58 protein-coding genes and 2 tRNA genes (2 of these 60 running past the window's edge) are annotated in these 55,891 nt (G+C 60.6%); 31 read left to right on the top strand and 29 right to left on the bottom strand.

What is annotated here, in order from left to right:
• The 7 genes from OIK40_RS04315 to OIK40_RS04285 form a co-directional block, all read right to left on the bottom strand.
• Nucleotides 1–17, bottom strand: partial view of a nuclear transport factor 2 family protein gene (locus OIK40_RS04315; protein WP_273676500.1) — the 5' portion only. Its footprint begins 370 nt before the window's first position; the window shows 17 of its 387 coding nt (coding positions 1–17); the start codon lies at nt 15–17; the stop codon falls past the left edge of the window.
• A gap of 5 nt (nt 18–22) precedes the next feature.
• Entirely contained in the window at nt 23–259 is a 237-nt protein-coding gene (locus OIK40_RS04310; protein ID WP_273676498.1) for a biotin/lipoyl-containing protein, read from the bottom strand.
• Nucleotides 260–1,246 (bottom strand): alpha-ketoacid dehydrogenase subunit beta, encoded by a 987-nt coding sequence (locus OIK40_RS04305; protein ID WP_273676496.1) that lies wholly within the window; start codon nt 1,244–1,246, stop codon nt 260–262.
• Nucleotides 1,246–2,214: a thiamine pyrophosphate-dependent dehydrogenase E1 component subunit alpha gene (locus OIK40_RS04300; RefSeq protein ID WP_273676493.1), complete on the bottom strand. Its 969-nt coding sequence runs from the start codon at nt 2,212–2,214 to the stop codon at nt 1,246–1,248. The genes OIK40_RS04305 and OIK40_RS04300 overlap by 1 nt, the downstream gene beginning before the upstream one ends.
• Before the next feature lie 37 nt (nt 2,215–2,251).
• Nucleotides 2,252–3,016 (bottom strand): SDR family NAD(P)-dependent oxidoreductase, encoded by a 765-nt coding sequence (locus tag OIK40_RS04295; RefSeq protein ID WP_273676491.1) that lies wholly within the window; start codon nt 3,014–3,016, stop codon nt 2,252–2,254.
• A 111-nt stretch (nt 3,017–3,127) separates the two neighbouring features.
• Nucleotides 3,128–3,487 (bottom strand): HNH endonuclease, encoded by a 360-nt coding sequence (locus OIK40_RS04290; protein WP_273676490.1) that lies wholly within the window; start codon nt 3,485–3,487, stop codon nt 3,128–3,130.
• A gap of 397 nt (nt 3,488–3,884) precedes the next feature.
• A tRNA-Thr gene (locus OIK40_RS04285) sits at nt 3,885–4,003 on the bottom strand.
• Nucleotides 4,004–4,235: 232 nt separating this feature from the next.
• On the opposite strand from OIK40_RS04285, the gene OIK40_RS04280 reads away from it, so the two are divergent.
• The gene (locus OIK40_RS04280) at nt 4,236–5,234 is read left to right on the top strand and encodes a tyrosine-type recombinase/integrase (protein WP_309557487.1); all 999 of its coding nucleotides are present in this window, start codon (nt 4,236–4,238) and stop codon (nt 5,232–5,234) included.
• Between the two features lie 188 nt (nt 5,235–5,422).
• Here the strand turns inward: OIK40_RS04280 and OIK40_RS04275 are convergent, their stop codons facing one another.
• The 4 genes from OIK40_RS04275 to OIK40_RS04260 form a co-directional block, all read right to left on the bottom strand.
• Nucleotides 5,423–6,220: a 3'-5' exonuclease family protein gene (locus OIK40_RS04275; RefSeq protein WP_273676487.1), complete on the bottom strand. Its 798-nt coding sequence runs from the start codon at nt 6,218–6,220 to the stop codon at nt 5,423–5,425.
• Nucleotides 6,221–6,349: 129 nt separating this feature from the next.
• Entirely contained in the window at nt 6,350–6,928 is a 579-nt protein-coding gene (locus OIK40_RS04270) for a hypothetical protein (RefSeq protein WP_273676486.1), read from the bottom strand.
• 134 nt (nt 6,929–7,062) lie between these two features.
• The gene (locus tag OIK40_RS04265) at nt 7,063–7,584 is read right to left on the bottom strand and encodes a hypothetical protein (RefSeq protein ID WP_273676484.1); all 522 of its coding nucleotides are present in this window, start codon (nt 7,582–7,584) and stop codon (nt 7,063–7,065) included.
• A 90-nt stretch (nt 7,585–7,674) separates the two neighbouring features.
• Complete coding sequence (locus OIK40_RS04260; protein WP_273676482.1) at nt 7,675–8,622, bottom strand: 3'-5' exonuclease; 948 nt, start codon at nt 8,620–8,622, stop codon at nt 7,675–7,677.
• Nucleotides 8,623–8,775: 153 nt separating this feature from the next.
• Between OIK40_RS04260 and OIK40_RS04255 the strand changes: the two genes are divergently transcribed.
• Nucleotides 8,776–9,228: a hypothetical protein gene (locus OIK40_RS04255; RefSeq protein WP_273676481.1), complete on the top strand. Its 453-nt coding sequence runs from the start codon at nt 8,776–8,778 to the stop codon at nt 9,226–9,228.
• Nucleotides 9,229–10,040: 812 nt separating this feature from the next.
• Here the strand turns inward: OIK40_RS04255 and OIK40_RS04245 are convergent.
• From OIK40_RS04245 to OIK40_RS04235, 3 genes are all read right to left on the bottom strand, one after another.
• Nucleotides 10,041–10,682: a hypothetical protein gene (locus OIK40_RS04245; RefSeq protein WP_273676479.1), complete on the bottom strand. Its 642-nt coding sequence runs from the start codon at nt 10,680–10,682 to the stop codon at nt 10,041–10,043.
• 164 nt (nt 10,683–10,846) lie between these two features.
• Entirely contained in the window at nt 10,847–11,467 is a 621-nt protein-coding gene (locus OIK40_RS04240) for an outer membrane protein (RefSeq protein WP_273676477.1), read from the bottom strand.
• Between the two features lie 512 nt (nt 11,468–11,979).
• Nucleotides 11,980–12,240, bottom strand: a complete 261-nt coding sequence (locus OIK40_RS04235) for a hypothetical protein (protein WP_273676476.1) — start codon at nt 12,238–12,240, stop codon at nt 11,980–11,982.
• Between the two features lie 242 nt (nt 12,241–12,482).
• On the opposite strand from OIK40_RS04235, the gene OIK40_RS04230 reads away from it, so the two are divergent.
• Complete coding sequence (locus OIK40_RS04230) at nt 12,483–13,475, top strand: helix-turn-helix transcriptional regulator (RefSeq protein ID WP_273676475.1); 993 nt, start codon at nt 12,483–12,485, stop codon at nt 13,473–13,475.
• A gap of 186 nt (nt 13,476–13,661) precedes the next feature.
• On the opposite strand, the gene OIK40_RS04225 is transcribed toward OIK40_RS04230, so the two are convergent.
• The 4 genes from OIK40_RS04225 to OIK40_RS04210 form a co-directional block, all read right to left on the bottom strand.
• On the bottom strand, nt 13,662–14,090 hold the full coding sequence (locus tag OIK40_RS04225) for a hypothetical protein (RefSeq protein WP_273676474.1): 429 nt from the start codon (nt 14,088–14,090) through the stop codon (nt 13,662–13,664).
• 363 nt (nt 14,091–14,453) lie between these two features.
• Nucleotides 14,454–16,079: a hypothetical protein gene (locus OIK40_RS04220; RefSeq protein WP_273676473.1), complete on the bottom strand. Its 1,626-nt coding sequence runs from the start codon at nt 16,077–16,079 to the stop codon at nt 14,454–14,456.
• A gap of 220 nt (nt 16,080–16,299) precedes the next feature.
• Nucleotides 16,300–16,932: a tyrosine-type recombinase/integrase gene (locus OIK40_RS04215; protein WP_273676630.1), complete on the bottom strand. Its 633-nt coding sequence runs from the start codon at nt 16,930–16,932 to the stop codon at nt 16,300–16,302.
• Nucleotides 16,933–17,108: 176 nt separating this feature from the next.
• Nucleotides 17,109–17,816: an NMCC_0638 family (lipo)protein gene (locus OIK40_RS04210; RefSeq protein WP_273676472.1), complete on the bottom strand. Its 708-nt coding sequence runs from the start codon at nt 17,814–17,816 to the stop codon at nt 17,109–17,111.
• Nucleotides 17,817–17,905: 89 nt separating this feature from the next.
• On the opposite strand from OIK40_RS04210, the gene OIK40_RS04205 reads away from it, so the two are divergent.
• Together OIK40_RS04205 and OIK40_RS04200 are read left to right on the top strand one after the other, a co-directional pair.
• The gene (locus tag OIK40_RS04205) at nt 17,906–18,898 is read left to right on the top strand and encodes a GumC domain-containing protein (protein ID WP_273676471.1); all 993 of its coding nucleotides are present in this window, start codon (nt 17,906–17,908) and stop codon (nt 18,896–18,898) included.
• The gene (locus OIK40_RS04200; RefSeq protein WP_273676470.1) at nt 18,895–19,608 is read left to right on the top strand and encodes an ATP-binding cassette domain-containing protein; all 714 of its coding nucleotides are present in this window, start codon (nt 18,895–18,897) and stop codon (nt 19,606–19,608) included. Before OIK40_RS04205 ends, OIK40_RS04200 begins: the two co-directional genes overlap by 4 nt.
• A 164-nt stretch (nt 19,609–19,772) precedes the next feature.
• On the opposite strand, the gene OIK40_RS04195 is transcribed toward OIK40_RS04200, so the two are convergent.
• From OIK40_RS04195 to OIK40_RS04185, 3 genes are all read right to left on the bottom strand, one after another.
• A complete protein-coding gene (locus tag OIK40_RS04195) occupies nt 19,773–19,946 on the bottom strand; it encodes a hypothetical protein (RefSeq protein WP_273676469.1) in 174 nt (57 codons plus the stop codon).
• 222 nt (nt 19,947–20,168) lie between these two features.
• Complete coding sequence (locus tag OIK40_RS04190) at nt 20,169–21,221, bottom strand: TIGR00341 family protein (RefSeq protein WP_273676468.1); 1,053 nt, start codon at nt 21,219–21,221, stop codon at nt 20,169–20,171.
• A 117-nt stretch (nt 21,222–21,338) separates the two neighbouring features.
• The gene (locus tag OIK40_RS04185) at nt 21,339–22,181 is read right to left on the bottom strand and encodes a LysR family transcriptional regulator (protein ID WP_273676467.1); all 843 of its coding nucleotides are present in this window, start codon (nt 22,179–22,181) and stop codon (nt 21,339–21,341) included.
• Between the two features lie 101 nt (nt 22,182–22,282).
• On the opposite strand from OIK40_RS04185, the gene OIK40_RS04180 reads away from it, so the two are divergent.
• Genes OIK40_RS04180 through OIK40_RS04165 form a run of 4 tightly spaced genes read left to right on the top strand, consistent with a single transcriptional unit; the run spans nt 22,283 to nt 24,555 of the window.
• Complete coding sequence (locus OIK40_RS04180; protein WP_273676466.1) at nt 22,283–22,819, top strand: HlyD family secretion protein; 537 nt, start codon at nt 22,283–22,285, stop codon at nt 22,817–22,819.
• Nucleotides 22,820–22,843: 24 nt separating this feature from the next.
• Entirely contained in the window at nt 22,844–23,386 is a 543-nt protein-coding gene (locus OIK40_RS04175) for a hypothetical protein (RefSeq protein ID WP_273676465.1), read from the top strand.
• A 10-nt stretch (nt 23,387–23,396) separates the two neighbouring features.
• Nucleotides 23,397–23,900 carry a hypothetical protein gene (locus OIK40_RS04170; RefSeq protein ID WP_273676464.1) on the top strand — a complete coding sequence of 168 codons (504 nt, stop codon included), beginning with the start codon at nt 23,397–23,399 and terminating at the stop codon, nt 23,898–23,900.
• 55 nt (nt 23,901–23,955) lie between these two features.
• On the top strand, nt 23,956–24,555 hold the full coding sequence (locus tag OIK40_RS04165) for a winged helix DNA-binding protein (RefSeq protein WP_273676462.1): 600 nt from the start codon (nt 23,956–23,958) through the stop codon (nt 24,553–24,555).
• Nucleotides 24,556–24,846: 291 nt separating this feature from the next.
• Here OIK40_RS04165 and OIK40_RS04160 read toward each other — a convergent pair whose 3' ends face one another.
• Entirely contained in the window at nt 24,847–27,429 is a 2,583-nt protein-coding gene (locus OIK40_RS04160; protein WP_273676461.1) for a MobA/MobL family protein, read from the bottom strand.
• 420 nt (nt 27,430–27,849) lie between these two features.
• Here OIK40_RS04160 and OIK40_RS15090 point away from each other — a divergent pair, with 420 nt between their 5' ends.
• Both OIK40_RS15090 and OIK40_RS04155 read left to right on the top strand, forming a co-directional pair.
• Nucleotides 27,850–27,963, top strand: coding sequence for a hypothetical protein (locus tag OIK40_RS15090; RefSeq protein ID WP_374211779.1), 114 nt, complete (start codon nt 27,850–27,852; stop codon nt 27,961–27,963).
• Nucleotides 27,939–28,811, top strand: a complete 873-nt coding sequence (locus OIK40_RS04155) for a hypothetical protein (protein ID WP_273676459.1) — start codon at nt 27,939–27,941, stop codon at nt 28,809–28,811. Before OIK40_RS15090 ends, OIK40_RS04155 begins: the two co-directional genes overlap by 25 nt.
• Nucleotides 28,812–28,939: 128 nt before the next feature.
• Here the strand turns inward: OIK40_RS04155 and OIK40_RS04150 are convergent, their stop codons facing one another.
• Entirely contained in the window at nt 28,940–29,731 is a 792-nt protein-coding gene (locus OIK40_RS04150; protein WP_273676458.1) for a hypothetical protein, read from the bottom strand.
• A complete protein-coding gene (locus OIK40_RS04145) occupies nt 29,728–30,315 on the bottom strand; it encodes a hypothetical protein (RefSeq protein WP_273676456.1) in 588 nt (195 codons plus the stop codon). The genes OIK40_RS04150 and OIK40_RS04145 overlap by 4 nt, the downstream gene beginning before the upstream one ends.
• An 893-nt stretch (nt 30,316–31,208) precedes the next feature.
• Between OIK40_RS04145 and dcm the strand changes: the two genes are divergently transcribed.
• The 6 genes from dcm to OIK40_RS04115 all read left to right on the top strand — a co-directional run bounded on the left by dcm (nt 31,209) and on the right by OIK40_RS04115 (nt 38,404).
• Nucleotides 31,209–32,429 (top strand): DNA (cytosine-5-)-methyltransferase, encoded by a 1,221-nt coding sequence (gene dcm, locus OIK40_RS04140; protein WP_273676454.1) that lies wholly within the window; start codon nt 31,209–31,211, stop codon nt 32,427–32,429.
• A 3-nt stretch (nt 32,430–32,432) separates the two neighbouring features.
• On the top strand, nt 32,433–32,885 hold the full coding sequence (locus OIK40_RS04135) for a very short patch repair endonuclease (RefSeq protein WP_273676453.1): 453 nt from the start codon (nt 32,433–32,435) through the stop codon (nt 32,883–32,885).
• Nucleotides 32,886–34,205: an MvaI/BcnI family restriction endonuclease gene (locus OIK40_RS04130; protein WP_273676451.1), complete on the top strand. Its 1,320-nt coding sequence runs from the start codon at nt 32,886–32,888 to the stop codon at nt 34,203–34,205. It begins immediately after the preceding gene.
• 256 nt (nt 34,206–34,461) lie between these two features.
• A complete protein-coding gene (locus OIK40_RS04125) occupies nt 34,462–35,001 on the top strand; it encodes a hypothetical protein (RefSeq protein WP_273676450.1) in 540 nt (179 codons plus the stop codon).
• A 150-nt stretch (nt 35,002–35,151) separates the two neighbouring features.
• On the top strand, nt 35,152–37,401 hold the full coding sequence (locus OIK40_RS04120) for a phage/plasmid primase, P4 family (protein ID WP_273676448.1): 2,250 nt from the start codon (nt 35,152–35,154) through the stop codon (nt 37,399–37,401).
• Nucleotides 37,402–37,594: 193 nt separating this feature from the next.
• A complete protein-coding gene (locus OIK40_RS04115) occupies nt 37,595–38,404 on the top strand; it encodes a helix-turn-helix transcriptional regulator (protein ID WP_273676446.1) in 810 nt (269 codons plus the stop codon).
• A 243-nt stretch (nt 38,405–38,647) separates the two neighbouring features.
• Here OIK40_RS04115 and OIK40_RS04110 read toward each other — a convergent pair.
• Nucleotides 38,648–38,722: transfer RNA gene (locus tag OIK40_RS04110), tRNA-Thr, on the bottom strand.
• Nucleotides 38,723–38,810: 88 nt separating this feature from the next.
• Here OIK40_RS04110 and OIK40_RS04105 point away from each other — a divergent pair.
• Genes OIK40_RS04105 through OIK40_RS04065 form a run of 9 tightly spaced genes read left to right on the top strand, consistent with a single transcriptional unit; the run spans nt 38,811 to nt 46,604 of the window.
• Nucleotides 38,811–38,969 (top strand): hypothetical protein, encoded by a 159-nt coding sequence (locus OIK40_RS04105; RefSeq protein ID WP_273676444.1) that lies wholly within the window; start codon nt 38,811–38,813, stop codon nt 38,967–38,969.
• A 34-nt stretch (nt 38,970–39,003) separates the two neighbouring features.
• Nucleotides 39,004–39,690, top strand: a complete 687-nt coding sequence (gene gpmA / locus OIK40_RS04100) for a 2,3-diphosphoglycerate-dependent phosphoglycerate mutase (protein ID WP_273676442.1) — start codon at nt 39,004–39,006, stop codon at nt 39,688–39,690.
• On the top strand, nt 39,690–40,181 hold the full coding sequence (purE, locus tag OIK40_RS04095) for a 5-(carboxyamino)imidazole ribonucleotide mutase (RefSeq protein WP_273676627.1): 492 nt from the start codon (nt 39,690–39,692) through the stop codon (nt 40,179–40,181). The genes gpmA and purE overlap by 1 nt, the downstream gene beginning before the upstream one ends.
• Nucleotides 40,181–41,248, top strand: coding sequence for a 5-(carboxyamino)imidazole ribonucleotide synthase (locus tag OIK40_RS04090; RefSeq protein ID WP_273676441.1), 1,068 nt, complete (start codon nt 40,181–40,183; stop codon nt 41,246–41,248). Before purE ends, OIK40_RS04090 begins: the two co-directional genes overlap by 1 nt.
• Entirely contained in the window at nt 41,245–41,760 is a 516-nt protein-coding gene (locus OIK40_RS04085) for a dihydrofolate reductase (protein ID WP_273676438.1), read from the top strand. The genes OIK40_RS04090 and OIK40_RS04085 overlap by 4 nt, the downstream gene beginning before the upstream one ends.
• The gene (locus OIK40_RS04080; RefSeq protein WP_273676437.1) at nt 41,760–42,692 is read left to right on the top strand and encodes a bifunctional riboflavin kinase/FAD synthetase; all 933 of its coding nucleotides are present in this window, start codon (nt 41,760–41,762) and stop codon (nt 42,690–42,692) included. Before OIK40_RS04085 ends, OIK40_RS04080 begins: the two co-directional genes overlap by 1 nt.
• Nucleotides 42,693–42,737: 45 nt before the next feature.
• Entirely contained in the window at nt 42,738–45,668 is a 2,931-nt protein-coding gene (ileS, locus tag OIK40_RS04075; protein ID WP_273676436.1) for an isoleucine--tRNA ligase, read from the top strand.
• Nucleotides 45,665–46,201 (top strand): signal peptidase II, encoded by a 537-nt coding sequence (gene lspA, locus OIK40_RS04070; RefSeq protein WP_273676435.1) that lies wholly within the window; start codon nt 45,665–45,667, stop codon nt 46,199–46,201. The genes ileS and lspA overlap by 4 nt, the downstream gene beginning before the upstream one ends.
• Nucleotides 46,194–46,604, top strand: coding sequence for a DUF3035 domain-containing protein (locus OIK40_RS04065; protein WP_273676626.1), 411 nt, complete (start codon nt 46,194–46,196; stop codon nt 46,602–46,604). The genes lspA and OIK40_RS04065 overlap by 8 nt, the downstream gene beginning before the upstream one ends.
• 145 nt (nt 46,605–46,749) lie before the next feature.
• Here the strand turns inward: OIK40_RS04065 and OIK40_RS04060 are convergent, their stop codons facing one another.
• The gene (locus OIK40_RS04060; RefSeq protein WP_273676433.1) at nt 46,750–48,060 is read right to left on the bottom strand and encodes a hemolysin family protein; all 1,311 of its coding nucleotides are present in this window, start codon (nt 48,058–48,060) and stop codon (nt 46,750–46,752) included.
• Nucleotides 48,061–48,255: 195 nt separating this feature from the next.
• Between OIK40_RS04060 and OIK40_RS04055 the strand changes: the two genes are divergently transcribed.
• Nucleotides 48,256–48,951 carry a YiaD family glycine zipper/OmpA-like lipoprotein gene (locus OIK40_RS04055; protein ID WP_273676432.1) on the top strand — a complete coding sequence of 232 codons (696 nt, stop codon included), beginning with the start codon at nt 48,256–48,258 and terminating at the stop codon, nt 48,949–48,951.
• A 59-nt stretch (nt 48,952–49,010) separates the two neighbouring features.
• Here OIK40_RS04055 and OIK40_RS04050 read toward each other — a convergent pair whose 3' ends face one another.
• Nucleotides 49,011–49,787, bottom strand: coding sequence for a 3'(2'),5'-bisphosphate nucleotidase CysQ (locus OIK40_RS04050; RefSeq protein WP_273676431.1), 777 nt, complete (start codon nt 49,785–49,787; stop codon nt 49,011–49,013).
• Nucleotides 49,788–49,900: 113 nt separating this feature from the next.
• Here OIK40_RS04050 and sucC point away from each other — a divergent pair, with 113 nt between their 5' ends.
• From sucC to OIK40_RS04030, 4 genes are all read left to right on the top strand, one after another.
• Nucleotides 49,901–51,100: an ADP-forming succinate--CoA ligase subunit beta gene (gene sucC, locus OIK40_RS04045; protein WP_273676429.1), complete on the top strand. Its 1,200-nt coding sequence runs from the start codon at nt 49,901–49,903 to the stop codon at nt 51,098–51,100.
• Nucleotides 51,101–51,280: 180 nt separating this feature from the next.
• Nucleotides 51,281–52,027 (top strand): electron transfer flavoprotein subunit beta/FixA family protein, encoded by a 747-nt coding sequence (locus tag OIK40_RS04040; protein ID WP_273676427.1) that lies wholly within the window; start codon nt 51,281–51,283, stop codon nt 52,025–52,027.
• A 33-nt stretch (nt 52,028–52,060) separates the two neighbouring features.
• On the top strand, nt 52,061–52,990 hold the full coding sequence (locus OIK40_RS04035; RefSeq protein WP_273676425.1) for an electron transfer flavoprotein subunit alpha/FixB family protein: 930 nt from the start codon (nt 52,061–52,063) through the stop codon (nt 52,988–52,990).
• Between the two features lie 34 nt (nt 52,991–53,024).
• Complete coding sequence (locus OIK40_RS04030) at nt 53,025–53,963, top strand: energy transducer TonB (protein ID WP_273676424.1); 939 nt, start codon at nt 53,025–53,027, stop codon at nt 53,961–53,963.
• Here OIK40_RS04030 and OIK40_RS04025 read toward each other — a convergent pair.
• Nucleotides 53,960–55,189 (bottom strand): DUF445 domain-containing protein, encoded by a 1,230-nt coding sequence (locus tag OIK40_RS04025; RefSeq protein WP_374211782.1) that lies wholly within the window; start codon nt 55,187–55,189, stop codon nt 53,960–53,962. The two genes, OIK40_RS04030 and OIK40_RS04025, sit on opposite strands and share 4 nt — an antisense overlap.
• A gap of 116 nt (nt 55,190–55,305) precedes the next feature.
• On the bottom strand, nt 55,306–55,891 hold the final stretch of the coding sequence (locus OIK40_RS04020) for an efflux RND transporter permease subunit (RefSeq protein WP_273676421.1). Its footprint extends 2,918 nt past the window's final position; 586 of the gene's 3,504 nt are visible here — the last part of the coding sequence; the start codon falls outside the window, past its right edge — the gene reads right to left on this strand; the stop codon is at nt 55,306–55,308.

Raw genomic sequence — 55,891 nt, 5'->3', positions numbered from 1 at the left:
TCTCTGGGGCTGGCCAAGTGCCCTACCCCTCGTCGATCGTGCCGATCAGATCGCCAACCTTGTAGACCGCGCCTTCCTCACCCGTCGGGTGGATAATCCCGCTGGTCTGGGCCTCGATCTCGGTGGTGCTCTTGTCGGTTTCGACGGTGTAGATCACCTCGCCCTTCTCGACGCGCTCGCCATCGCCGAACATCCATTCAACGAGGGTCATTTCAACCGCGCTCATGCCGAGCTTGGGGATGCGGATTTCGGATGCCATTTAGTGCTTACCTACCGATGCCTTGATCTGTGCGACGATGTCCGACTTCTGCGGAATCCATGCCTGTTCGAGATGGCTGGCGAACGGAACCGCGGAGAACGTCCCGCCGATGCGCCGCACCGGACCCTTGAGGCTGTCCCAGCACTTCTCCTGGATGTTCGCCGCAATTTCCGCGCCGGTGCCAAACGGGCGAACGGCCTCGTGCAGGGTCAGCGCGCGGCCGGTCTTGCGGACCGATGCGAGAACTGTTTCCTCGTCGTAGGGAGCGATGGTGCGCAGGTCGATAACCTCCACCGAGATGCCTTCCTTGGCGAGATCATCGGCCACCGCCAGCGCGTCCAGAACAGTCCGACCATAGGTGATAATCGAGATATCGCTGCCTTCGCGCGCAATCGCTGCCTTGCCGAGCGGCACGCGGTAGCCCGGGCCGGGATCTTCCGCCTTGAGGCCGTAGCACAGGATGTTCTCGATGAAGATCACCGGGTCATTGGCGTCGATGCTCGCCCGCATCAGCCCGCGCGCATCGGCGGGATTGCTGGGCGTGACGACATGAATGCCGGCGACGTGCGCGAACCATGCCTCGAGCATGTCCGAGTGCTGCCCGCCGAAACCGACGCCAACGCCGGTGGTGGTGCGGATCACGATCGGACACGGGGTCTGCCCGCCCGACATGAAGCGCAGCTTGGCGGCGTGGTTGACGATCTGGTCCATGCACACGCCGACGAAGTTCATCAGCATGATTTCGGCAATCGGGCGCTGGCCCGCCAGCGCGGCACCCACCGCCGCACCGATGATCGCGGTTTCGGAAATCGGCGTGGCGCGGATGCGGTGTTCGCCATACTTCTCGGTCAGGCCCGAGGTGACCTTGAACACCCCGCCGCCCTGCTTGGCGGAAACGTCTTCGCCAAGGCAGAACACGCCATCATCTTCGGCCATGGCCTCGTCGATCGCGAGGTTCAGCGCCTGGGTCATGGTGATCTGGGCCATCAGGCGGTCTCCTCCAGCACATCCTTGTAGATTTCGTCGGTATCCGGCAGCGGCGCGGCGAGCGCGTGTTCGACCGCCGCATTGATCTGCGCGTCAATGTCGGCGACGATCTTGTCGAGCTCCTCCTCGGTGAATTGGTGCTCCAGCATCACCTTGCGCAGCTTGGGCAGCGGGTCTTCGGCCTTCATTTCGGCGATGTGTTCGGGCGGCATGTAGCTGAAGTCCGAACCGAAGAAGTGGCCCATCATCCGGTAGCACATGGCCTCCACCAGCGTCGGCCCCTCGCCCCGGCGGGCGCGATCGACCGCTTCCTTCACCGCGGGGTAGATCTGGTTCACGTCATTGCCGTCAACCGTCACGCCGGGCATTCCGTAACCCGCAGCACGCGACGCGATATTCGGGCTGTCGGTATGATCGGCGTAAGCCGTGTGTTCGCCATAACGGTTGTTCTGGCACAGGAAGACGACCGGCAGCTTGTAGAGCTGGGCCATGTTCATCGCTTCGTGGAAGCCGCCGATATTGGCCGCGCCGTCGCCGAAGCTCACCAGCGTCACCCGCCCATCGCCATTGTTCTGGCTCGCCATGGCGAGGCCGTTGGCAATCGGGAGCCCCGAGCCGACAACACCGGTCGTCACCATGATGCCGGTTTCCGGATCGGTGATGTGCATGGTGCCGCCCTTGCCCTTGCAGGTGCCGGTGGCCTTACCGAGACATTCGCCCCACCACTTTTCCATCGGGATGCCCTTGGCGGTCTGTTCGCCCTGCCCGCGATAGGTGCAGACGACGTAATCGTCCTTCTCCAGCGCTGCCATGGCCGCGGCCGAGACCAGCTCCTGCCCGCGCACGCAGTAATACATCACTGCCACCTTGCCGCCCATGAGAAGCTCTCGGAATTTCTCGTCGGTGCGGTTCACCTTCATCGTGCGGGTGTAGATGTCGAGCAGCTTGTCGCGGTCGATCTCTGCCATGGGGTCTGGCCCTTCCTGTGCTTGCGAGAGGTGAAACTTAGAACTGGACGCGCTGGGTGAACCCGCCGTCGACGACGATATTCGCGCCGGTCATATAGGGCACCGCAGGGCTGGCGACGAAGACGATCGCCTTGGCGACCTCCACCGGTTCACCGAAGCGGCCCATCGGCATCTTGGCGAGGGTGGCGTCGAACAGCGGCTTCATGTGCTCCTCGATCACTTCCCAGTTGCCGCCCTTGTAATAGACCGCGCCGGGGCTGACGGTGTTCACCCTGATGCCCTTGGGCGCGAGCGCCTGCGACAGCTGCGAGGCATAGGTGATCAGCGCCGCCTTGATCGCGTTGAAGGGGTTGGGTGCGATGAAGGTTTCGAGCGCCGCGGTGCTGGACAGCATCACGATAGAGCCGGTGTCCGAGGCTTCGAGATAAGGCGTCAGCGTCTCGACCGCGAAGGCCGCGCCTTTCAGATCCATGTCGAGGCAGGCCTGCCAGTCCCCCGCCCCGCCGGTGCCCGATGCGCTGGCGGTGTGGACGAAGATGTCGCAGCCGCCCAGTTCCTTGACGGCCTTTTCCAGCCACGCCTGATAGGCATCGGTGCCCGACGCCATGTCGAACACCTCGGCAAACACCTTGCCCGGCCCGGCGGCGTCGATTTCAGCCTTGGCGGCTTCGATCTTGTCTTCCTTGCGGCTGAAGAAGGCAACGTCAGCGCCCTCGGCCGCGAACAGCTTGAGCGATTGGAGGCCAAGGCCATGCGCCCCGCCGTTCATGATGACCTTCTTGCCCTTGAGTCCCAGATCCATAACGCCTCTCCCCGGCTTTTCGGTTGTGGCCTGAGGGGATAGCCCAGTGGGGCCGAGGGGCGTATCGTCAATTTTGTTGGGGTGGGAGTGGAGGTGACAGCCCTCGGCCGCTTAACTGCTTTGATGGAATGGAGTGCTTTGGGCGAGAAACCCGTGCCACTTGCCTCTCCTCAGCCTTGCCACAACCTTGCGTGCGTAGCGATCAGGAGAAAGGGCCTGCTTCGCGCGATGCCGATGGTTGTTGCAGTACCAACACGCCGCCACGATGTTTTCAGCGACATCCAGTCCGCCGTCACTCCGCGCAACGAGGTGCTCGGCTGTGGCTTGAAAATAGCGCGCCTGGTTGAGTGAGATGGCGTATTGCTCTGCAAACCGTTCGTGATTGCGCCGCCACATCGGCTGACGGCAATAAAAACACAGCCCGTTTTGCAGGCTGAACTTCGCGTGTTTGATCTTGGAAATGTTCCTCAATTCATACCTCCAATGACAATATGTCATTGTGGTATGCTCCGGCGATCAGCCGTCCCGAGGCGGGTGAACTTATGCTCGCATACTAGGCCGCTTATGCGTGCCCCACAGTCCTCTATCAGATTGCGTTTTCGCAAATCCGGCTCAAGAAATGGCTTCAATCGCAGCTGGTTGCAAGCACAAAATGCGATCCGGCGAGCCCGACCGAAAGCCATGGCTCGGTCGCGCAGCTACCGCAAGCGCGAACGCCCTCCAGTAGCGAAGCGATAGGGCGCACAAGACGCGCGCCCGCAGGTGCCCGGAACGAAGCGTAGCGAAGTGGAGGAATGGCACCGGAGGACGCTCGCACGGAGGTGCGAGCGAAACCGCAAAGACCCCATTTCCGGCCTTCAGCCGAAAATGGTGCTGCTGGGGAGGATTGAACTCCCGACCTCACCCTTACCAAGGGTGAGATATTGTCTTTCTAGGGACAATCTGGGAGTAGGGTAGCACTGTTTTTCCTCATTTTTCTATCTCAGCTTGCCCCCCGCTGTCCCTAGCGGTATTCCATACAAATTACATACTCGACACGGAGGGCAGGTCGGTGGCACGTGATTTAAGCAGGGTGAAAGACAGAGACGCCCTTAAGCCGCAGCGCGAACCATACTGGCAGCGGCTTCGCGCTGGCTGCTTTTTGGGCTTCAGACCGTCGAAAGCGGGGGGCGCGGGGTCTTGGATCGCACGGGCTTACAGCGAAGACACTCGGAGCTATGTGGTCAAGTCGCTCGGTGACTTCGGCACACTTTTACCAAGCGAGCGCTTCACCATTGCGAAGAAGGAAGCCGAGAGTTTCGCGGAAAAAATCGCGGCGGGCGGCGAGATCCAACAAACATTGGAAACTGTCGCCGATGCGTGCCGAGAGTATTTGCGGCACAAGCCGTCAGCCATCTCGGAAGGGGTATTCCGGCGCCACGTCTATAGCGATCCGATCGGCAAGGTTAAACTTGCCAAATTGCGACGACACCACCTCCGCGACTGGCGAAAGCGGCTCGAAGACACACCCGCGGTAATCAGCCGGAGCAAGGAGGGGACTCCTAAGGTTAGGCGTCGTGCGGCCTCGACCGTGAACCGAGACATGGCGCCATTGCGAGCCGCTTTGAACAAAGTCTTGCCGCATGGCGCGCCTGGGAGTGAAGCGGCGTGGCAAGAAGCTCTAGCTCCTTTCCCAAACGCAGATAATCGGCGTGAACTCTACCTGACCAAGGCCCAGCGTCGCAGCTTGCTTCGCAAGTCGGACGTCGAAGCCTCTCCATTCGTTCATGCCCTGTGCCTTCTCCCGCTGCGGCCGGGCGCAATGGCCGCCCTCTGTGTGAGTGATTATGATAGACGCACGTCCGAGTTATCGATCGGATCGGACAAGGCTAAGGGGAAAAGGCGAATTGTATTGCCGTCTGCGGCGGCAAAGCTTTTTGACAAGCAAGTGAAAGGCAAGAAGCCCTCAGAGCCGATTTTCCTCACATCAACCGGCAAGGCGTGGGACCGGAACACGTGGGGGGATGCAATTGAGCGAGCCGCAACGGCGGCTCGGCTGCCCAAAGGGACAACCGCCTACACATTGCGGCACGCTACAATCACTGACCTGGTTATCGCCGGGCTGCCACTACTGACAATCGCGCAGATTTCCGGGACGAGCGCGCAGATGATTGAGCGCCACTACGGTCACCTTGTCAGTGAGGCCGCGATTAAGGCGCTTGGCGAGCTGGAGCTATGAACGCGAAGGCTCCGAGTTGCAGCGATCATAGGCGCAAACTCACCGACGACAAATGAGGATTGGTAAACGGGGCGGCTGCGACCCGGGTCGCGTGGTCCCGCCGCCCCTAGCCCTTTGCGCCCGGGACAGGCGCGGGGGTTGAGTGCTTGATATTGACCCATTCGCGTTCCGGCAATGCCGGGTCAGATTTACGCCGCCTCATCCAGCTGTTCCAGGAGCCGCTCGAGCATTCGCCGGCGCATCTCGGACAAGGCCTCGGCTTGCATATCGCCTGCGACTCCGGCGCGGAGGCACCAGCTGGCGATGTTATGGAGCATCGCGGTCTGATCGAATCGGATCCGCCCGGTGACCCGCCAGAATGCAAGCGCCACCACGGCAGTGAGCACACAGTCCATGCTTACGCGCTGACGCATGGCCAGCCATTGCTCGGCGTTGCTCGGCATCACAATGTCGGCCTTGCCCGCGAACAGTGCGGAGGGAAGACCGCAGCGCAGGCCGACTTCGGTCAGGTGCGCCCAGTCCCGGCCATTACCTTTGAGCTCGAGCGCCAGGTCGATATGCGGCCGCCATGGTCCATTCTTCTTGGCCACGAACGGTGATCCGGTCTGCAGCTGCTCTGGCAGGACCAGCTCGTGTTCAAGCGCAGCGAGAGTGAGGAGGGGCACCTCGGCGGCGAGGCCGTTATAGGTCACGACATGATGCTGCGGCCGCGCGCGCAGATGCTCGAACAGCTGCGTGACCACCTCGCGCTCGTCGCCGTGATCGTATTCGGTCCAGCTGGAGAGCCCGCCGATACTGATGGCGCCGTTGGTGTCGACCTCAAGGTCGAACGCGGCCGCTGCGATGACGCGCTTGCACGGCAGGCGGTGGAGGACCTGCCCCTTGCGCTTCTGCTTGGCAGCCCCCCGCGGGTCGATCTCGCGATAGGCTTCATGCAGCTGCTCGTCCCAGACGGCTTCGACATCGATGAACGTAAACTTGGTCATTTCCATTTTCCTTTCTGTGGGTTGAACCCACTCCTCCCTTCCCTCTTTCATGATTGCGGGACCGCTCGACGCCGTCGGCGTTCGGCAGTTCTGTCCGGCGGACCTGTCCGCCCGCTCTTCGCCTGCTGGTCAGAAGGTGATCGGCCGCGCGTCCTGCAGCGCCCGCCAGGCTCGGAAGGCGGCGAAGAGGACTTTAGCCTCGGCCCCGCGGCAGTAGGCGGCGGTGTAGATCGACCAGAGCGCCATCGCTTCTTCCGGGGCACGCCGCTTGCGCTGCAGCGGCGTGGACCAGACATCGGCCATTTCGAGGCCGAGCCCCCGCCCTGCGTCGACCAGCTGCGCGTCGCTGATCTGGACCGGGATGATGGTGTGGTGAGGAAGCTGGCGCTGGATCAGATCGAGATCCGTGGCACCGGGGGCTGCGCCGGTCACATGCTGATGCCGGTGTGCCTCCGCATCGATCCTGGGCATGCGAACCAGCAACTCGGCGCCGGGCGCAATGCCGGCGCAAAGGTCATCGATGATGCGGGCCCGCGGCGTGCGGCGATGGAACGCTCGATGCAGCACATCGAACCGCGCCTCGCGCCGCCCGAAGCGCTCGACGGTGAACAGCGCAAGCGTGCTGATGGCGGAGCCCGGCGCGAACTCCGGGCGGTTGCGGATGATGATGAGCGAGGCGAGCACGGGCGCGTGCAGCGAATGGGTCATGCTGGTGATGTTCCTTACGCAAACGCAAGCGGGCGGCGCTTCCGTGAAGAAGCGCCGCCCGCATTGCTGGTAGTGACGTGATGGAGGGGATGGCAGGCCGGTTCGGCGCAGTCAGGTGCCGACCGACCTCCGCCTCAGGCGAAGCGGAGTTCGCCGGACCTGTGCGGCCAGACGCTGTGGCCCAGAGTGCTGGCCTTCATCCTGCGCCGGAGTTCGTCCCAGCCCCGATCCGCACCGGCCGAAGCGTTCTCCTTCTTCGGCGGTAACACCTCCCGGATCTTCCCCTGCGCATCGAAGGCAAAGGCACGCCCTGCGCAAGCGGAGATCAGGATCATGGGCGCGCCCTCCTTCTCAATGAAGGGATGCACCATCATGGTCTCAACGCCCTTAGGCACAGGGCGCAGGAGCGTGATGCCGCTGCAGATGCTGGTGAACCTGTCCGCGAACCGTCCAATGAGCCACGGCCGTCCGGTCTCGGCGGCCATGATCGTGAGGGCTCTGACGGTGTTCTCCATGCTGCCGCAGGCAGTGACAACGCCAAGTCCGCCCTTTGGCACCGGGCCGTCCAGAGGGCCCGATGGGAAGATCAGAGCCCGAGGCAGGGCAAAGGTCATTGCGCGGTAGGGGCAAGCCCCTCCGATATTCAGATCAATCATTACTCGTATTTCCTTGTTGGAGTGGCGGACCCCCGATCTTTGGGGGTCCGAAGCCTTTTCCCTTCTGCCGGGACGGCTCACTTCATCACTTCATCTGAGGTATTTCGGCCATCCGCCTTCCGGCACGACCGGCGTCCAGCTGCGCTCGTGGCGATAGCGCTCTGTGGCCGGCAGTTCGACGATGCTCGGCTCCATGCGGATGGTCTCGCGATACCAGGCGAGCTCGGCATCGTATTCGCCATGGCGCACATGCTTATGCCACAGCGCGCCCTGGCCCTGCTTGCGGAAGCGGTAGCCGCGATCCTTGAGCGCATCCTTTGCATCATAGGGCGCGCGGGTCGCCTCGAAGCGCCAGGCCGGTGCCGCCATGGCGGCAAGCAGTTTTGCCATCACGCTCTCACCATCCGTGCAGGTATGGGAAAGGAGCTGGGTCAGCGAGAGCACGTCCTGCCGCGCCCGGTGGGCAGAGGGCGGATAGTAGCCCGTCTGCATGAGCAAGTAATTTTGCGGTCCCGATTCAAAGCCGAGGCTACGCCAAGGCACATCCTTCATCGCGCAGCCCCAGTTCATGCGCGGCAGATCCGGCAGCAGCGCCTCGAGGAAGGGACGATCAAATCCCGCATTGAAGGCAATGACGCCCTCGCAGGATGCGATGCGCTCGGTCAGGCTCTGCCGATTGATCCGCTGGCCTGACAGCATGGCGTCGGTGAGCCCGGTCAGTTTGACGATCTCAGGCGGCAGGGGATGGCCGGGATCCTCCAGCCCCTCGCCGATCGAGCGGATGCCGACGACATTCCCGGCGCCATCGAGCTGCACCCGGGCAGCGCACACCTCAATCACGCGGTGCCGGGTGCAATCCAGACCCGTGGTCTCCACATCGATCAGGCAGATTTGCCGCAGGCCGTCCGCTTGCTCTGGTGGAACGGGCGGCCATTCCGCCCTCGTCCTTGCCGGGCGCAGGGTGCGCACCTCCCCGTCCCCGCGTGCGTATTCGTCACCGCCGGGTGATCCGGCGGCGCTGCTCTTCATCTCGTTCATGATTGAACCTCGCTTCTGGCGAGGCTGGCCGAGGGAAACTTTTCCCCTCTCCTACCAACCTCAACCGCGAGGCGCTGCCGAAGCCTGTCAATCGCCGTGCTCCGGAACTTGATGATAACGCATTATAAATTCACGCTTGCATATGCACGGAGCATGATTTTCTATCACTACACCACCCGCGACGCATTGGACGCGATCTGTTCCGAAGGCCTGATCTATGGTGAGGCACCCTACAACGACAGGCGCGTGGCGCAGGCGGTCAATCTCACGACCGACCCTGATCCGACCGGTCATGGCTTAGACTTGGGTGGATACATCGTGACCGAAGAGCACTCGCTCCAATTATCCCGAAGCGGTTGGAACGTCCCCGCCGGGACGCGTTTCGCTAACAAAAAGGAGGCTCGTATCAGCTTGAGGCTGTCACTTTCAGATCCCAAGCTGAAGAGGTGGCGGACATGGTCACGGAAGAACTGTGATCCGGGATACCCCGCGCGTTTGGAGGAGGCGGCTGGCGCCACGCCCCAGAAGGCGAAAACGTGGTGGCTCTATTTTGGCACCATCCCGCCCGATCAGTTTTTGAGCATTGATATCCTCGTGCCGGAATAGGGCTTGGGATTCCTCTGTCCCGAACCCATCGGCCATCATCTGAGCTTTCGGGAACGGCAGCCGCCAGAAGAGGGAAGCTAAAGCTCTGAGAAAGCTCAGATTGCACTTGCGCCTTGAGCTAAGCTTGACCTATCCGGACGCCATGATCTCTGCGCTGTTGATGATCCTCTCGCCTGTTCCCGCTGGTCAGGTGTTTACCTGCACGCCCACCCACGTCTGGGACGGCGATGGGCCAATCTGGTGCGAGGAAGGCCCGCGTATTCGGCTATCCGGCATTGCTGCGCGTGAATTGGATGGGACCTGTTCCCCAGGTCATCCCTGCCCGGCTGCCAGCGCCGAGGCAGCGAGGGATGCGTTGGTGAACCTGCTGGGCACGCGCACCGGCGTCGGCAGGCATGGACATATCCTTGTCACTGGCCCGGCCCTGACTTGCCGTTCGGATGGCTCCGGAGGCGGTGACCGCACCGCTGCCTGGTGTGTCTCGCCCCGCACGGGTGATATCAATTGTGCTATGGTTCGCGGCGGATGGGCGCTGCGCTGGGAGCGGTTCTGGCGCGGGCACAGATGCCCCTGAAGACACCTGAGATTTCTCACCTATTTTAGCTGCTTGCTTGAGGTCAGCGGGCAGCGTAATCGTGTTTCCAAGCCCTTCAGCCTCGCCCCCGAGGAAAAAGGGCTGGGGCGGCGCCAGCGACCCGATAACCCGCCGCCCCACTTTCCAAATGATCCTCTTCGGCTGAACGTTACGGACTTCGGATCCCGGCCTTACTGAGATCCCAGTCGCCGTCCCCGTCCGAAGACCTTATTGGAGATCACTCCTGCCCTTGCTCGGGCTCGCCTGTCGTCACCGGGGTAGGTTGAACCGGTTGGGCAGCAACGGCTTGCACCGGCGCCGGCGCAATCGTTGCGCCCTTCGGAAGCGCGACGGGCAGATTCGACTCCAGCGTCGCCATGAGTTCCCGGCCCTGCGGGATTTCACCGCTGCGACCGGTGATGAAGCCGGCGAAGACACCAGCTGCAATGACGCCGCCGACCGTCGCGAGCGTGGCACCGTTGCCTTCCTGGCGATAGGTTCCATCGATGTTCACACGGCGATTGCCGAGCTGAAGATACTCGAGTTCGACATCCATCTTGCCCGATTTGCCGAAAGCACCACGGCTGGTCAGCCAAGTGATCCGCCCCACGGCCTTGGTGCCCTGCGGAATGACAATATAGTCGCCCAAGCGAACATCGGCAGCAACAACGAGGTTGAACTGATCGCCCTCTTTCCAGCTGTCTCCCTTGGTAGTGACGGTCTGGGTGATCTTGAGCGGAATTTCCGTGCCCGCCGGGAGATAGACCTGCGGCTCGGCTGTCGCCTGGACAGCTTGAACAGGCACCCCATTGTCGACATCCTGTGCCTGCGCCGCCCCGGCAGCTAGCGCCACGAATAGTGAGATTGCAGCTTTCTTCATAAAAACCCCCTTTGGGCAAGTAGGGAGGCGACCCCTGCCTCCGATGTCCGACGCGCTGGATGGGACGCTGCACCCCACGGGTCAGCTGCCAGCCTCATTGTTGATATTCAGTAGTTTGTGATCCGCTGGGCCTGCGATCTGGCAAGCCCAGCGGATCTTGCGGATCAGAACTTGGCGACGAGAGCCGCGACACCCTGGTGGCGCGAGACGTTCAGGCCGGTATTGATCCCGGCGTAGTCATATTCGCCATAGTCAGAGTAACGGTATTCGAGGCGCAGCGCGAAATTCTCGCCGAAGCCGATTTCACCGCCAGCGCCGACACGAATGCCGTCGAGCTGATCGTCCTCGCTCACACGGCCCGTGCCGTCATTATACGCAAGGATGGCCGACGCATTGGTGTAGCCCAACTTGCCATAGATCAGGCCATTGCTGCCGATCCGGTAGCCGCCACGCACACCGACATAGAGATCGCGCCCGGCATTGAGCGACAGACGGTCGCCCAGAGCGAAGACATCGTCCACCGCAATGCCAACGCTCGAGTCTGTCCACTCGCCTTCAACGCCAAGGACCAGGCCGCTGGCGAACTGATAATCATAGCCCGCGGCGATACCGAACACGGCATCAGCTTCGTTGTCGCTCACGTTGTCGACTTCGAATTCGACGCTATCGATGCCGGCAATAGCGCCGACATGGAAGTTGCCACCCGCCTCGGACTCGTCCTGAGCCATGGCCGGGGTTGCAAGGGAGACAGCTGCGACCGCAGCCGCACAAAGTGCGAACTTCATATTTCCTCCTTAAGTGCTCAAAATGAGCGGCGCCCCGTTATCCGGAAGCGACGCCCGGGTCGATAAAAGATCAATATTAACAGATAGTAAGTTGTGGAAAGTCTCGGTGAAGAAGGCTGCACGGGGCAGCCGTCACCAACGACGGCACCCAAATTTGTGCGGCTGTGAGGCAGGCTACTTTTCGCGCAGTGTGGTGCCCGGGTTAGCCTTGCCATGCTTCTTCGTGACGTAGCGTCCGGTGATGGCACTACGATACCGGACCCCTGACGACCCGCTCTTGCCCGGGGCCTCACGAACTGTCGTTGATGGGCTTGAGCGGCCCTCCGCCTTGCTCACGTAGCGCCCGCTCTTTGCGCTGCGAAATCCACCACCCTTTGCCATTCCAATCATCCTCACGATCCAGTTGAAAGCATTTCCCGCCGCCGACCTTCTTGGATGCGGATCGCGGGCCACGATGGAACATACGAGTTCAACCAGACAAAACCTGTCGTGCTCAATTTCTAGCAGCAGCCTCAGGCGGCCTGGCGCCAATCGTGTTGGCCTGCTGCACGTTCATCCGTTTCGAAGAACAAGACCTCATTCCTCGAGAGGCGGACCAGCTGCCGCGGTTGAAGTAGAATCCGCTCCCCGGCACGGACCATGACCAGATGCCTATCGGTCGGCCGCTTTGCCTTTTCGAGCAGTCTGGTCGTGTCGATCACGTCAGCGTCGATGGCGAGCAGCTGCCCGTCAACATCGACGATGTGCTTCATTCCGAGGTCCCAGTAAGCCATCTGTGATGCTCCTTTTTTCCGTTGAGAGGATTATCGCAGACACCAACGACAAAACCTGTCATGCCCGTATTGCGGAACGCGCGAAGTCCATTGTCGAATGCCCGGTGGGCGCGACTACAGCCCTTCAGACACGTCAGGCGAGACCTCGAAAGAATCGAATTTTCCTCGATAATTCGGATGCATAGCGACATGACCTCGGCTACAGCCGGTCCACATGACAAAAGCTGTCGTGGAGGATTTCGATGTCATTCGCCAAGGCTCAGGACCTGTTGAAGCTCGCGATGCTGGCGACGCGTCGCAGCGGCGTGTCGCTTGAGGAAATCGTCGAGGAGTTCGGCTGCGTCTACCGGACAGCGCAGCGAATGACCGAGGCCCTTGAGACTACGTTCCCCCAAACCGAAGCCAGCGAGGGCGAGGATCGCAAGAAGCGATGGCATATCCCGGCGCGGTATGTAGCGGCGCTCTTGTCCCCCTCGTCTGAGGAGCTTGCAGCGCTTTCGGCCGGCATATCTCAACTCGAGCAAGCGGGTATGCTGCAGGAGGCCAATCTTGCCCGCGGCCTGGCGCAAAAGGTCCGAGCGCTGGTCCCGCCGGAGAAGGGGACACGGCTTGCTGTCGATGAAGAGGCACTCCTCGAGGCGCTTGGCCATGCTGCACGGCCTGGGCCCAAACCCGCAGCCATACGTGAGGTCGACACCGCCATTTACGAAGCCTTGAAGGGGCCGTTCCTGCTCCGGTTCCCCTACCGCAAGCGAGGGCAGGCCAAGCCCGTCGACCGCATCGTTGCACCTCACGGCCTGCTTCTAGGTGTGCGCCGCTATCTTGTCGCCCGCGATACGGCAAAGCCGATATCCGCCCCTCTGCAGCATTACCGGGTCGAGGAGATAGCCGAGGCAGAGGTTTTGCCGGAGAGCTTCGAATTCGATGCCGGCTTCGACATTCGCCAGCATGCCGAACGCGGCTTTGGCTCCTACGAGAATTCCGCCGAGTATGGCGATGTGGTCTGGCGCTTTTCGCCCGAAGCCGCGGCTCGTGCCCGTCGATTCGTTTTCCACCCGACACAGACGGTCGAAGAAGAGCGGGATGGATCGTTGCTTGTCCGGTTCCGAGCATCAGGCCTGCTGGAGATGTGCTGGCACCTTTATTCATGGGGCACCTCGGTCGAGGTCCTACAGCCTGAGAGGCTGCGGGTGATGGTTCACGAATACCGACGTCGCTTCGACGCACTGCCATAGGTCTGGGGCCAATTGGCAACGATCTATGCTCGCCCCAAAGCCGATATCAGCGCCGGGTCTTCCAATACGAGCCCATCCATCATCGGTCTTAAACGGTGCCCCGGCTCAATCGCAAAAGCGGCGGGGCGGCTTTACTGGGGGTTCGGAAAAAACCTGCCGTTCAGCAAGCGACCCCAATGCTGCCGTTCAGGATTTTGACTGACTTAGTGCGGTTTTGAGCGCTTGGAGGAAAGAGTCAGGAAGCTTCAGCCTCAACGAGATCGTCTTACCGTCCTTCAACCCGATTTTCGTATTCATCAACCAACCCCGAGATAATTCAGCGCTTTTGATTTCGCTTATAGGAACGCGATATTCCGCTCCCCATATCTCGGGAAGAAACATAAGGTTGAAAGGAAATGCAGGCTCAATCCTAAGTTCTTCGATTGTTACGGAAACCAACAGGCAATTAGATGCCCATGGTCCTCCAGCTCTGCGTTCGGCGAAAAGGGCGTCCGGTGCGATTTCTGGATAGATCGGCTTGCCAACCTTAAGTCGATAAATAATCGACGCAACGACGGCACCGCCAATCCCAGCCATCGGAAACCAAGTTGAAGATCCAGACATTAAGCGGAGCATGCGGCTATCGCCAAACTTTGTCGAGTCAGCTTTCCACCCAGCTACGGTCATGAGCGCGGGCGCGTCGCGATCCTGATACCTGCCAGGCAGATTCGGTGGGTTTCTCGCCGAAAGCCGAAATTCTCATTTCGACCCCTTTCTGGACGACTTTCCTTTGGCAAAATTGTTTCCGACCAGCGCTGCCTGATCGTGGCGACCATATCTTCGGATTGTTTGTGCGACTTCCCGTTGCCGCTGGCCCTGCTGGCAATCGTGCGGTTCAGCTCCCACGCGATTGCACGCACTTGAATGGATGGGGATGCTAGAGTGCGGTGCGGAGACAGGCCGACAATTGCCAAAAGACTGCACCCCGCCCATGTATATTTATATCGCCCTACATGAATCGAAATAGCGGGAAACATACTGCTTCTCGGTGCGAGGATAGAACTGTAAGACAGTGGGCCTGCCAGCATTCGAGATCTCGAAGATCGTCTGTTTGTTGGGGTTCCCCCCTGAAGATTGCAAAATCTTTGTGACGACCATTCCCTCACGTAGCCCCATCCTTTTTGCAGCCGATCCGTCGGATACCTTCTCGATGCGGAATGTTCCGTCAGATTGTGTGCTAAATTCAAAGCCCAGCTCATATTTAGGCTGGGTAGTAGTCTCGATCTTCAAACAGCCGGAATAGGCAGGATTACCAACGATGTTCAATTTGCGAATGTCTGCCAAATCACTGTCTACCGTAAACCTCAGCGAGGGATCGAGCTCATCGAGCGCTTCGAAAAAATTTTCTATCGGTGATCTTGAGGGATTTATCTCGGCGGCTCGCCTGACTGCAAAAAGAAGGCCATCCTTTTGCTGCCGATTTTGTTGTATACGAAAATGCAGATCCAGACCGATTAGTGCCCCACGCCAATACTGGTAGTAAGCCGGAACTACGCCTCGTTCGTCGGGTTCAGAACCTGAATTAATTGCAAATTTTTCATTTGCCTCGTCAAACGACTGTAGAACTTTAGTCCAACCCTCGCGATAATCGCCCTCAGATATCCGCCCCCTCTCGAAAAGAACGATTCTAGCGATGGCATCGGTCATGCCCTCGTAAAACCAGTAATTTGCTTCAGAAACACCGTTGCTTCCTAATGTGCCTAGCTCGTAGCCAGTGATTTGATGAGCAACCTCATGGTATAGTGCTAGGCGATGGTCCGTTAGCTTGCTATCTCCAGAAAGCATTATTGCCATACCGTCCCTGACGGCGGTGCCTTGGAATGCTGATGCGTGATCAGGCCGAATGAATGGAATTAGTGCAACTGAGTAAACATCCGGCCATGTTCCTGTTGCCGCTATAATATCTTGGACCGCTTCGCCAATGATCTTGAACGAGGAAACCTGCGCTGGCGATAGGCCAGTTGCCCATGCTTTCCGAACCAACTGACCGCTTTGCAGGCGTGTATCTTCATAGTGAAGACCTTCCCCAATCAAAAAGAAAGTGTCAGACAGTTGATTGTTCGCAATAGGGGTCGAGTGTCTTGGAAGGATGTTTGAAAATAGCGCTGGATCAGCAACGACCTTATAGCGACCTACAGGCACTTGCGGCAAAATAATTGAAGGACCGAACGCAAATGACCATTTTTTTCCGCTAACGGGAACGCGGAAGTCGTAAGCTTTCGAAAGTGGCAAGGGTGCTATAATATAATTTAGCTGCTGAGTTGATTTTAATGCTCTTAGCTGCTCATTCGCGATCCGTTGCCAAGACGACGAAGGCCGTTGATCTAAGGTGATCAATGCGCTGAGCCCATTGGCTTCGCCCCACCGGTCCGGTAAGTAGATCTTGTCGCCCTCTCCGATGGCTTCTGGGAAAGAATAACGAAGATGGAAAGAACCCGGCGCGTCCCTGCTCGCGGTCTCTCGTATGTCCAGTTCACCCGTAGCGACCGACTGTTCCTCCGCCTGAAGTCGTGAAGCGCTTGCGAGCGCCAACAGAGTTCCAAAAACAAGCCGCTGGATATACATTTGAGGGGGCTCCGATGTATTGTCTCAATTCACGTTTCTTCCGGACACAACTCATGGATTGAGAACAACGTCGTAGCAGGCGTGTAGCGCAACCCAAGCCGCCCTCTGGCGCATTGTGATCTTAGAGACGGCGATATTCCATCCAGCTGTTGCCGATTCGATGGTCGTCGGACTTCGACAAAAGCGGCCATCGGAGCCCGTCCGACGGCCGCCAGCAGTGTCATATCTCAATGCGCTCCGCGAGGACAAGTGCGTCCTCGACGTCGACCCCGAGATACCGGACTGTATTCTCGATCTTGGAATGGCCCAGCAGGATCTGCACTGCACGCAGATTTCCGGTCGTCCGGTAGATCATGGCCGCCTTGGTGCGCCGCATGGAATGGGTGCCGTAGTCTTCCCGCCGCAACCCGACCGCGGTGACCCACTCATCGACGAGGCGAGCATATTGCCGTGTGCTCATCGGTTGGCCGGACTGGATTCGGCTTGGGAAAACGAAATCATCAATGGTGCCGCCACGGCGCAGCAGCCACGTTGCCAGGCTCGTGCGAGCGTCGGCGGTGATTTCAAATTGCACAGGTCGTCCGGTCTTCCGCTGGATGATCATTGCGCGGTCGCGGACTTCAGATCCGGCCACGAGGTCACCGATCTTGAGCTTCACCAGATCGCAGCCCCGCAGCTTGCTGTCGATTGCAAGGTCGAACAGGGCACGGTCGCGGAGCCGCTCCTCGCGATCAAGGAAGAACCGTATCGCCCAAATCTGCTTTTGGGTAAGTGGCCGCTTGGTGCCGACGGTTCTGCCAGCATTCCACGAGACCCGGTTCTGCATGGCCGGGTCGAGGTGAGAGTAGGTCATCATCTTTCTCCATGGCCTTGATTGGCCAAAAGGAAAGAACGGGCGCCGAACTGACCACATTGCTGTGGCGCTCCAGGTGGAGAGTGATAGCCGTCTTTGGCGGCTCAGGCGCACTCACGCGAAAGGGCGGCTTTTGGGAGCGCATCGGCCCGCCGCTTATGGCCGAGGATGGGTGGTTAGCGGACGTATGAGGCCGTCAACACGTGCTGGATCATGAACTTCGAAACCGGCAGCGTCGTGACCATAATCAACACTTCACGGCCTTCCGACCGGAAGCGCCAAGAAGAGGTGGTTGCTTCCAGCCCCCCGACTTGGCGCGTCTCGCCGGCTTGTGCGATGACAGTCGTGTCGAGCGATGCGGCAGCGTCGGCGGCAGCTTGCGCAACTGCGCTCTGGACAGAAGCTTCATCCGCTTCTGCAATCTCGACCACGCACATGCCCGACGGCTCGTAGTGCACCAGCATCGATGCGTCCGAAGCCTTCGCGTGCACGTCCCAGAGCGTTGAAGCTTTGATGTCTGGCTTGATTTGCTTGCGGGTAGCATCGTCAAGCTTGGTTACGTCGAACCGCTTTGGGTCGGCGCCCGCCTTGCCGCCAATGAACATCGATACGCATAGCTGCGAAAATGCATCAGCTGCATCTTGTGCACGAGCGTCTGGCGCTGCGAGCGCAGCCGCTGAAGAAGACGTAATGGCGCAAGCTAGAAGGGCAGATAGGAATCTCATTAGTGCGAAATGACGCAGATCATGAATGATCACAATGGGGTCGATTCCCGAATGGCAGGTTTTTTCCAGAAGCGGGGCAAAGCCGCCACGCCGCTTTTGGGATCGCGTGCCGGCCCGGCTTATGGCAACTCGTGGGTGGTTTTCGGAACGGCGGCTCAAGCTGGAAGGAATGGCATTGTCAGTGAAGGATCCGATGTTAATCTTCTGCTTCCGCGTCGGAAATTATCGCTGGAACTGCTGGAACGCCCTTGCGCTTTGCTCTTGTTAAACATGATGCCGCAATTGCTTGGTCTGTCGTGCGGGGGTTGAGCAGGCGTGCGAGTGACGGGTTAACGCTTGTCATTCTTGTGCCCGTCCTCGCCCTCTTCGCGCGCGTCCGGCTTACGACATTGCCCGAAGACCTTCGCGAGCTTGTCGGTTTTGGTGGCGCTTCACTGTTTGCCACCATTCTGGCGAAGGCGCTGATCGAACGCTTGTGGTTCCATCGCACGGACGGCGTTCTCGCCCGTGATGCCCAGCGGGCCCGCGATGGGATCGCATTCCTTGGGACGCTAATGCTGGCCGGAGTTGCCATGGGGTTGGGGGCGTTTGCTCTGCTCGGTCTGGTCGATCCAAGCGGAATAGTGTTGGGGGTATTAAGCGGGTTGCCGGCGGGTCTGCTGTTCCCCTTCGTGCGCGAGTATGTGCGCAAGTGGTGGCGCCGCTTTGGACCCAGAAGCCTGCGGTCCTTAGGCCGCTTTCGGCTTTCGTTGATCAAAGCGGCGACCCTCTCCGTGGTGGTCGGCATCTTGGGCTTGCTCATGCCGTCCAAGCATTACCTCGATGCCATTGTCATCGGGGTCTTTGGCCTGAGTGTGATCCTGCTGACGGGGTCGGTCAATGCGCGGGTCGTGCGTTACATGACACTGGTGGGGCATAGCGGTGCATCGCTGCTGCGCCATTGGCTGACGATCCAGATTGCCCTGTTGTGGCCTGCAGCGCTCGTGCTGCTGGTGGCGCAGGCCTATCTGCCTGCAACGGTAGCGATGCTGATCGCTGCAATACTGCCAGTGGTCACCGCCTTGCGCATCTTCGCTTATCGTGCCCTCAGCCAGTTGATCGCTGACTGGACCGTGGCCATCGTAATTCTGGCCGCTGTCTATGCCGGGTTCACCGTTCCACCGCTCGGCCCCCTGGTTATGGTCGGTGCCATTGTGTGGCTGGCCCGGCGCGGGACGGGAGCACGGTGGCTGCTGGCATGACTGCAGCTCTCACCATCACTGACCTGTCTGTCAATCGCAGCGGGCAAGCGATTGTGCAGGACGTTCGCGCCTCCGTCCCACCCGCCAGCTGGTTCGGAGTGATTGGTGCTAACGGGTCAGGCAAGACGACATTGCTACGCGCGATTGCCGGACGGCTGCCGATTGTGCGGGGCAGCTGTGCAGTATTCGGCGAGGAGGTAGCACAGGATCGCGGGGCGCGCGCGCAGGTCATAGGCTTTGCTCCGCCCATCGAACACTTTCCGGCGTCCCTACGGTTGCGCCAGCTACTCGAGCTGGCAGGTGATCCGATCGACGCCCAGCATGATCGAAACGGGGACTTGTGGGACGCGCTGGGTCTTACGGAACTGCTCGACATTCCTGCAGGCGAATGCTCGTCCGGGATGCGCCAGCGCGCGGCTATCGCACTTGCCTTCGCCAAGCCGTGCCGGATCGTTATCCTTGATGAACCGTTCAACTGGCTCGATCCGGTCGCGGCCTTCGATATTCGCGCTGTGTTGTCCCGGTTGGTGGCAGATGGGCTGGCGCTAATCACTGCGCTTCACGATCTGACCACGCTTTGCGGGTTCTGCGACAGCGGAATCGTGATGGCAAAGGGACGCGTCAGCCTTACGCTCGACACCGACATGCTGCGCGCCGGACGCAATGACTCCGCTCGGTTCGAAAGCGATCTCGTCAGGGCGCTACGATGACTGCTTTTGTTCGACCCTAAACGGTGCGCGCAAGCGTCCACTTCGGGGTCGATTTCTGAAAGTCGGCCGCTGAAGAGAAATCCGCTATAGCTGCCTGGACGGTTTCGGAGTCACGCGTCAGCCCAGCTCATGACCGCAGCTGGGTGGATTGCGAACGTGACCAGTTAGAGGCTGATCTGCTTTTCTCTACGGCGGCCCAACCAGTTCAAGAGCAATCCGGGCGCGAATGCTACCAAGGGCCAAGAGCCGATATCTTCGTATCCCAGGAACCACTTGGCCGAAGACAACGCGATGCCGAGGATCACAAGGATCGAGCCGAGAACATAGAACGGGTTCAAAGTGCTTGCCTCCGCATTGGGTTCGAGAGGTATAATTAGCACCTTTCTTTAATGACTTCTATGGGGTCGCTTGCTGAATGGCGGCTGCTGGCGGAATGCCTGGTGAAGCTGTCGGGCAGGATTCGGGACCGCATACCGGCATCGCGCATGGCTGCTGATGGGTGGTTTCCTGCCGCTCGCATTCTTGCTTTAAGCTATAAGTGATAGTTTACATCATGGTTCTCATCGGTGGATTTCAAGAAACCCGAATACACTTTCCCAGGCCCCGAACCCAAGCAAGATGCGTCCCGCCATCATGGCGGCCAGAAGGGCAAGAATGCCGATCCAGACCAGCATGATGCCGGTGGTAATCCGCCAGCTTTTGGGCGGTAGCCCCTGGAAGAGGAAGGTGGCGATGCCTGCGACATTCACGCAAACCAGATTGACGGTGAACAAGAACATGGCGCTTGCACCGGCTGCGGGCAGTCCGGCTCCGGTGTAGATGCCCGCCGCTGTCAAAGGCGGCACAAGCGCAACGGCGACCATGACGCCTACAAGGGCCAGTGACGCGCCCCGGCTGAAAGCCAGCACCCCGGCCGCGCCGCACGCTAGCGCGAGCGCAATGTCTGCGGGCTGCACAATCGTGCGGTTGCGTAATTCAGGAGTAAGCGGATCGATCGTGACGATTGCCCCTATGACCAGTCCTACGAGCACCGCCAGCGCGCTGCCGAGCGCAAGTGTGATCCCGGCCTGCTTTCCCAGCTTCCAGTCACCGACCGTTGCTGCCAGCGCCAGCCCCATTGTCGGGCCGAGCAAAGGGGCAATGATCATCGCGCCAATCACCACAGCCACCTGACCGCTGCGCATTCCCAAACCGGCAATGATGGCAGATAAAGTCACCGTCAGCACAAATGACGGGCGGAGCTGCAGGCTGTCCTGTATATCGTCATACAGTTCATCGGTGCTCAGGCGATCACGGCTGAAAAACCGTTCAAGCCAGGTCGGCGGGGCAAGTTCGGATGCCAATGGCAGTTCGGTTGCCGGACTTTCCTCCATCGCTGGAAGCACAGCTTCAAGCTGCGCGACATGGGCTGTGAACGATGGAACGGCGCTAAAGGCGTCTTCAAGATCGGCAAGCAAGCGCTCGGTATAGCGTTGCTGGACTATGCAGGTGTATTTCTCCTGCTCGCCGGGCAGCGTCTCGCGCCAAAACCGGCGGGTGTGATGCGGCAGAATTGTTTCCAGCCGCTCAATCTGATCTTCCGGCAGGTAAATCTGAACAAGCCTGGCTGACATTGATTCCCCCAATCGCAAAGCCGTCGCAGATTGGTAATTTAGGCCAGCTTGTTCATCCACACCAGAACGATGATCCCAGTCGACCCGTGACAATGGCGCCTCGGCAACCAAGCATTTCTAAATGTCATTCAGCCCGGCGCTCTTCAGCGACATGACGATCTGCGCCACGAATGCAGGATCCAGCGCCCTGTTCCAGCAGACATAGGCAGGGAACGGGAATGCCGGTGCGTCTGGCACGACCTGCAATGATCCGTCGAGCAGGGATTTCGCGACCGAGCGTCGCGGCATGAACCCGGCCATTGCGTGGGATTTCAGCCAGTCTGCCGACCGTGCGCCGAGGTCGAGGATCAAGCCAGATTGGGGGGTAATGTCGAGACGGCTGGCGATTTCCGCTCCCATCTCACGGCCCCATTCGATCCGGACATAGCGGTCCCGCCACTGATCCGGATCCCCACCCGTCACGAGGATCAGTTCATCATCGAACAGGATTTCCGATCCGAAATCACGCCGGAACACCGGGTCATAAAGCGCAGCGATGTCGAGAAACCCCTCAGCCAGATCGCGATTCAGCCTCGCCGATGCGCCGCTCGTTACGCGCCATGCGGTTTCAGGGTGATCGATCCGAGCCCTGGCAAGCCATGCCAGCAGCCGCTCATCCCACAGAGCGTATTGCGCGCCAAAAGCAAGTGACCGCGTAAAATTGTCTGGCAGGGCCACTTCGTGCCGCGCGATATCGAGCGCGCGCACGGCTTGGTTGGCCGGCACAAGGAATTTCCTGCCCGCTGCGGTCAGGCGGCATCCGCGCTTGTCACGCTCGAACAGGCGCGCAGCAAGTTGATGCTCCAATTGCTTGATACGCTCGGTCACGCTTGAGGGGCTGGCGTTTACGCGCTTTGCCGCGCCGGAGAAGCTTCCGGTTTCCGCAGCAGCGAGGAACGTGCGCAAGGTGCCTAGGTCCATTCAATTCAGGTATCCCGAATTTATACTTCTGACAATCCCGTTATACCGGATCAATGGGTTCCGCTACAAAGGGAGCAACAAAGTTGTTCAGGAGAATACACATGAAATCGATCTTTGCTGCAGTGAGCCTCGCGCTCGCCACCACGGCCATGCCTGCTGTTGCCGTCGCTCAGGACCGTGGGTCAGAGCAGAACTCTGAAACAGCCATCGTAGTTACCGGAAAATACCAGGATGACTGGGACAAGGGCAACAAGCTCAAAGCCGAAGGCGTGATCGCCCTTGAAGAGGCCCAGAAAGTTCTTGATCGTTACAACGCTGAGGTAGCCGCTGCGCAGAGCGCACGGGACACCGCGCAGTCGCGCGCCATCAATGCCCGTTCGGAATTTCACAGCCTCGCTTCGCAGGCTGTTTCCATTTCCAATCCCGACAAGGCACGCCGCCTCGGCCAGGACCTCGAGAAATTCGGAGAGCGGTGGGAGGACCTCAACGATACGGTGAGATCGGCGCAAAATGATCTCGACAAGGCTAGCAAGAAGCAACGCAAGGCACAGGCATCGGTCGACAAGGCGCAGGCCAAGGTTGATCGCGGAGAGGCGATGATGGCCGAAGCTGAGCGCCTGACCGAAGAGCGCAGCTGACCACCGCATTGAAGGAGGGCAACAATGCTCAAGAAAAAGACCATTCAGCCGCTGGTTGACGACCGGCCCAAGCCACCGCGCAACGGCGGCGCGGTTGACCATATTGCTGCTGCCACCGGCGTTCCCGTTCTGGTGCTAGGTGTGGTGCAGCTTGTCGCGCCCGACTGGGTTGCGCCCTTCACCGGTATCGAGCCAGGGACCGGAGCCACGATTTTAGGTGTGCTTTGGGCATCATTGGGCGGCTTGCTGACGATCGCCGGAATTATCAGGACGCGCGTCGTCACGATTTTCGCTGCCGAGTTCGTGCTCATTGCCGCTTTGGCTGCGCTGGGGGTGACCTTGGTCACCAATCCTGAATTCATCCCCCTGCTACTGCACGGCGCAATGGCCTTCTTCGGGCTGCTCAGCAGCGGCTTTGCCCGACTGACCGACAAGGCCGACCTCAAGCGGGAGCTGCGTTTAATGCGCGAGCAAGCGAGCCTCGGCCGTGAAACGCGCGAAACCATTCCTGGCGATCAGCCCGGTCTCAAGAGCATCACACCAACATCGGAGAACCGCAGTGAATAATGTTGTGAACATGGCGAACCTTGCCGACCGCACCGGCATGCCCATTGCCGAAGTGCAAGTGGCTGGCCGCAAGCTTTTCGAGCAGCTCTCGTCCAAGGATTCCGATCTGGCCAAGGCGTTGATCCAAGCATCTAGCGCGAGCGGACTGGATCCGCGGCAGGTCGCTTCAATCCTCACGGTTGTGACCGAGGATTTCCAGCAGCCTTTGGATATCGGCTTTGCAGGCAATATGTTGGAGACGCTTCAGGGTGCCGCCGATGGCGCCATGGACCGGATCAAGGCCACATCCGAACGAGCCCGCGAAGTGGTGTCGTCCGTCGATGTCGATGCAATCCGCGCAAAGGGCGAAGGTATTGTCGATCGCGTCAAGGACGAAGTCGCAGCGGTTGACCTCGGGCAAATCAAGGACCGCGTCTCACAGGCTGGTGAAAGCCTGATAGAAAAGGCACGCAATGCCGTGTCCAAACTATCCGCGTCAGCCAAACACAAGTCGCCTAAGAGCGATAATGGCTGATCGGCTCCCGGTGCACTTCGGGTCGTCCGAGCATCGGGGCGGGAAGTGCAGGAGCATGCTCCTTGCGCTTCCCGTTTACATCACCTCGGTGCCTGCATTGGTCCGTAAGTCTGCCGCTACCGGACGATTAAAAGATGGCTTCACCCATCAAAAAAGTCTTCCGAAAGGAGTATTTATGTCCATCCAATCTGACAAAAGCAATTCTGATGCGCGGTCGCAAGAGGTCGACGATCAATCAAGATCGCAAGAATTTGATCCAGCGACTTCAGCGGCGCAGAGTCCAACGATCGTTTCCGCGCCAGATACGCGCACCCCTGCATCTTTGGGCGATCTCGCAGCCTCACTCTTGGCTGCACGGCGGGAAGTCGATGAAATCTTCGAGCATGAAGGCTTCGCGGCAAGTCCCGCATGGGATATCATTCTGCAAGCGTTTCAGGCTCAGTCCCGTGAAGCACCGGTTACCGTGACCGAAGCCTGTCGCAAAGCTCCGAGCGGTCCAACTACGGCTCTTCGCTGGATTGGCGCGCTTGAGGAAATGCAATTATTGGAGCGAGTGGGTGATCAGAACGATGGTGGCATGACGGTCATCAAGCTGACACCTAAGGGGCAGCCAAAATCGGAGCAAGCACTGCAAGTGTATCTCAAGGCCGCATGAGGCCGCTACAGATTAGGATAGAAAGTAGGTCTGCAGAAAATCGAGGCGAAAAGCGTCAGTAGGACCAAGTCGAAAGACAGCATTTGCACCAACATCGAATGATCCCGTCTTTCAGTGATCCTTTTCGGTCCAGTGACCTGAATGGGGTCGATTCCTGAAGGGCAGCATTTTTCCAGAGGGCAGGCGAAGCCGCCATACCGCTGTCGGGATCGCGAGTCCCCCCGACTATAGCCAAGGGGCGAAGAGATCCGAGATCGATCCGACGCTCTGCCTCCCCGTTGGCGGCCCAGATCACCAACCGCGCCCAAGCCCGGGATGGGGCATTTGCGGCGATTGGCGCCGGCTCTGCTCGCTATCCGGACCCTGCTCTACTGCCTGATTCGGCGCCGCCCGCTTCATCTCATTCTCCTTCCGGACCTCCTCCTTGATCTCGTCGATCCTGCGCTGGATGGCACGATCCTGCTCGGCGCGAGACAGTGGGTGGTCAGGCAATGACTGGTCACTGGGCGGAGCCTGCATGACCGCTGCTGCGATACGATCAATGATCTGCTCGCGGCCTGACAATGCCTTACCGGTATCCGCCGACTGTTCATTTGGCATCTTCAGTTCACTCTCGATCTCGGCAGCACGTGCATCGCAGCGTCGGGCACTGGCTCGCCAGCGGGCGGCCAGCATAGTGACATCGGCCAGCTCTTCCTCGAGCGAGATCAGATAGCGGGTTGCGCTAGCGACGAGCGAGCGATGTTCGGCCATGCGCTTGGCAGTGGTCGTCTTGGGATCGGCCTCGCCGGCCTTGAGCAGCTTGAGGTTGCGCTCGCGCACCATGACCGCGCGCGATCGGGCACGCTCCAATTCCTGCTCGAGGAGGAAGGCATCCCGCCGAAGCTTTGCAGCCTGCTCCAGCTGCACACGCAGCTCCTTATGTTTGGCCAAGCCGTCGCCATTGCCCAGGGACTGTCCGGACAATGTTTGGGTAATGCGCGTCTCGGCTGCTTCAAGCTCGGCCCGATAACGTGCCTCTGCCTGCGCCAGGATGGCCGCCCACTGCTTGTTTTCGTTTCTGATCCCTGCAGCTGTTGCAACGCCTCTGGTCTCCATCGCGTTAGCGGTGGTGGAGAGGTGCTCGTGCGGATCGGCTGGGATGCCGAGGTCCTCAAAGGTTTCAGGGCTAACCCGCCGCGCGATCCCTGCGGCGGAGAGGTGGCGGTTGGTGACCTTGGCAAGAGCGACCCTCAAGGTCTTCGGCCATGCTCTGGAACGTGAAACCTCCGCTACCTTGTTCTGGCGCAGGGGGAAGGTCGTGCGCTTGTCGGTCCGACGTGGAACCTTGAGTTCGACGGTAAAGTCCCATTGGCCTGGCGAGAGCTGGGATACATCGAAACCCCTCGCCGCGAGCCGTTCGATATCCGCCTCGGTGATTCGCCGGACAGGTCGATCGTAGTAAGCCAAGTGGAAGTGCCAGTTTCGGTCATGGTTGTGGTGGTCGGGGGCGTGCATCACTGCAAGAAAGGGTAGCTCACGTCTCTCGAACTCACGGGCGAAGTCCTGAAGGAGGGCAAAATTCTGACTGGGAGTGAGCTCGGCGGGCAATTCGCCATTGATCCGATATTGCGTCCGGCCGCCCCGACCGATCGTGACCTCTGCGATCGGCGGCGGCTCCTCTGCCACATCTACCGGCTGCTCTTGCGTCTTCGCCTTCTTGGCCTTCCTCTTCTTCGGGCCGGGTTTGACCCAGCCCGGTTGCCGGCGCAGGAAAGCCTGCACCTTGGTGCCGTGTTTGATTTCGATGGGCTTATCCGAGTCCCGATGTGGCCCCTCGATCTTTTCCCGAATCTCCTTCGGGCAGTCCGACTGTAGCAAGACCGCGTCCCAGAAGGGGCGATAGTCGCAATAGCGGAACGCGATCGTATCCGGGCTCGGGGTGCGCTCGTATTCCTCAACCTGTCCCCAGAACCCGGCACGCTCTTTGTCATCCTCATCGATGTTGGTGATGAGCGCGCGCGAATGGTCAGGCTGTATTGCCAATGCTGAGGGCCGAGTGAGGTAGCGATCGAACGCCGCACCAAGCGTCAGATCCTCATCCTCTACCTTTTTGCCTCGAGCTTCCTGATCGCCATTCGACGGGCATCGCAGTCGCTCAGATCCCGGCCCGGCCGCCAGGGATACATCCTCAGGGCTGAGCAGAAGACGCTCGCTTGCCCCTCGATCACATACCAGATCGCGGCCGGACAGCAGGAACAGATCGGCATCGGGTCCGGGGTCTTCGAGGGATCCTTCTCCATCAACGCTGCCAAGGTGGGGCTCAGATGTTCCGAGGTCTTCCACCATGGTTTGGATGTCGGAGGCGTCGAAAGGTGAGGTGGCAGTGACATGGTCGTTCTCCATTTGCGTGGGGATAGGCGCACCACGCTGAACTGCGCTGGCGCTTGTGGGGGAAATGCCTTCGGGATCGGGAGAGGAGTCCACATCGGCCGCGCGTTCGGTGCCCTGCCCCTGTTGCTCTGTGATAAGATCGGCGACTGCGCTTTCGCGCTCGAGATAGCGGCCATGGGCGGCCGCAGCCCCCGGCATGTGCGGCTTTCCTTCGACCAATGTGCGATAGGTGACCTTGGTCACTGCGGAATGCGCGAAGTGAAAAGAAGTGACGCCGCTGGGTGTCCGATGCCGGATCTGGCGGGTGGCAGCGATGCCATAATCGGGAACGCCGCCACCGTGCTGCCCGCTGTCACCCCAGCTCCGTGTCCGGAAGCGCATGGGGTGCAGGGTCTTGCTCTTGCCATCGATGGGCTCGAGCAATCCCTCCTGGATCAGCTTGATCCTGGTGCGGGTCGCCGCGAGTTCGTCGGCTCTCTCCATTTGGGCATTGGTTGGCATGGGCGTATCTCCATGCACATTATAGTATGGAGGAACGGCCAATCGGAAGTAATAAGGAAAGGAATTGTGAATTTATTTTCCTACGCCTTTTTCATTCCAATCCCTCGACCTATCCTATGGAATATCGCTTAGATTTTATCGATGCTATTCGATCAATATAAGTTCAGGAATGCACCGCAGTGTCGCAAGCTAACTTGGAACCCAAGTTAGCGGTATTGCGCCTCAAAACACTTTTTCTTCACTGGCTAAATATTGTTCGCACCATCGATCAACAACTGCTTCAAGCTGGCCCCATGTGCGGCATGGTTGGTGTATACAGAATAGTCGGACACCGTTCGTGCATGACATGCTCAAGGCCGAATTGAAGCGCCGCAACATCAGCTATGCCTAGTTAGTCGGCCTGCGTGCCGATCAGGGGTTGTGGACTCTGATACCCATATCAGGAAGAAGATTAGCCGCGGTAAATCCAGAACGGTGTTCTTTGCTCAATGTCTGACGGAAATCGAGGTGTGCTCGCTGCATTTGCAGGGATAGCTGCACTGCTGGTCGCCACCGGGGCTGGCGCGTTCTACGGCTCAGTCTACGCTCCCGAGAAGCGCCATTATCAGTCCGTAGGCCCCAATAGCGGTCAGACATATCCAGCCGAAAGCCCACGAAATGGTCTTGCTGACGTTCGGGGCATCGACGCTCTCGCGGAGAGCCTAATAGCCAAACCCAAGCCCCGTAATAACGATGAACGCGAGCAGCGCGAGCTCGCCGCCCAAGAATCCATGGCGGTTTTTGCTTACTGGATGTTCTGGGCGGTCGTAATTCAGACGCTTCTGGCGGGCGGCGCTCTGCTGGCAATTTTGAAGGATCTTAAACAAAGCAGAGAAAGCAACGAGCGCGCTTTACGCGCATATCTCTACTTCGGACCCATCGAATTGAGCTCGTTTGCGTCTCGCGAGACCTCCGATGGCAGGCGTTTCGAAGTCAACACAGCAGTAAAGAACGGAGGGCAGACGCCAGCTTATGAGTGTGTCCATATGGGGAATATTGTGGCGTTCACGCCAGACGAAGCGGAAGCTCACTTTGGCAACCAACGGGAACCGCCGCGCATCGGGATGCCAACACCATATGTCGTTCCAAACGGCGGCGAGGTCAATGCGGCCTTTTACAGTTCGTCTGACGTTTCGGAGTCTGACCTTATTCGACTGCGTGATGGGCTAAAGAGACTTTATGCCTATGGAATAGTCGTTTACCATGACATCTTTGGCTTCGAACGGCGCACCCGGTTTTGTTTCCAGTTGGAGAGTGCTTTGCCACAAGAGCCGCCCAATGGAGGGGTGCTGACAGCCAACGTCTTGTGGAGTCTCGCGCCATTCCACAACGACGCTGACTAGCCCACAAACGATGACGCCAGCCATCACGAGGGCGACTAACGTCCTCACCATGGTGCACTTGCTATATAATGCCGCGAAAGCGGAAGGCCCAGCCTGTAGCGCCATGATGCAGGCTGGGCCTTACGCGCTCAAAAAGAGATCGCCATGCGCCTTAGAGCTTCGTCAGTGGTATCTTCGATGCTCTTGATCCGGCGATGGTCATACCCACCGTCGTCGAAGCGATCGATAGGGCTGAGAGCGTCATTGATATCCGCGAACAGGCCGTAGGAAGCCAGCTGATTGGTCAACCTTCTCATCCAGGCGAGGAGGCAGAGTTGGGCCACGCCCGACCCAGGGCCCTGAAGGTTCAGGAAGAACCAGTTGTCGGAGGCCCAAGCCAAGTCGATGAAGCCGGCGCCAAGGTAAGCAACGTCGACGCAGGGATACGGAGACGGAGCAAATGAGCGGGAGTGAGTGCCGGTTATGTCGTTGCGGACGACAATCTTCTGGACGTCAGGAAGACTCTTACCGAGTTCGACCGCCGCTCGAATGGCTTCTGGATCGTCCGAGCGTGCAGGAAGCAATGCCACCACGCAATAGCCGCAGGCATCGGCGTTGGTCATGATCTCTCGCATTGTTTTTGCGGCCGGGGCATCACTGTCCATGACGCCACTGGCGACGTCGAGGAAACACCGACGACCAGCAAACGCTTTGATGATAGAGGCGGCGTCGGATGGCTCGACTTCCGATGGGATGACCACCTCCTTGGCGCCCCTAAGCGGAGGAGCATATGGATCCTGTCCGACAGAACCAACGAGGATCGGTCCGTGCCCGATAGAGCCGGCACTGGCAGCCATCGCCGTGATAGTTGAACATCCCTGGCCGGCTCGGTCGGCCATCGCGCAGACGAGGAGCGGAGCGGTTTGGATAGTAGGGGTCATTCCACCCTCCAAGACTTGCTGTGAGCCGCATCACTGGATGGCTCTGATCTGATAGGCCCATCATGGTTTTCGCGCTCAGAAGTCCGGGGCGGCTTTTCGCGGTGCGGCGCATTCTCCCCGCCGACGGCACCCTCAGTCCGGTGCGCTACAACCTCGGCTTCGAGTTCAGACGCGGACCGCGGACTGTCAGCGCACCCACTGGCACCCGAAGTGGTGATTTCATCGGCGAACCTGTTCGTCACTGAAGACGCTGCATGCTCAGGACGGTTCGCGCCCCGAGCTTCGGCTGATGGCACAGCGGCCTGCGGATGAGGCGACGCAGAACCCGCCGATGGCGCAAGCCGACTGTCAGGCACCCTGTCGGTGCCCTTTTCCTGTTGTTCCTTGAGAAGAAACTTGAGAGCTGCTCCAAAGCCGCTCCGCGATCCGACGCTGTATCCCTTCTTGAGCAGGTGCCGATAGATAGCAGCTTCGGAAATGCCTTTAGATTTGCATTCAGCGATGAAGTCGAGATGCGGACGAATCGCATCACGAACATGACTTTTGATACCGGAGTCTGCCTTGAGTTCGTCTGGAACTTCCATGATCACTATCCTTCAATTTAATACAGTCAATCATCATCGATGATTACTGTCTGCATAAAGGATATGTGAGAAATGAATGCTGCTTCAACAGGAATTTTGCGTGGATCGAGAAATTTATGAAAAATTTGTAAGCAATTTCTGTCTCAATACCCCTGAAACCCGCAGAAATCCTCGATAGTTGCATATGCGGAAATGTTCCAAGAAATCCTCTTTTCGATATCGTATTGGCATCAAATGGACATGAAGCGCGTGGTTCAGGAGCTGATATTATGATTATTTTGCCTACGTGTAATCGTTTCCAAGGGCACGTAATAGAGGCGCATCATTTATTCACTCGCTGTCCAGGATTTATTCTGAGTCACCCCACTGCACGTTGCGCTACGCAACATCGATCAGCAGAGCGGTCGCTGGCTGATCAGACGACCTGCCGATGATCACGAGCCGGCTAATTCGATGGGCTTAGGGGGGAAGCGGCCAAGTGAAGCGGCCAGTTGACGGTCCGTTCGGGCGGCGACGCATGTTCAGGCACACATAGGGGTATGCCGGCAAAGCGCGACACGACAGTTGCATTCATCTGGCGCTGACCTGCATCAAAGAGGTTGGAGAACCGGGTGAAGGCGATGCTGGCCAATCCTGTGATGCCTCGGCGAATCTTCAATGCCTCGGAACGGGCGGGGACATCGCAGAGCAGAATGCCACGGCGACAGATAATCTACATCATCTGACCGCCGATCACCCTGCCGCTGAGGTCGAGTGACTCCGGGTCGTTGACTCTCCAATTGTCCCAAGCTCCACCGACGAGAAGGTAGAACAATTGGCGAACGCATTTCCGTCGAACGCTTGCCAGACGACCGCGATTCCGACACTGTGTCGCGAAACGTCCCAGAGGTTATATGCTCAACGAATTTGCCGCTCTCCGAGTCCGCGCTGGTCTTTCGCTGGAAGAGGCCGCTGGTCGCACTGGTTACAGTGTCCGGCAACTGCAGCGCTGGGAGGCCGGTGTTGGTAAGCCAAGAGAGGCAGCGGTGCAGGTGCTCGCATCGATGGCCGGAACCGGGCCAGCTGCGGTCGGCACAGGCTTCAACTTCATCGACTTGTTCGCCGGGATCGGAGGTATTCGGAAAGGCTTCGACGCCATCGGCGGGCACTGTGTGTTCACGTCGGAGTGGAACAAATTTGCGCAGGAAACCTACACCGCCAATTTCCGCGACAATCACCCCCCGCACGGTGACATCACACAGATTCCTACTGACGCAATCCCGGACCATGACGTTCTGCTGGCGGGCTTCCCCTGTCAGCCTTTCTCGATCGCGGGTGTCTCGAAGAAGAACTCGCTCGGTCGCCAGCATGGCTTCCTTGATGAAACGCAGGGCACGCTATTCTTTGATGTCGCCCGGATCATCAAAGCGAAGCGGCCTGCGGCCTTCCTGCTCGAAAACGTCAAGAACCTGACCAGCCATGACAAGGGCCGCACCTTCGCGGTGATCCTCAAGACGTTGACCGAAGAGCTCGGCTATACGATCTGGCACAAGGTGATCGATGCGCAGCACTTCGTCCCGCAGCACCGCGAGCGGATCGTGATCGTTGGTTTCCGCGAGAACGTGCCCTTCAGCTGGGACGATCTGAAGCTGCCGCCGAAGGGCAGCGTGCGGCTCGGCAGCATTCTGCATCCGGGCGATGGCTCGGAAAGGGCCGAACCTCCATACACGCTCGGTCCGGATGGCAGGGTCAACGGAAAGTATACCCTGACCGACAAGCTCTGGCAGTATCTTCAGGGCTATGCCGATAAGCATAAGGCCGCTGGCAACGGCTTTGGGTTCGGGCTGGTGACGCCTGACGATGTCGCCCGGACACTGTCGGCGCGCTACTACAAAGACGGTTCGGAGATTCTGGTCAGTCAGGGCAAGCACTCCAATCCGCGCCGCCTGACCCCGCGCGAATGCGCACGGCTGATGGGCTATGGCGATGACTTCCGGATCCCGGTGTCGGATACGCAGGCCTACAAGCAGTTCGGCAACTCGGTTGCCGTTCCGGTTTTTGAGGCAGTGGCAAAGGTCATGCAGCCGCACATTCAGGCTCTGGTGGAACCGGCAGGGCAGCGCCGGGCTGCCTGACGTGTGACTGACGTCCACGATCCGGCCACGCGCAGCCGCAATATGGCGGCGGTGAAGGCGCGGGACACAAAGCCCGAACTGATGATCCGCAAGGCCCTGCATGCGGCAGGCCTGCGCTACCGCCTCAATGTTCGCGACCTCCCGGGTAAGCCGGATGTCGTGCTGCCCCGATACCGGGCGGTCGTTTTGGTCCGTGGCTGCTTCTGGCACCGGCATGAGTGCGATCTGTTCCGCCGGCCTGAAAGCCGGACAGAATTCTGGCGGGAAAAGCTCAATGCCAATGCCGCGCGGGACGCCAAGGCAGCTGTTGCTCTCGAGATGGCAGGGTGGCGACAGGCCGTCATCTGGGAATGCGCGCTGAAGGGCAGAAAGAAGCGGGATTTTCAGGACACTATGCAGCGCCTGATCGCCTGGATAAGGTCGGATGAACAAGCGATTACCATCGGGGGCGAATAATTGGTCGCGTCACTTGCGCAACTGCTGGATCTGATGCGGCATCACGGCGCGACCCGCATCTACGCCAAGAATCTTGCTCCCAACGACAATTCCAAGAACCAGGTCTATCTCGGCGGGGACTTCTCGGCGCTCAACATCATCCCCCATGGCGAAATCTACAGCGACGACACCGCGATTGCCGGGGCCGTCCGGGACCGCGCCAAGGCGAGGGTCAGTTTCTTCTGGGTGGATGAAGGTGGCAAGCATCGCGCGCCGGACGCGGGGCTGATCCTCTATCCGAAGTATCCGGAAGTCCGGATGTCCGGCTTTCTCAAGGGCTGCCGCGAGGCACCATCGCACATCATGCGGGTGCGTAATGAAGGACGCCTGCTCGTCCTTGGCATCACAGCCGAAGGTGATGTTCTGGGCTATGCCGCCGATGCAGCTCATCCCGTCGCCGTGGAGGTCCGCGCTTACCAGTGGCCGATGATCGGAGTCTTTCTGGAGCTGCCGCTCCATGCGGGACAGGCTGACAGTCCGAAGGATCGCCTGCTGAATGAGTTGCGGCGTATCTGGCGGCTCAACTGGATCGCGTCGCAGAAGCTCGCGGCCGACGGGACGAAGCAGCCCTATTCGGCGCGGAACGGTGGCGGCTACACGCTCGAAGCCGAGCTGGGCATTACGCCCAACGGCTATGCTGAGCCCGATTTCATGGGCTGGGAGGTCAAGCAATACGGCGTGCGCGACTTCGTGCGGTTCGCCCCCAAATCGCCGGTCACCCTGATGACGCCTGAACCAACCGGCGGAATTTACCGCGACAAAGGCGTTGCCGAATTCATGCGGCGGTTCGGCTATGAAGACCAGTCTGGCAAGGAAGACCGGATCAACTTCGGCGGGCGGTATGACTGCTTGCGGGGCCTGCACGGCCTCACCGGCGTGCGCATGACCATGACCGGATTTGATGCGCAAACCGGCAAGATCACTAACCTCGACGGAGCACTTAGCCTGATTGATGCCAACGATACGGTTGCCGCCTCATGGTCATTCAAGGGAATGATGGCGCACTGGAATCGGAAGCACGCTCAAGCTGCCTATGTGCCTTCGCTGTTCCGCACACCGCCTCCGGAATACAGCTATGGCCCCAGTGTTCTGCTGTGCGAACAGACGGACTTCCTATTGTTCCTGAAGGCTTTTGCGGCTGGCTCTGTCTACTATGATCCAGCGATCAAAGTTGAAAATGCCTCTTCAGCGAAGCCCAACATTAAGAGGCGCAGTCAGTTCCGTGTGGCGCATGGCGATCTTCCAAAGTTGTATCATTTGCATGAATTCGTGAGACTTTGAAGTCCCGCCCTAGTCGAACATGGTTTTGGTCACTCTTCTGCTTTGCACTCATCCAGTGGCGCTGACTGTCGCACTAATCATTCATCAAAAATCGAGCTGTATTCCCTAGCTAATGCAACCGTCATGGAAACGACGGAAGCTAAAACCGGAGGCATGCAATTTGAGCACCCCAAGCCCTTCGAACGCACTCCCATGGATCAGGACTAAGGAGGTAGTCGGTCTTATCGCAGAAGAGTGCAACAACGATCACCTAGAAATGGATGAGCGCTTGCTCATAGCATTCGCTGCGGGGCTGATAAGGTGCCAGGCCGGCAGCGCGGTCTTCAGCATGGGTTCGAACACCGAAATTAAGCGCAACTGGCCGGTCCCGCGTTACATCTGGCAACTGCCGGGCGGTAGCCTGTCTCTTGCGCGCGATCAGTTTACCGCTCCGATCAGCGGATCGAGCAGTCAGGCGCTCGCGGAGGATTCAACTCTTGTTGGCGTAGCAGCTGTAACGCTTTTGGAGCTCAAGACCCACGAGGGTGAACTGAGAAAGCACTTCCAGATGCCTCAGAGGGGACGAAGGCAGCATGGGGCCAAAGCCATCACCCTAACGGCATGCGAGAAATGGCTGAGGCAAGAATTCCGCAAAGATTCAAGACATTTAAGGCGGAAAGATGACTTCATGGAAGACGCACTGGCCAAGTATAAGGGGAGTCTGACTAAGCGAGGCTTCTTCTCGGTTTGGCGAAAGGTGACCATGGAGGCCGATCACAAAAAGAGGCGTGAAGGAGGGAGGCCTGAAGGAACCTGAAATCCATTCATAAAGCATCGCATTAATCATAACGTTTTTGCCGTTTGAACAATATCATCGTATCGTTTTTCTCTTCGTTTTTTCAGGCATTTAGAAATCTATATCGCTCCTCGTCAGCATCAAGCTGAGTCATTCAAAGAGGAGTAAACTATGCATGAGAATGCGAAGGTGGGGCCGAACGATGGCCTTTACGAACATGGCATCATTGAGGCGATTAGTCGCTGGGGCGGCAAATATGAAATGACGGTCGCAGAGGCTGCTGTCATCTACGCGCAGTGCGGGGTGAGTGTGTTCCCCTGTGATCCCAAAACGAAAAAGCCTTTGGTCGAGGGGGGCTTCAAAGCTGCGACTGTAGACGTTAATCAGGTTCGCACATGGTGGAGCAAATGGCCGAATGCGATGATCGGTGTCCCAACGGGTTCGGCATCCGGATTCTGGGTCCTCGACGTGGACGATTGCAAGCTCTTCAAGTCGGGCCGCAAGGTCATCCTCCCTGAAACGCTCACCGCAACAACTGGAAAAGGCGAACACCTCTACTTCATTAGCGATGACAGCAGGCCGGTGAGGAATGCACAAAAATGCATGAAGGATGGCAAGGCGTGCTGGCCATTTCCGCATGCGCCGGGTTGCGATGCCAGAGGGGAAGGAGGTTATATAATCGTGCCTCCTTCGCGTCACCCCAACGGCAATCCGTATCGCTGGAAGACCGTTGTGCCCATCGCCTCCGCGACTGAGGATCTCTATGAAGCCGTAACAAGGGCGAAACGTTCAGGCGAAGTATCCCGGTCGGCGAGGAGGGCAACGACGGCAGGCATTGAGGAGGACGCGCGTGACCCGGAGCAAATTCTCGAGGAGGCCTGTGAGCAGGTGCGGAATGCGCCAGAGGGGGCGCAGGAAGCGACGCTGAACTCGGCCTGTTTCACCATGGGTGCACTTATAGCCAAGGGCAAAGTTTCTTATTCGGATGCGGTTAACCGTATACTGGAAGCAACCGCCACAATGCCGAGCTTCGATCCTGATAATCCCTGGAGGCCGGAGAATCTCGGCAACAAGGTCACCCGCGCCATCAAGGATGGCATGCAGAAGGCGAACAAGAAGCAGAAGCGCGCCGACAAGCCGAGCGAAGACCGTTGCGCTAGCGTCTTTGTCGAGGAGCTCGGCGCACGATATCTCTACGACAGCGACGAGCAGAGATGGATGAAATGGTCAGGACAGCATTGGGCGCCAGACCGAAAAAACCATGTCACTCATGACATCAGGTTGCTCGTTCGGGAAGCGAGCGGCGGCGATGCGAGTTGCTGCAGATCATCGTTCATCAATGGCGTCAGGGGATTGGCAGCGGCTGATCCTAACATTGCCACTGAGAAGGCTGAACTCGACCGCGACGGATTTCTCCTTGGCACCCCAGATGGAACGGTCGAGCTCCGATCTGGTGAACTAAGGCGAGCAAATCCTGATGATCGCATCACCATGATTGCGTCTGCCGGTCCGGCGGAGGGACAACCGCAAGGGTGGCTGACGTTCATTAAGCAGATTACAGAAGGAGATCAGGATCTTGCGCGATATCTGCAGAAGCTGGTCGGCTACTGCCTTACCGGTTCGACGAAAGAGCAATCGCTCTTCTTCCTGTATGGTGTCGGACAAAACGGAAAAACGGTGTTCCTGAATGTCGTTCAGGATATTTTGGGAGATTATGCGAAAACCGCTGCAACTCAGACCTTTATGGCGAGCAAATTTGCTCGCCACACAACCGATCTCGCTGCTCTTGCGGGCGCTCGGCTCGTGACAGCCAGTGAAACTGAGGAACATAATGCTTGGGACGAAAGCCTGATAAAGCAGGTTACCGGTGGAGAACAAATCACAGCACGGCTCATGAGGCGAGATAACTTCAGCTTCACGCCCAGTTTCAAATTGGTTGTGGCTGGAAACTATCCACCGATCCTCAATAATGTTGACCCTGCTACCCGTCGGCGTTTCATAATCATTCCTTTCAAATTTCGGCCAACCCACGTCGACAAGGACTTGTTTCAAAAACTTCTTACAGAGCGCGGTCAAATTCTATCGTGGGCAATTGAGGGCTGCCTGATGTGGCAACGAGAAGGGCTCTCGGTGCCGGCCATCGTGCGCGAGGCTACCGAAGAGTTCTTCAGCACCCAGGACCCTTTCCAAGATTGGCTCGATCAAAAGTGCAAGTCCGCAGGAAATGGCACAACTACAAGTTCGGGGGATCTATGGGCGAGCTGGTCTGAATTCGCGAAGATGGTAGGAGAAGACCCAAGAAGTAAAAAGGCTATGGCGCTTAAGCTCCAAGCAAAGGGCTATCAGATGGGGAGGACTGGGCGCCGCCGGTTTTACCGAGGCATTGCACTTCAGTATGGCGACGGCGAACAAGTCAAATAATTGGCATTTTGTGACGGATAGTGACGCTTTTTTCCTATTATCAATTAAAGAGAATTCCTGACCTATCATCTCTCAACACCGATTTAATTAAAAAGCGTCACAATCCGTCATATTTCGAAAATCGTTTCAAATGGAAAATACACCTTGAGCTTACAAAGGCGCATGAAGTGCCCAAGAGAGGAATTTGTGCTGCATGCCCAGTCACAAACATTACGACATCGTCCCATGGTTACCATACTACGAAAATGCCCTCGTAATTTCGATTGGCCGACGGACCTTGATCACAGCCTTCGGCGACCTCGTGCGCTGTCAAGCTGGCTTCGAACCCCATGAGCTACCGGAAATCTTTGCCGCTCCGGTAGACGGAGACGAGAATGACGCCTGCCGTCGCCTTGTTGCGCTTGACGCTGCGCTGCTGACTACGCAATTCGTGCTGGGCAAGATCGCCACCTTCGCCCGGCCACTCGGTGGGGGTGAAACCGTCGAGATCCCTCCTGCGCATTGGGAGATCGACGATCCACTCCCTCGGCTCGCGACCGGGACCTACAACGCCGCCGATTGGGCTAACGCAGAAGCGCCGGCCAGCCATCGAATTTTCGTTGATGCCGCTGAGTTTGACGCTTGGCTGGCCAAACTGCAGCCCCCCGGTCCGCTGACCGACTCGCAAATTGAGGAGGTTCTTGACCCGCGATTGCGCGCTGCTCGATCAACTGCCGCGCGAAAGCCAAAGAGAGTTCGGCGGACTGACTCACCCGATCGCCATGGTCTGGGTCCGGATGCGACCACAAGCGACACCCCGGTTAACACAGCTCAGCCAACCTTGCTGACCATAAAGGAAGTTCTGCGGCTCACTAGGCTTGGGCGAAGCACCGCCTATCGACTCTTGAGCGCTGGCTCCTTCCCCAATCCAATCAAAATTGGCCGCAGCTCGCGCTGGCTGAAGTCCGATGTGGATGAGTGGATTGCCAAACAAGCCACGTCGCGGGACAGACTCGAAGAATGACCTTCCCCGCCAATGCCGTTTGGCGCGAGTGTTGGGTTGAACGAGCGATGTCTTGTTGACGTGTGTTCTCGCAAGGGCAGGATCCGCCCTAACTTGAAAAGCCGGTTTGAAAGACGCACACGAGTCCGCAGAAGCATTGGATCGCAGAAGGTGAGGCTTGGACAGCACAACGCCAACGCCGCACCGCGTTTTCCATACTGATTACATACCGGCGCCGAACACAATGTCCAAACCATTGAAAAATGGTGCTGCTGGGGAGGATTGAACTCCCGACCTCACCCTTACCAAGGGTGCGCTCTACCACTGAGCTACAGCAGCGCCGGAAACAGGCGCGCCCTATTGTCGCGCGGCCTCGCAATGTCAAGCGGACTTGAAGAGCCACGCCGATAACGCCAATGCGTTTCGCATGAGTGAAGAAGCCCGCAAGAATATGTCCCGTGAAGAGCGCCTCGCGGCCAAATTGCGAGAGAACCTGCGCCGCCGGAAGGCGCAAGCGCGGGCTTTGAGCGATTCGGATGCGGCAAATGCAACGGAATCGCTTCCCAATCCGGCTCCCGAAAGCTAACCCCGCGCGCTCCGAACCAGAGACGAAAGCCATCATGCCCAAGCTGATCCTTGTCCGCCACGGCCAGAGCCAGTGGAACCTCGAAAACCGCTTCACCGGCTGGTGGGATGTCGACCTGACCGAGCAAGGCGTGGCCGAGGCGACTGCGGCAGGCACGCTGCTGCGCGAAAAGGGCGTGTTGCCGACCCGTGCCTTCACCTCGCTCCAGACCCGCGCGATCAAGACGCTGCATCTGGCGCTGGAAGCCGCCGGGCGCCTGTGGATCCCCGAGACCAAGGACTGGCGCCTCAACGAACGCCACTATGGCGGGCTCACCGGGCTCGACAAACAGGAAACCCGCGAAAAGCACGGGGACGAACAGGTGCACATCTGGCGCCGCAGCTTCGACGTGCCGCCGCCGCCGCTCGAGGCGGGGAGCGCCTATGACCTCGCCAGCGACCCGCGCTATGCCGGTATCCCGATCCCGAACACCGAAAGCCTGAAGCTGACGATTGAACGCGTGCTGCCCTATTGGGAAGCTGCCATTCTGCCCGTTCTGGCGAGCGGCGAGACGGTGATCATCTCGGCCCACGGCAACAGCTTGCGCGCGCTGGTGAAACACCTGTCGGGCATTTCGGACGAGGACATCACCGGCCTCGAGATTCCCACCGGCCAGCCGATCATCTATGACTTCGACGACGCAATGGTGCCGGGTGAGCGGTATTACCTGAAGGACGCATGATGGAAGTGACCGGGGGACGTGTCGCGATCGTGATGGGCAGCCAGTCGGACTGGCCGACCATGAAAGCCGCCGCCGAGGTGCTCGATGAACTCGAAGTGCCCTATGAGGCGCGGATCGTCTCGGCGCACCGCACCCCCGACCGCATGATTGCCTTTGCCAAGGGCGCGGAGGGCGAAGGCTTCGACGTCATCATCGCGGGCGCGGGCGGCGCGGCGCATCTGCCGGGGATGATCGCCAGCATGACGCATCTTCCCGTTCTGGGCGTTCCGGTGCAGTCCAAGGCGCTTTCGGGCATGGATAGCCTGCTGTCGATCGTGCAGATGCCGGGCGGTATTCCCGTCGGCACGCTGGCAATCGGCGAGGCGGGCGCGAAGAATGCAGGCCTGATGGCCGCCGCAATCCTCGCGCTATCCGACAAGGATCTGTCCGAACGCCTGCAGGACTGGCGCGCCGCGAAAAGCGCCGCCGTGGGCGAGGTTCCGGAAGACTGATGCTGCCTCCCGGCTCCACCATCGGCATCCTCGGCGGCGGCCAGCTTGGCCGGATGATGGCCATGTCCGCGCTGCAATTGGGCTATCGTTGCATCGGCTATGCTCCACCGGGCGATAATGTCGCCGAAGACGCCTGTTCGGATTTCTTCGAGAACGGATGGGGCGATCGTGCCGCGCTGGCCGCCTTTGCCGCGAAGTGCGACGTGGTGACCTGGGAATTCGAGAACGTGCCGCTGTCGGCGGTCGCGGCGATCCCCGCAAACCTGCTCGCCTGCCCGGCGCGCGCGCTCGAAGTGGCGCAGGACCGGCTGAACGAGAAGAGCTTCATCGCGCAGTTCGGCGGCACCTCGGCGCCCTTTGCCCGGGTCGAAAGCGATGCGGATTTCACCCGCGCGCTCGAAACGGTCGGCACCCCGGGCATCCTTAAGACCGCGCGCGACGGCTATGACGGCAAGGGTCAGTGGCGCATTGCTTCGGATCGCGAAGCAAGCGGCGTGCGCTTTCCGGGCAAGCCCTGCATCTACGAAGGGCTGGTCGACTTCGCGGCCGAATTCTCGGTCATCCTCGTGCGCAATCGCGCCGGCGAGGTGCGGTTCTGGGATTCGACCGCCAACCGGCACGAAGGCGGAATGCTGGCGCAGTCGCTGCTGCCTGCGGGCGCACTGATCGAGGCGCAGGTGCCCGCCGCACGCGAGCTGGCCGCAAGAACGGCGCAGGCGCTGGGCTATGTCGGGGTGCTGACGCTGGAATTCTTCGCGACCGCGCAAGGTCCGGTGTTCAACGAGATGGCCCCGCGGGTCCATAATTCGGGCCACTGGACGATCGAGGGCGCGGCCACCAGCCAGTTCGAAAACCATATCCGCGCCATCTGCGACCTGCCGCTGGGCGGTACCGCGACCCGCTTCGCCAGCATCGACATGCGCAATATCGTCGGCGAGGACGCACTTGCCGCGCACCGGATCCTTGCCGAACCGGGCGAGCCGCACCTCCACCTCTACGGCAAGCGCGAGGCGCGCGAAGGGCGGAAAATGGGGCATGTCACCCGCGTGGGCCATGCGCTGAAATGAATCCGGAAATCGTCCTGATCTATGCCCGCGCCGCCAATGGCGCGATCGGCAATGAAGGCGATCTGCCGTGGCGCCTGCCCGCCGACCTGAAGCGGTTCAAAGCGCTGACCATGGGCAAACCCATGGTGATGGGCCGCAAGACCTTTGAAAGCCTACCCGGCCTGCTGCCCGGTCGCCGCCATATCGTATTGTCGCGGCGCGACAGCTTCAGCGCCGAAGGCATCGAGATGGCCGGTTCGGTCAAGGACGCGTTGGCGCTAGCGGCCGAGAATAACGAGACGGGCGAGGTCGCGGTGATCGGCGGGGCGACGATCTATGACGTGTTCATGCCGCTGGCCCACCGGATCGAACTGACGCAGATCCACGCGGATTACGAAGGCGACACCTTCATGGCCGAGCCGGGGCGCGAATGGGTGCTGGCCGCCCGCGAGGATCACGCAGGGCAAGGCGAACATCCGGCCTTCTCCTTCCTGACCTACCGGCGCGCCGAGGACACCGGGAGGAGCGCCTGATGCGCTGGCTCGATCACCGCAATACCATCCCCGCAGCCCTGCGCGGCGCTGTCATCGCGCTGGGCAATTTCGACGGGTTCCATCGCGGGCATCAGGCCGTGGCTGGCGAAGCGATCCGCTGGGCACACGCCGAAGGCCGCCCTTCGATCATCGCCACCTTCGATCCGCACCCTGTGCGCTTCTTCAAGCCCGAAGTGCCGCCCTTCCGCCTCACGACGCTGGAGCAGCGGCAGGAGCTCTATCTCGCTGCGGGGGCGACCGCGATGCTTGTGTTCCACTTCGATGCGGAACTGGCGGGGACCAGCGCAGAGGATTTCATCCAATCCATCCTGATCGAACGCTTCGGCGCGCATGGGGTGGTGACGGGGGGCGACTTTACCTTCGGCAAGGGCGCGAAGGGCAATGTCGAGCTGCTGCGCTCACTCGGCGGCGATTTGGGCTTGCAATCGCGGGTGGTGGAACCCGTGGCGGAAGGGGGCGAGGTGGTCTCCTCCAGCCGCATCCGGCAGGCACTGCGCGACGGCGACCCGCAACTGGCCGCGCGCCTGCTGACCCGCCCCTTCGCGATCAGGGGCATCGTCGAACATGGCGACAAGCGCGGGCGCACCATCGGCTATCCCACCGCCAACCTCGCAATCGACAGCTATCTGCGCCCGAAATACGGCATCTACGCCGTGACGGGCCGCATCCTGTCGACCGGCCAGCTGCTGCACGGTGCGGCCAATATCGGCATCCGCCCGCAGTTCGAGCCGCCCAAGGAGCTGCTTGAGCCCTATTTCTTCGAATTTGCGGGCGACCTTTACGGGCAAGAGATCGAGGTGGCCTTCCACCATTTCCTGCGCGGCGAGGCGAAGTTCGATTCGCTCGACGCGCTGATCGCCCAGATGGACAAGGATTGCGCCGAAGCGCGGCGGCTTCTGTCCTCGCAATGACGAGTCTTTGCACTGGCAGCGCGAACGGCTAAGGCCCCGCGCACCATGACTGACGATACCGCAGCGCGCGATTACCGGGACACCGTCTTCCTGCCGAAGACCGAATTTCCCATGAAGGCCGGCCTTCCGCAGAAGGAGCCGGGCATTGCCGCGCGCTGGGAACAGATCGGGCTCTACAAGGCGCTGCGCGATGCCCGCCGCGGGCGCGAGAAGTTCATCCTCCACGACGGCCCGCCCTACGCCAATGGCGACATGCATATCGGCCACGCGCTGAACCACATCCTCAAGGACATGGTCTGCCGCACGCAGAACTTGCTGGGCAGAGACGCGCCCTATGTTCCCGGCTGGGACTGCCACGGCCTTCCCATCGAATGGAAGGTCGAAGAGCAGTACCGCAAGCAGAAAAAGAATAAGGACGAGGTTCCGGCCAAGGAATTCCGCGCCGAATGCCGCGCCTATGCGCAACACTGGGTCAACACCCAGCGCGAACAGCTGAAGCGGCTCGGCATCATGGGCGACTGGGACAATCCGTACCTCACCATGGATTTCCAGGCTGAGGCGACGATCGTGGCCGAGCTGATGAGGTTCGCCGAGAACGGCAATCTCTATCGCGGGGCCAAGCCGGTGATGTGGTCCCCGGTCGAAAAAACCGCGCTGGCCGAGGCGGAGGTCGAATACGAGGACATCACCTCGACCCAGATCGACGTGGCGTTCGAGATTGTCGAGAGCCCCTGTGAAGCGGTCCGCAATGCTCGCGCTGTAATCTGGACCACCACGCCTTGGACCATTCCGGTGAACCAGGCTTTGGCCTTTGGGCCGGACGTTGAATACGCAGTTTGTTGCTTCGGTGATCGCATGGGTGACCACGAACGCCCAACACCGGAAGGTGTTGTGCTGGTCGCCGCTGGTTTGGTGGAGCAATTCGCTGGTCGGGTGGGATTCCGAGTAATCCCGATGCAGGTCATCAAAGGCTCCGAACTTGCCGGCACCCTCGCCCGCCACCCGATGCACCATCTTGGCGGGTTCTATGCCAGTCCGCGCCCGCTGCTCCCCGGCGACTTCGTCACCACCGATTCTGGCACCGGCCTCGTCCATATGGCGCCCGATCATGGCGAGGACGACTTTGACCTCTGCAAGGCGAACGGGATCAACCCCGTCTTCGCGGTGATGGACGACGGGCGCTACCGCGACGACTGGGGCTGGCTCGGCGGCGCGGATGAGCGGCGCATGAGCGTCATCAACCCGAAGTTCAACGCGCCCGATGGCCCGATCTGCTCGGACCTGCGTGACGCTGGCGCGCTGCTCGCGGCGAGCGCGGATTACGAACACTCCTACCCCCACTCGTGGCGCTCCAAGGCCAAGGTGATCTTCCGCTGCACCCCGCAGTGGTTCGTGCCGATGGACCGGGTGATGGACTGGATCGAGCCCAAGACCCGCGCGGAAAAGGGCTGGGAGAACGAAGGCGGCGCGATCGACCCGGCAGAAGAGGCCCTGTGCGCCTCACCCACCCTGCGCGAACGTGCAGTGGAGGAAATCGCGCGCGTCGAATTCATCCCCGAAAAGGGCCGCAACCGCATCGGTGCGATGGTTGAAGGCCGCCCTGATTGGGTTCTCTCGCGCCAGCGCGCCTGGGGCGTGCCGATCACGCTGTTCGTGCGGCCCGACGGCACCTACTTGCAGGATCCCGAGGTCAATCACCGCATCGTCGCTGCCGTCATGCAGGACGGGGTCGATGCGTGGGAGGAAGCGCGGAAGGCCGAATTCCTCGGCCCCCACTACAACCCCGACGATTTCGAGATGGTCACCGACATTCTCGACGTCTGGTTCGATTCGGGCTGCACCCATGCCTTCGTGCTCGAAAGCGGGCGCTGGCCGGACCTGACATGGCCCGCCAATCTCTATCTCGAAGGCTCCGACCAGCATCGCGGCTGGTTCCAGTCCTCGCTGCTGCAATCCTGCGCGACGCGCGGGCGCGCGCCCTATGATCAGGTTCTGACCCACGGCTTCACCATGGATGCCAAGGGCAAGAAGATGTCCAAGAGCCTCGGCAACACCATCGATCCGCTGAAGGTGATGGAAACCACCGGCGCGGACATCATCCGGCTGTGGGCGCTTTCGGTCGATTTCACCGAGGATCACCGCATCGGCGATGAAATCCTGAAAGGCGTAGGCGACCAGTACCGCAAGCTGCGCAACACCTTCCGCTACCTGCTCGGCGCGCTCGACGGGTTCGTGGGCGACATGAGCGATGCGGGCGAACTGCCCGAGCTGGAAGTCTACATCCTCGCGCTGCTGAGCGAGCTGGATGGCAAGCTGCGCAAGGCGGCGGAGGAATACGACTTCAACCTCTACACCCGCCTGCTGGTGGATTTCTGCAACGAGGACCTGTCGGCCTTCTTCTTCGATATCCGCAAGGATTCGCTCTATTGCGACGGGCCGGACAGCGACACGCGCAATGCCTATCGCACCGTGCTTGATCTGCTGTTCCACGCGCTGGTGCGCTATGCCGCGCCGGTGCTGGTGTTCACCGCCGAGGAAGTGTGGATGAGCCGCTATCCGCAGGACGGCGAAGAGGACGACAATGGCCAGCGCGGCTCTGTCCACCTGCTCGAATGGCCGAGCGTGCCGGGCGTGCGCGTCGATGCCGCCAAGTGGGACGCGCTGTGCGCCCTGCGCGAACGGGTGAACGAAGCGATCGAGCCGTTACGCCGCGACAAGACCATCCGTTCCAGCCTCGAAGCCGAAGTCGTCGTCCCCGCCAGCGCGGTGCCCGAAGGCGTTTCGGACGAACAGCTCGCCGAATTGTTCATCACCGCGACAGTGACGCGCGGGCAGGGCGACAGCGTGACCGTGACCAAGACCAGCGACCAAAAGTGCTCGCGCTGCTGGCGCCACCTGCCTGACGTGGCACAAGAAGGCGCGCTCTGCGGCCGCTGCGACGAAGTCGTCGCGCAACTGGACGCTGCCTCGGCATGAGCGCGCTTCTCACCCGCAACCGGATCATCGGCCTCGTGATCGCGGCGTTCATCGCGCTGATCGATCAGGCGGTGAAGCTGTATGTCGTCGGGCCACTGGCGCTGCGGCAGGTCGGGAATATCGATCTGCTGCCGTTCTTCGATCTCACCTACACCGAAAACCGAGGTATTTCGCTGGGCATGCTGCAGGCGACCGATATGGAAACGCGCTGGCTGCTGGTGGCGATGACCGCGGTCATCGCACTCATCGTGCTGGTGTGGATGATGCGCGAAAAGGCGCTGGGCGACATTTTCGGCCTCGCGCTGATCCTCGGCGGGGCGCTGGGCAATATCCGTGATCGCTATGATCTGGGCTATGTCATCGACTATGCCGACTTCCATATCGGGGATTTCCGCCCCTTTCTGATCTTCAACATCGCCGATGCCGCGATTACCATCGGCGTCGTCATTATCCTTGCCCGCAGCCTGTTCGTGCGCGACAAGGAAGAAACCGAAAGCGGGGACGCGCCCCGTGGAGAGACCAATGATGCGTAAGTTTGCACCCGTTATCCTGCTCGCCTCCGGCTCGATGCTGCTGGCAGCCTGCGGCGGCGGCGGCGTGTTCAACCGCGAACGGCCCGACGAATTCGCGGTGCAGCGGCAGGCTCCGCTGGTGGTTCCGCCCGATTTCACGCTGACGCCGCCCGCCCCCGGCGCCCCGCGCCCGACCGAAGGCACTGCGGCCGATCAGGCTCTCGAAGCGCTGTTCGGCGGCCCGGCCCCGCGTAGCCGGATCGAAGCAAGCCTGATCGACCGTGCCGGTAGCGCCGACCCTAGCATCCGCAGCACCGTGGGCGACACCGCCACCAACACGGTCGCCAAGGGCCGCGTCACCCGCGACATCATCGCCGCGCCCGAGGGTGATGGTCAGTCGGCCAGCACGGTAATTCCTTCCTAATTTTTCCGCACGCCCTCCGGCGTGCGAAATCCTCGCTCACACGGCCAGAAGGCCGCGTCGCTGCGGGCGGACGCCAGAGCCCTTTGGCGGCCTTGCGGTCGCTGCGCGACTGTTATCTGCGATAAACGTGGAGCATCGCGCAGGATTACTCCGCGCTTTCATCGCCTTCACGCGTGACCAACAGCTTGTCGATCCGGCGCCCATCCATGTCGACCACCTCGAACCGCCAGCCTTGCGCGTGGAAATGCTCGCCTTCGGCGGGCAACTTCTTGAGCACCGACAGGGCATAGCCTGCCGCGGTGCCGAATTCGCGGTTTTCGCCGTAATCCAGCCCCAGCCGGTCAGCCAGCGCATCGGCCGATAACGAGCCTGCCACCAGCAGCGAACCGTCCTCGCGCTCGACCACTTGCGGCTGATCGCCCTCGTCCTGATCGCTGACGAAGGTGCCCACGATCGCGGTCAGCAGATCGACCGGTGTGACGATGCCTTCGAAATGACCGTATTCGTCATGCACCAGCGCCATCGCCACTTCGGATGATTGCAGCACCCGCAGTGCGTCCATCGCGTCGAGCTGGTCGGGGACCACTTCGACCCGGCGCATCATCGCGCGGATCGAGACCGGCCCGCCCGCCACCATCGCGGCCAGCACCTCGCGCACCTTGACGACGCCAAGGATGGTGTCGGGCGAGTTTTCGGCCACCGGCATCAGCGAATGCGGGCTTTCCTCGATCGTCTCGCGGATTTCATCGATATCGGCGTCGGCTTCGATCCAGTCGACCTCGGTGCGCGGAGTCATCATTTCGCGCACCGGACGTTCGGCCAGCCGCACGACGCCGGTGAGGATCTGGCGCTGGTCGGCCTCAATCACGCCCGAACGGGTCGCCTCGGCGAAGATCATCTGCAATTCCTCGGCCGTCACCGAATCCGCATTCCCGCCGCGCAGCCCGAACAGGCGGATGATCGCGGCCGAGCTCGAATCGAGCAGCCACACCAGCGGCGCGGCGGCCTTGGCCATGAAGGCCATCGGCCGGGCCATCACCAGCGACACCGGTACTGCAACCTGAAGGGCAAGCTGTTTGGGCACCAGTTCGCCGATGATGAGGCTGAGATAGGTCGTGAAGGCGATCACCACCGCAAAGCCGGCCTCGTCGGCATATTGCTGCGGCAGGCCCAGTGCCGCCATGTGCTCGCCCACCGGTCCGCCAAGGCTTGCGCCCGAATAGGCGCCGTTGATGATCCCGATGAGGGTGATGCCGATCTGCACGGTCGAGAGGAACTTGCCCGGTTCCGCCGCAAGCGCGATAGCGATGCGCGCCGAAGTTGATCCGGCCTCCGCTTTCGCCTCCAGCGCGCTGGTCTTGGCCGAGACGATCGCGAGCTCGGACATAGCGAACACGCCGTTGAGCACAACCAGCGCGATAATTATGGCAAGATCGGTCCAGGGAAACGGTGTCACGCCCGTTGCGCTAGCACAAAGCGATACGGTTGCCAGTAGGGCAATACATGGGAAACAACGGATAGACAGGGCTACGGCTGTTCAACCAAGGTCAAGCATCGGGGCCTCAAAGGGAGTTGCACAAGCGGCGTAATTCCTTGTCGCCAACCGGACGGCGTGGCATTCTTCGCGCCGAAAAAGAGGGAGGTAAGCATCATGACTCTATCGCGTATCCTGCTTTCGGGCACCGCCGCCCTGGCGCTGCTCGGCACCAGCGCCTGCGTCACCGACCCGAACACCGGCGAAAAGAAAGTTTCGCGCACTGCGATCGGCACTGGCCTCGGCGGCACGCTCGGCTACCTCCTTGGCGGAGCCATTGGCGGCGATGCCGGTCGCATCATCGGGGCGGGCATCGGCGGTTCGGCCGGTGCGATTCTGGGCAAGCAGTATGACGACCAGATCAAGACCCTGCGCGAACAGACCGCGGGCAGCGGTGTCGAGGTTGAGGAAGTGGGCGATCAGGAAGCGATTCTGGTGCGCCTGCCCGACGGCGTGACCTTCGCCACGGGTTCGGCACAGATCAACCCCGGCTTCTACGACACGCTCAACAACGTCGCCGAAAGCCTGATCACCTATCCCAACAGCCTGATCGACGTGTACGGCTTCACCGACACGACCGGCTCGCCCGCCACCAACCAGCGCCTTTCGGAACAGCGCGCGCAGGCGGTGGCGGATTACCTCGCTGCCCGCGGGGTCGCCCGCTCGCGCATCGCGACGCAGGGCTTCGGCGAGCAATACGACTATCTGCGGGTCAAGACCGCTGACGGGGTGAACGAACCGCTCAACCGCCGGGTCGAGATCAAGATCATTCCGATCAGCCAGGACGATGTGAACGCCGCGCGCGGAAACTGAATTTCCGGCATCCGGAGAACAAGGAACGGGCTGCCCCATGGGCGGCCCGTTTTCCTTTTTCAGCGCAGCGCCGTTGCCCGGTCGGCGATTCTCGCCACAGCGGCGGCGTGGATTGCGGGTGAGCACACCAACACCCCGAAATCGCGCGGATCGTGCTTGTTATAGGCCAGCGGGCGGCCGAAGGCGTCGCTCACCTCGGCCCCCGCCTCGCGCGCGATCAAAGTCGCGGCGGCGATGTCCCATTCGTAACCCCAGCGCAGGGTCGCCACCAGATCGGCGCGGTCGTCTGCCACCATGGCGATTCGCAATGCGATCGAGTTGGGCTGATCAACCGCGACCAGGTCCGCATCTTCCTTCGGCAGCGTGTGGGTCGGCACCCGGGCGCCGGAGAATTGGCTGCGTGTGCTGGCCGCAAGCCTGCGCCCGTTCAGCGTAGCGCCCTGCCCTGCCACCGCCACCCATTCCTCGCCCCGGGCCGGCGCGGCGAGCATGCCGATCAGCGGCTTGTTGGCGCTCACCAGAGCGACCGAAACCGCCCATCCGTCGCGCCCGCGCACGAAATCGCGGGTGCCGTCGATCGGATCAACCAGCCAGATCAGGCCGCTGGCGGTGCGGATCTTGTCATCGGCGGTTTCTTCCGACAGCCAGCCGGCCGAGGGCAGCAGCAGGCGCAGTTCGCGCTTGAGGAAGCGGTCAACCTCCAGATCGGCCTCGCTCACCGGATTATCCGGGGTCTTGTCCCAGCTGGTCAGCGCATGGCCCGCACCCGGCCAGCGCGAAAGGGCGATTCTGCCCGCCTCGCGGACGATCTCTTCAAGGCGGAACCTGTCAATCATGAGAGGCTTGCCGTTGCGCCTTCACACAGCACTTTTCAAGAGGGTCGATCCGTGCTTAGGCCCGCGGCAAACAGACCTCTCCCCAGAGAAATTGCAGAAGGGATCGATACGCCATGAACGTCCACGAATACCAGGCCAAGGAACTGCTTGCGAAGCACGGGATCGCAGTGCCGGCCGGCCACGCCGCGCTGAGCGTCGAGGAAGCGGTGGAAGCCGCCAAGAAGCTGCCCGGGCCGCTCTACGTCGTGAAGGCGCAGATCCACGCCGGCGGCCGCGGCAAGGGCAAGTTCAAGGAACTCGGCCCCGATGCGAAGGGCGGCGTGCGCCTCGCCAAGAGCCTCGATGAAGTGCGTAGCCATGCCGAGGAAATGCTCGGCAACACGCTGGTCACCATCCAGACGGGGGATGCGGGCAAGCAGGTGAACCGCCTCTACATCACCGACGGCGTCGACATCGCCAAGGAATACTACCTTTCGCTGCTGGTCGACCGCGCTTCGGGCCGCGTTGCTTTCGTGGTTTCGACCGAGGGCGGCATGGACATCGAGACCGTGGCGCATGACACGCCCGAGCTGATCACCACCTTCAGCGTCGATCCCGCGCAGGGCTTCCAGCCGCACCACGGCCGCGCGGTGGCCTTCGCGCTGAAGCTCAAGGGCGACCTCAACAAGCAGGCGCAAAAGCTCGCCAAGCAGCTCTACGACGCCTTCCTCGCCACCGACTGCGAGATGCTGGAAATCAACCCGCTGGTCGAAAGCGAAGACGGCAAGCTGCTGGTGCTCGACGCCAAGATGAGCTTCGACGGCAACGCGCTCTACCGCCACCCTGACATCGAAGCCCTGCGCGACGAGACCGAGGAAGACCCGGCGGAAGTCGAAGCTTCCGAATATGACCTCGCCTACATCAAGCTCGACGGGAACATCGGCTGCATGGTCAACGGTGCGGGCCTCGCCATGGCGACGATGGACATCATCAAGCTGAACGGCGCCTTCCCGGCGAACTTCCTCGACGTGGGCGGCGGTGCCACCACCGAAAAGGTGACGGCGGCGTTCAAGATCATCCTCAAGGATCCGGCGGTCGAAGGCATCCTCGTCAACATCTTCGGCGGCATCATGAAGTGCGACGTGATCGCCAACGGCATCGTGCAGGCGGCCAAGGACGTGAACCTGCAGGTTCCGCTGGTCGTGCGCCTAGAAGGCACCAACGTGGCCGAAGGCAAGGCGATCCTCGACAATTCGGGTCTCGCCATCGTCAGCGCCGACAACCTCGGCGATGCCGCGCAGAAGATCGTTGCCGAGGTGAAGAAGGCCGCCTGATCCGTCAGGCGCTTCGCCGCGTAACTCGTTCGGGCGGGGCTGATCGCGCATCAATCCCGCCCGCAGCTATCGCCACCCGCCTTACTTGACGTTTACGTAAACGCAAGCTAGGCGGGCGGCCAATGGTCCGGTTCCAGTGATTCTGGGCCACGTGATTCTTTGAGAGGAAGGACAAACCCCATGAAGATCCTCGTCCCCGTCAAGCGGGTGATCGATTACAACGTCAAGCCGCGGGTCAAGGCCGACGGCACCGGCGTTGATCTTGCCAACGTCAAGATGAGCATGAACCCGTTCGACGAGATCGCGGTAGAGGAAGCCATCCGCCTCAAGGAAAAGGGCGCGGCGACCGAGATCGTCGCCGTCAGCATCGGCCCGGCGAAGGCGCAGGAAACCCTGCGCACTGCGCTCGCCATGGGTGCCGACCGTGCGATCCTCGTCGAAACCGATGACGAAGTGGAACCGCTGGCGGTCGCCAAGATCCTCAAGGCCATTGCTGACGAAGAGCAGCCGGGTCTGGTGATCCTCGGCAAGCAGTCGATCTCAGACGATTCGAACCAGACCGGCCAGATGCTCGCCGCGCTGATGGGCCGTCCGCAGGGCACCTTCGCCAACACCGTCGAAGTCGACGGCGACAGCGTGACTGTGAAGCGCGAAGTCGATGGCGGTCTTCAGACCGTCAAGCTCGCCCTCCCCGCGATCGTCACCACCGACCTGCGTCTGAACGAGCCGCGCTATGCTTCGCTGCCCAACATCATGAAGGCCAAGCAGAAGCCGCTCGCGACCAAGACCGCCGCCGATTACGGCGTCGACCTGACCCCGCGCCTCAAGACCCTCAAGGTCGCCGAGCCGCCGGTGCGTCAGGCAGGCGAGAAGGTCGCCGACGTCGCCGCGCTGGTCGAGAAGGTCAAGGCGCTCGGCATCGCGTAAGCGCGCCAGCCCTCAGAATAAGGACACATAGAGATGAAGACTCTGGTTCTGGTCGAACATGACAACACCAAGGTGAACGACGCGACGCTCGCGGTGGTCACCGCCGCCGCCAAGCTCGGCGAAGTGCACCTGCTGGTTGCCGGTCACAATTGCGGAAGCGTTGCCGAAGCCGCGGCCAAGATCGCCGGCGTGGGCAAGGTCCATGTCGCGGATGACGCGGCCTATGCCAATGGCCTTGCCGAAAACGTCGCGCCGCTGGCAGCGTCGCTGATGGATCACCACGATGCCTTCCTCGCCGCGGCCACCACGCAGGGCAAGAACGTCGCCCCGCGCGTTGCCGCACAGCTCGACGTGATGCAGGTCTCGGAAATCCTCTCGGTCGAAGGCCCCAAGACCTTCACCCGCCCGATCTATGCCGGCAACGCTATCGCCACGGTCGAATCGACCGATGCCAAGCTGGTGATCACCGTGCGCGGCACCGCCTTCGAAAAGGCGGCGACCGAGGGCGGCTCGGGCACGATCGAAGCCGTGACCGGCGCTGGTGACACGGGCACCTCGATCTTCGTCAGCTCCGAAATCGCCAAGAGCGAGCGTCCGGAACTGACCAGCGCCAAGGTGATCGTCTCGGGCGGCCGTGCGCTCAAGGACGCGGAAACTTTCGAAGCCGTGATCACGCCGCTTGCGGACAAGCTCGGCGCGGCCATCGGTGCAAGCCGCGCGGCGGTCGACGCGGGCTATGTGCCCAACGACTATCAGGTCGGCCAGACCGGCAAGATCGTCGCTCCGGAAGTCTACTTCGCGATCGGCATCTCGGGCGCGATCCAGCACCTTGCGGGCATGAAGGATTCGAAGGTCATCATCGCCATCAACAAGGACGAGGACGCCCCGATCTTCCAGGTCGCGGACATCGGCCTTGTTGCCGATCTCTACACCGCAGTGCCGGAGCTGACCGGCGCGCTGTAAGGCACGAAATCGCCTAGGATCAGGAACCTCCGCCATGCTAATCAGCACGGCGGAGGTTTTCTGTATGCGGGCCAAGCGTGTTTCTCTCGCGGCATCTGTCTGTGTTTTCATGGCTGCGGCGATTTCGCCCGCCGCAGGGTCAGGTCAGACCGGCGAACCTCTGGTTCTTGAGCCCCGCTCTGCCTGGCACGCATCCCATGAAAACGGGCTCTGCCGGCTGGCACGCGCGTTTGGCAGCGAAGGCTATTCGCACACCTTGATCTTCGAACAGACAACACCGGGCGCGTTGTTCAACCTCACCATCACCGGCCCCGCGCTTTCCGACATGGTCGAGAGCACACAGGCCGATGTCGGGTTCGGCTCTGCCGGACCTGAGGGAACCTACGAGATCGCGAAAGAAACCAATCGCGAGTTTGGCCACATCGTCTTCATGACGGATGTCTCGCTGGAGCCGGTCAAGGAACCCGAGATCAAGCAGGAAGAGGATTTCGGCCTGACCGCGCAAGGAACCGCAGTCGATCCGGCGAAGGCGAAAGCAGCTAGCGAGGTTGCCATCCGCCAGGGCCGGACCGGTCTGACTCTCAAGACAGGCTCGCTTGCAGCACCTATGGGCGTCCTCAATGATTGCACGGCCCACATCCTTTCGACCTGGGGCCTTGATCCCGCCAAGCACAAGGGAGCGCTTCGCGGCGTATCCCTGCTACAACCCCGCAAGGTTTCCCAATGGGTCGTGGAGAAGTATCCGCAGCGCGCGCTGCAGGAAAAAAGGCAGGGCGTGGTCGGCCTCGCTGTAATTGTCGACGAAGCCGGTCAACCGACGGAGTGCAAGATCACTGACAACTCCGGCCATACCGATCTGAACAATGTTGCTTGCGAAGGTATGATGAGGGCGCGCTACGCCCCGGCGATTGATGCCGATGGACAGCCAATGCCATCCTTTTTCGTGACGCGGATTGTGTTCGGGCTTGGCTAAAGAACACCCACGATAAAATGCAGCGCCATTCCGACGAGCCCGCCCACCAGCGTGCCGTTGATGCGGATGAACTGGAGGTCGCGCCCGACCGCGCCCTCGACACGGGCAGTGATCGTGATCGCGTCCCAGCGCTTGACCGTCTCCGACACCAACCGCACGATCTGGTCGCCGTAACGCGTGGCGACACCGACGGCGGTGCGACGGGCGAAACGGTTGATCTGTTCCTGCAACCTTGCGTCTTGCTGCACAGCCTGCCCCAGTTCGGCGAGCATGTTGCGCATATCCGCACCCATCCCGCTCTCCGGATCGCGCGCACGGCGGATCAGCGACTGGCGGATGCGTTCCCACACCCCCGTCCACCATACCGCCACGGCGGGATTGGCGATCAGATCACGCTTCATCTCCTCGACCCGCGCGCGGGTTTCGGGATCGTGCTGCAAGTCCTGTCCGAGCTTCGCCAGCCCTTCCTCGATCTTGCCGCGCAGCGGGTGATCGGGATTGACCAGCACCTCAGCCAGCAGCTTGTAGAGCCCGTCGAGCACGCTTGATGAGATGGTCTTGTCGAGCCCGGTCCAGCGCAGCACGCCGGCGACGCGCTGGTGGATGATGTCGCGCAGGGTCTCCTCGTTATCCTCGATGGTCAGCCCCGCCCAGCGCACGAAACCGTCGATCAACGGCTGGTGGCGCTTGTCGGCCATCGTCGTCTCGATCATCCGGCCCGCCAGCGGTGCGATGTCGAGCTTGGCGAGTTGGCTCGCAAGGCCCGCGCGCACCTGATTACCGAGCCGGTCCGGATCGAGGCTTTCGAGCACTTCGGCCAGCAATTCCGCAGCGCCGCTGGTGATGCGCGAGCGTTCATCGATGCTGCCGTCCGCACCGCGTTCGGGGGAGGCGGCGAGGAATTCACCCGCCGCCTTGGCAATGTTCATGCCCGCCATCCGCCGTGCCACCACCGCCGGCGTGAGGAAGTTCTCGCGCAGGAACTGCGCCATTGTCTCGGCGATGCGGTCCTTGTTTTCGGGGATGATCGCCGTGTGCGGGATCGGCAGGCCGAGCGGGTGGCGGAACAGAGCCGTAACCGCGAACCAGTCAGCCAGCCCGCCCACCATCGCCGCCTCGGCAAAGGCGTTGACATAGCCCCATGCCGGATGGCCGCCGACAAGGCCGTGGGTGGTGATAAAGATGACCGCCATCGCGGCGAGCATGCCCGTCGCGGTCCAGCGCATGCGCCGCGCACGATCCACGGTAAGTGGCTGGCCGCGGAACGTCAGAGGCAGGGTGTGACGCTTTACCATGCGGCGGTTCTAGCCCGACCGGGGCAGCCGCGTCACGCTTTTGTCGCTCATTCCGCTGGTTCGCTGCCGCGCGGCAGGTCAGGGAAAGGCCGCGAGGGGCCTGCCGCATGCTCCGGCTCCCCATGCGGACGGGTGTCGTCGCCGGGCTTGTAGGTCAACAGGCGTTCACGCAGCCACGGCCCGACCCGCTTTTCGATCCCGTCGGCCAGGCTAAAGCCCGCGGGCACGATCAGCAATGTCAGCAGGGTTGAAAGGATCAGCCCGCCGATCACCACGATACCCATCGGCTGACGCCAGGCGCCGTCGCCGCTGAGCGACAAGGCCACCGGCACCATCCCGGCGGTCATCGCCACGGTTGTCATCACGATCGGCTGGGCGCGCTTGTGTCCCGCATCCATGATGGCATCGAGCTTGCCGACGCCCTTGTGCATTTCCTCGATCGCGAAGTCGATCAGCAGGATCGAGTTCTTCGACACGATGCCCAGCAGCAGCAGGATGCCGATATAGACGGGCATCGACTGCGGCTGCCCAATCAGCCAGACCAGCAACACGCCCCCGAGCGGCGCGAGCGCCAGCGAGGTCATATTGACCAGCGGGCTCATGAGACGCTTGTAGAGCAGCACCAGCACCGCA

It is taken from the genome of Erythrobacter fulvus, from assembly GCF_028595285.1.
Lineage (GTDB): Bacteria > Pseudomonadota > Alphaproteobacteria > Sphingomonadales > Sphingomonadaceae > Erythrobacter > Erythrobacter fulvus.
The sequence above is the reverse complement of the archived record's forward strand: the minus strand, read 5'-3'. Positions and strand labels throughout refer to the sequence as shown.

Bases quoted from the DNA above. Each gene is read 5' to 3' on its own strand.
- OIK40_RS04150 (WP_273676458.1), bottom strand. From the start codon at position 29,731: ATGACCCCTACTATCCAAACCGCTCCGCTCCTCGTCTGCGCGATGGCC.
- sucC (WP_273676429.1), top strand. From the start codon at position 49,901: ATGAACGTCCACGAATACCAGGCCAAGGAACTGCTTGCGAAGCACGGG.
- OIK40_RS04165 (WP_273676462.1), top strand. From the start codon at position 23,956: ATGCTCCTTGCGCTTCCCGTTTACATCACCTCGGTGCCTGCATTGGTC.
- OIK40_RS04180 (WP_273676466.1), top strand. From the start codon at position 22,283: ATGAAATCGATCTTTGCTGCAGTGAGCCTCGCGCTCGCCACCACGGCC.
- OIK40_RS04255 (WP_273676481.1), top strand. From the start codon at position 8,776: ATGATTTTCTATCACTACACCACCCGCGACGCATTGGACGCGATCTGT.
- OIK40_RS04105 (WP_273676444.1), top strand. From the start codon at position 38,811: ATGAGTGAAGAAGCCCGCAAGAATATGTCCCGTGAAGAGCGCCTCGCG.
- OIK40_RS04235 (WP_273676476.1), bottom strand. From the start codon at position 12,240: ATGGCTTACTGGGACCTCGGAATGAAGCACATCGTCGATGTTGACGGG.
- OIK40_RS04175 (WP_273676465.1), top strand. From the start codon at position 22,844: ATGCTCAAGAAAAAGACCATTCAGCCGCTGGTTGACGACCGGCCCAAG.
- OIK40_RS04170 (WP_273676464.1), top strand. From the start codon at position 23,397: ATGGCGAACCTTGCCGACCGCACCGGCATGCCCATTGCCGAAGTGCAA.
- OIK40_RS04190 (WP_273676468.1), bottom strand. From the start codon at position 21,221: ATGTCAGCCAGGCTTGTTCAGATTTACCTGCCGGAAGATCAGATTGAG.
- OIK40_RS04220 (WP_273676473.1), bottom strand. From the start codon at position 16,079: ATGTATATCCAGCGGCTTGTTTTTGGAACTCTGTTGGCGCTCGCAAGC.
- lspA (WP_273676435.1), top strand. From the start codon at position 45,665: ATGAGCGCGCTTCTCACCCGCAACCGGATCATCGGCCTCGTGATCGCG.
- OIK40_RS04185 (WP_273676467.1), bottom strand. From the start codon at position 22,181: ATGGACCTAGGCACCTTGCGCACGTTCCTCGCTGCTGCGGAAACCGGA.
- OIK40_RS04305 (WP_273676496.1), bottom strand. From the start codon at position 1,246: ATGGCCCAGATCACCATGACCCAGGCGCTGAACCTCGCGATCGACGAG.
- ileS (WP_273676436.1), top strand. From the start codon at position 42,738: ATGACTGACGATACCGCAGCGCGCGATTACCGGGACACCGTCTTCCTG.
- OIK40_RS04035 (WP_273676425.1), top strand. From the start codon at position 52,061: ATGAAGACTCTGGTTCTGGTCGAACATGACAACACCAAGGTGAACGAC.
- OIK40_RS04145 (WP_273676456.1), bottom strand. From the start codon at position 30,315: ATGGAAGTTCCAGACGAACTCAAGGCAGACTCCGGTATCAAAAGTCAT.
- OIK40_RS04090 (WP_273676441.1), top strand. From the start codon at position 40,181: ATGCTGCCTCCCGGCTCCACCATCGGCATCCTCGGCGGCGGCCAGCTT.
- OIK40_RS04245 (WP_273676479.1), bottom strand. From the start codon at position 10,682: ATGAAGAAAGCTGCAATCTCACTATTCGTGGCGCTAGCTGCCGGGGCG.
- OIK40_RS04230 (WP_273676475.1), top strand. From the start codon at position 12,483: ATGTCATTCGCCAAGGCTCAGGACCTGTTGAAGCTCGCGATGCTGGCG.
- OIK40_RS04120 (WP_273676448.1), top strand. From the start codon at position 35,152: ATGCATGAGAATGCGAAGGTGGGGCCGAACGATGGCCTTTACGAACAT.
- OIK40_RS04215 (WP_273676630.1), bottom strand. From the start codon at position 16,932: ATGACCTACTCTCACCTCGACCCGGCCATGCAGAACCGGGTCTCGTGG.
- OIK40_RS04040 (WP_273676427.1), top strand. From the start codon at position 51,281: ATGAAGATCCTCGTCCCCGTCAAGCGGGTGATCGATTACAACGTCAAG.
- OIK40_RS04085 (WP_273676438.1), top strand. From the start codon at position 41,245: ATGAATCCGGAAATCGTCCTGATCTATGCCCGCGCCGCCAATGGCGCG.
- OIK40_RS04050 (WP_273676431.1), bottom strand. From the start codon at position 49,787: ATGATTGACAGGTTCCGCCTTGAAGAGATCGTCCGCGAGGCGGGCAGA.
- OIK40_RS04260 (WP_273676482.1), bottom strand. From the start codon at position 8,622: ATGAACGAGATGAAGAGCAGCGCCGCCGGATCACCCGGCGGTGACGAA.
- OIK40_RS04030 (WP_273676424.1), top strand. From the start codon at position 53,025: ATGCTAATCAGCACGGCGGAGGTTTTCTGTATGCGGGCCAAGCGTGTT.
- gpmA (WP_273676442.1), top strand. From the start codon at position 39,004: ATGCCCAAGCTGATCCTTGTCCGCCACGGCCAGAGCCAGTGGAACCTC.
- OIK40_RS04055 (WP_273676432.1), top strand. From the start codon at position 48,256: ATGACTCTATCGCGTATCCTGCTTTCGGGCACCGCCGCCCTGGCGCTG.
- OIK40_RS04080 (WP_273676437.1), top strand. From the start codon at position 41,760: ATGCGCTGGCTCGATCACCGCAATACCATCCCCGCAGCCCTGCGCGGC.
- OIK40_RS04025 (WP_374211782.1), bottom strand. From the start codon at position 55,189: ATGCGCTGGACCGCGACGGGCATGCTCGCCGCGATGGCGGTCATCTTT.
- OIK40_RS04275 (WP_273676487.1), bottom strand. From the start codon at position 6,220: ATGACCAAGTTTACGTTCATCGATGTCGAAGCCGTCTGGGACGAGCAG.
- OIK40_RS04200 (WP_273676470.1), top strand. From the start codon at position 18,895: ATGACTGCAGCTCTCACCATCACTGACCTGTCTGTCAATCGCAGCGGG.
- OIK40_RS04160 (WP_273676461.1), bottom strand. From the start codon at position 27,429: ATGCCAACCAATGCCCAAATGGAGAGAGCCGACGAACTCGCGGCGACC.
- dcm (WP_273676454.1), top strand. From the start codon at position 31,209: ATGCTCAACGAATTTGCCGCTCTCCGAGTCCGCGCTGGTCTTTCGCTG.
- OIK40_RS04125 (WP_273676450.1), top strand. From the start codon at position 34,462: ATGGATGAGCGCTTGCTCATAGCATTCGCTGCGGGGCTGATAAGGTGC.
- OIK40_RS04300 (WP_273676493.1), bottom strand. From the start codon at position 2,214: ATGGCAGAGATCGACCGCGACAAGCTGCTCGACATCTACACCCGCACG.
- purE (WP_273676627.1), top strand. From the start codon at position 39,690: ATGGAAGTGACCGGGGGACGTGTCGCGATCGTGATGGGCAGCCAGTCG.
- OIK40_RS04115 (WP_273676446.1), top strand. From the start codon at position 37,595: ATGCCCAGTCACAAACATTACGACATCGTCCCATGGTTACCATACTAC.
- OIK40_RS04265 (WP_273676484.1), bottom strand. From the start codon at position 7,584: ATGATTGATCTGAATATCGGAGGGGCTTGCCCCTACCGCGCAATGACC.
- OIK40_RS04270 (WP_273676486.1), bottom strand. From the start codon at position 6,928: ATGACCCATTCGCTGCACGCGCCCGTGCTCGCCTCGCTCATCATCATC.
- OIK40_RS04225 (WP_273676474.1), bottom strand. From the start codon at position 14,090: ATGCTCCGCTTAATGTCTGGATCTTCAACTTGGTTTCCGATGGCTGGG.
- OIK40_RS04310 (WP_273676498.1), bottom strand. From the start codon at position 259: ATGGCATCCGAAATCCGCATCCCCAAGCTCGGCATGAGCGCGGTTGAA.
- OIK40_RS04240 (WP_273676477.1), bottom strand. From the start codon at position 11,467: ATGAAGTTCGCACTTTGTGCGGCTGCGGTCGCAGCTGTCTCCCTTGCA.
- OIK40_RS04065 (WP_273676626.1), top strand. From the start codon at position 46,194: ATGCGTAAGTTTGCACCCGTTATCCTGCTCGCCTCCGGCTCGATGCTG.
- OIK40_RS04295 (WP_273676491.1), bottom strand. From the start codon at position 3,016: ATGGATCTGGGACTCAAGGGCAAGAAGGTCATCATGAACGGCGGGGCG.